Genomic DNA, 46,159 nt, shown 5'->3' with positions numbered 1-46,159 from the left:
ATCATTGAATCGGGCGCAAGTCTTTGCGCCCCTACAGTTTCCGGGCGTAATTCTAATTCATCAAATAAGGTGTGCCACACCACTACTTTCTGTTTCTTATTAGTCGTCTTCAGACGACTTTCGCTATGAGCCTCGGAATTGATTCCGAGGCGGAGTAATTTGGTGGAGATAGAGTAGGGGTGATGTGTTGACAATGATTAGGGATTCAGGCATTGTTGACATCCTGCTCTAATTCTTCTGGGGTTAAAGAAAAGGGAGATACCTGATAACGCCCTAGTAACATCATAAATTCTACTCGTGAGATTCCGGCTAATTGAGCGGCTCGTCCGGATGAAAGTTTTCCCAGTTCAAAGAGTTTTACGGCGGCTAATAGCTGGAGTTCTCTAGCAATGGTTTCGGGTGTTTCTTTGAGACTGATTAATATTTCTTCGGGAATATCGAGTTGAATTGTACTCATGGTTGATATCTCCGTGGGGAATAGTATGGTCGTAGTTATTCCTAGGGTAGCTGATGGAGTATGAAGCCTAGCGATCGCGCTAGAGATTAATGGCATAGCTGGTTTGCTGGTGGATTGCCTATAATGACCTTCCACTTAAGTCCTGATTTTCAACCGATACCCCTCTCCAAATATTTTTATGCCATTCTAAATTTTAGATAATCAGAAAAATGGAGATAAATTTTTCCCGATTACGTTGTGCCAATATGAATCAAATTCTGAACCCTGACTAATGATAATCAATCCTACCCAACTGGATATCATAAGCGGATTGGGTCAAACGCGCGATTCCCTTCGGGATAGCTGCGCTTACCGCGTCCAGGTTGCAGTACGGGTAGAACTTATCTACAATAATTAAATGATCTCTATTCGGAGCGACCACTGACTACGATTAACCTCAATCCTATGAAATCTTTAGACCATGGCGAACAAATAGAATTATTTCAATCATTCAAACCTACTAATCTTATATTCTTTCAACCTAAATTTACTTTCGTAGACTTATTCGCCGGCATTGGTGGATTTAGAATTCCTCTAGAAGAGTTTGGTGGTAAATGTTTAGGTTACTCAGAGATAGACCAAGAAGCCATTAACGTCTACAAGAAAAACTTTATTAGTTATATAAATGCAGATGAACTATATTTAGGAGACATAACAGCGCTGCATAAGTTGCCGTTTGAGGTCGATATTTTGGTTGGTGGCGTCCCTTGCCAACCTTGGTCTATTGCGGGTAAATTACAAGGGTTAGATGATCCGAGAGGTAAGCTGTGGATTGATGTGTTTAGAGTCGTACAGGTGAACCAACCTAAAGGATTTATCCTGGAGAATGTTAAAGGGTTAACAGAACCCAGAAATAAACCCAGCTTGAACTACATTATTCAGAGTTTAACCCAATGTGGTTATCATGTTGATTTTGAAGTGCTTAACTCCTACGATTTTGGTTTGCCTCAAGATAGAGATCGAGTATTTATCGTCGGCATCAGAAATGATATAGAAAAGAGTAAAAGCTTTGAATTTCCTAAGCCTTTAGGTAAGTCGCTCAAGCTCTATGATGTCATTGATGGTATTGAACGTTGTCAGTTTACTAAAAAAAAGTTTCCTCCAGAGATTTTATTTGATGGAAAAATACCAGCCTCCAGAGGTAGATTTCAAAAAATAGATGAACTCAATGATTTTTTTGTTTTCGCGGATATCAGAGATGGACATACAACGATCCATTCTTGGGAATTAATAAAAACAACGACTAGAGAAAAATTAATCTGTAAAACGATTTTAAAGAATAGACGCAAGAAGATCTATGGTCCTAAGGATGGCAATCCCTTAAGCTTTGCGACATTAAGCCAGCTTGTTCCTGAACTGAAAATTGAGGAACTTGAAAAATTAGTCTCTAAAAAAATTATTCGTTATGTTGATCATAAAGGATATGAGTTTGTCAATTCAAAAATATCTTCAGGTATTAACGGTGTTTCTAAAATATTCTTACCTCATGCCGATGTAATCGCTACGTTAACGGCGACCGGAACAAGAGACTTTGTGGCAACCAAATCCCTGAAATGTCAAGAGCCTGAAGTTTATAAACAAACATTCATCAAAGAAATTTATAGAAAGAGAAAATTTAAGCGACTTACCGCGCAAGACTACGCCAGATTGCAAGGGTTTCCAGAGTGGTTTAAACTGGCGGCTAATCAAGCAACGGCTAAGTATCAACTGGGAAATGCTGTTTCAGTTCCTGTTGTTTATCATTTGGCGAAAGCTTTACTCAATGTTATTTTGTAGAAGGAATTTAAATGGCGGTTATTAATAACATAACTCGTTCAAAAATTAAAGGCTATTTAGAAGAATTTATCCAAGGGTTAGTCAATGAATATAAAGGTCGAGAAATCCTCAAACCTGATAGCGCATCGGAGTATTTATCACGCCGATCTGTTAAAGGAGAATTGAAACCCTTTCAAGCCGCACTGATTCCACCAAAATTAATTCGCATCAACCAGTTTGAACGCGGATTAAGTACCCGTTTGGGCAACTCTGTAGAAGAATGCGCTCGCATCATAGCTCAAGACTATTATCCAACGGTAAATCGAGGTTATGATATTACCGCACAGGTTAGTATTACTGCCTTTGCTGAAGCGGAACGCCAGAAGGAACATTATGAATCGGCTGCCAAGGGACGGTTCGACAAAAGCTGATTATAAATGGTCACAGGCTTTAAATTATCTACCGTTTGAGGAAACTGTAGTCATTGGACATGATTTTTGGTCAATCCTTGGCGGTGAAACGACATACGAAGAATTATTAGAGATTTATCTGGAAGTTGGACATGATAAAAGTAAGTCTATGCTGGATTCTTTGGCTTTTGAATTTTGATAGGAGGCAAAATAGAATTATTTTAATCGTTGAAACTTAGTCTATGGCAGATAAACTACAAGGGTTATAGGATACACTAAACAAACTAAATAAGCTTGTTAATCTTTATTCATATATTTTGTCTATCTATGCTAATATAGCAGTAGACACATTGATTAGGACGTTCGGCACCATTGTAGAGACGCGCCATGGCGCGTCTCTACATAAATGATGTGTCATAACTGCTATGGCGGTTGCTATATAAAAAACAAACTTAATTCATTACATTATGGTATCAACTGATAGCAACTCAGGAACTGAATCCCGCCCCAATTGTCCCACCATTGGCATCATTGGTTGCGGCAATATTGGAGGAAAACAAGCCGCTAATTTTCTCGCCCATGGTTACTCGGTTTATGTCTACGATGTCAATCAAGATTCCATGGTACAGTTGCAATCTCTAGGTGCAAAAGTTACTCAGAGTTGTGCCGAACTTGCAACCCGTTCAGAGATTATCTTTACTGCCTTACCAACTCCTGATGATGTAATCACAGCCGTACTAGAGGGTGAACAAAACCTGAGCCAAGGATTGCAACCAGGCAGTGTCTACGTGGATATTACCACCAATTCTCCCGAAACAGTTCTCAGAATTCATCACGCCATGGAAAAACTGGGAATTGAGATGTTAGATGCCCCCTTTAATGATTGCCCGGTAGGGACTCAAAGTCAGCAAGGCATGGGTTTAGCGATTCTGCCTAGCGGCTCACGGGAAACGTTTGAGCGAGTTGAACCCATCCTCCAATTAATGGCTGATCAGGTTATTTACTGTGGAGAAATTAGCACCGGAACTCGATGCAAACTGATCCACAATGCTGTAAATGCTATCACGGTTCAAGCGGTGAGTGAAGGAATTACCTTAGGTTTAGCTTCGGGAATCGACCTACAAACGATTTGGGATGTGCTACGTTTGGGATCGTTTGGTCAGAATCCTGGGGACATTCACGGCTTACCTCACTATTGGTTCTCACGACGCTGTGATGACTTATCTCAACACCCTGCCTTTACTGTAAAATTACTCCATAAAGATTTACGGCTGGCTCTGGCTCTGGCTAGTCAGCACGACGTTTGTGTTCCTCATTTAAGCTTAACCATCAAAGACTATGAAGAAGCTGAGCGACGCCAATGGTCTGACCATTCTACGACTAAAGTTTGCTGTCTGCAAGAAGAACGAGCGGGAGTAATTGCTCAAGGTTCTCCTCAGTTATGACTGTTCCCATCAAAAAATCAGCCTGAATTATAACCGAATTATTTCTGTCGGTGTACAGTTTCGGGAAATATTGGTATGATTGCGACTGGGTACTGAAAAGAGGAAAAATTTTGGAGATTAATTATGCTAGGAACGGCGTCTGAATCTAAGAAAAAAATTTACCAAATTATATATGGTTACTGGCAAAGTCAGTGCCTTTATGTAGCCACAAATTTAGGCATCCCCAACTTGTTGCAATCGGGAGCTAAAACTGTTGAGATAATAGCAGAAGAAACAGGAACAAAAGCAGAAAAGCTTTATGTTGTGCTGCGTGCTTTAGCTCATTTAGGCGTGTTTGCCGAAAAACCGGGGCGCGTTTTTGCCCCGACAGAGTTATCGGAACTTCTGATCACTGATGATTCTCCCTCTGTGGGTCATTTTTTAATGCACATTACAGAACCCAATATGTGGGATGCTTGGCGGGAATTAGAAAACAGCTTAAAGACAGGAAAAGTGCCTTTTGAATTGGCTAAAGGTCAAGATTTTTACAGTTCCTATATGACCGAGAATCCAGACAGCAAACGCCTGTTTAACAATGCCATGAGTTTTTTAACAAATGAAGCCGTGGAACCCTTATTTGAAGCTTATGATTTTGGTCGGTTTAAAACCGTGATGGATCTAGGCGGAAATCAAGGGACTTTAATTGCAAATATTGTCAAAAAGTTCGGCTGTAAAGGTATTTTATTTGACTTGCCCCATGAAGTAGAAACTGCTCCTAATAATCTTTTAAAATATGGAGTCAGCGATGCCGTACAAGTTATGGGTGGGAGTGCTTTAGAATCATTGCCAAAAGGTGCCGATGCGATCGTAATGAAGTATTTTCTATCGGTGTTTAGTAAGGAAGATTCAATTAAGGTCCTGACTAACTGTCGGGAAGCTCTCCCAGCAGATGGTAAAGTAATACTTCTACAAACTCTAGTTCCCTCTCTCGGCGCACCAGTAGAATATCCAGATGGAACGATACCCGGTTTGGCAGCCGTTCAGATGATGATTACAAATCCAGGAGGTTACTGGCGCACGGAACAAGAATATAAGGACTTGTTTAAAGCGAGTGGTTTTCAACTAGAACAAGTCGTTTATACGGGTACAAGTCTCACAGTTATGGAGTTTAGCCTCTAATAAAATAGTGGTATAATCGTACCTCAACCCAACCTACTTGCTGGACATTGATGAGTGATAGAGATACCGTAGGGTGGGCATTGCCCACCAGCATACCAGTCAGTGACATTCAGTTTAAGCAAGCAGCAAGACGTTCTGCTAAAACGCGCACATTTGGTTCCAGAATAAACGAATAATGATGTCCAGGAACCGGAATCACATCAATCTCCTGGGCGTCTAAAATAGCAAATAACTCCACCCAAACCAACTGAGGATCAGGGGCGTGTAAATGCTTCTCCTGCGCCCGAAAAACAGTGACTTTTCCCGGATAAGGCTGGCGTTTATAGGAATAAGTGGCTTTTAATGTTCCCACCAATACATCCAAAATCCGCCGATTTTGTGCCGAATTCCCTTCAGTGGGAAACACGCCAACCTGTTGCGCTTTGGCGAGAATGTAGTCGATTTGTTCGGGAACCGTTAATCCTTGTAATTCATCGGGGGAAACTAAGTTATCTTGACCAAACATACCCCCAAATACGCGGGAACACACGCCGACTAAGTAGTGATCATCAATTTTTTTGGCTTGATCCAATATAATCGGTACCCACGAGTCTAAAATAGCTAGCCGACTGACTTCTTCACCCTGTTTTTGTAACTGCTGGGCAATCTCATACGCCACAATTCCACCAAATGACCAACCGCCAATTTGATAAGGTCCTTCGGGTTGTACCTCTCGGATGGCTTTGACATAGAGATGTGCCATATCTTCCACCCGCGTTAACGCTTCTTCCCCTTGATTAAACCCTTGGGCTTGTAACCCATAAAATGGTTGGTCTGTACCGAGATAATCGGCTAATTTTAGATAACAGAGAACATTTCCGCCAGCAGGATGGACACAGAAAAATGGGGGTTTGCTTCCTTGAGTCTGAATCGGTACGATGGCAGAATAGGACTGAACCTCTGCATGGCTAATCACAGTGGCTAATTCGGCAATCGTGGCACTCATAAACAGGGTGGTTAACGGCAAGGTTTGACCAAACTGTTGCTGGATTTTTCCCATTAATTTCAGGGCTAATAGGGAATGACCACCCCGTTCAAAGAAGTTATCGTTGATGCCTATTTTGTCGATATCTAATAAGTCTGACCAAATTTTGGCTAATTGCTGTTCCAGATGATTCCGAGGGGCGATAAATGTGGTTTCGCCCCCAAAACTGGCGGGGTTAGGTGCAGGGAGGGCGCGACGATTGACTTTACCATTGGGGGTTAGCGGTAATGAGTCTAAGCTGACAAAAGCCGCCGGAATCATGTAATCAGGAAGGCTTTCTTTGAGGAAGTTACGTAAGATACCGGGACTGGGTTTTTCCTGAGTGGATACGAAATAGGCGACTAACTGTTTTCCTCCCGATTTTTCGGTTCTGGCAATGACGACAGCTTCCCGAATTTGAGGATATTCAGTCAAGGCATTTTCAATTTCGCCGAGTTCGATGCGAAAGCCACGAATTTTGACTTGATGGTCAATTCGACGTAGGTATTCTATAATGCCATCGGGACGATAACGGGCTAAATCTCCGGTTTTATACAATTTTGACCCATGGTGTGTCTGTCGGGGTGGGTTTTGAAAGGGGTTGGCAATGAATTTTTCTTGGGTTAATTCGGGACGATTCAAATAGCCTCTGGCGACTTGTACGCCGCCGATATGGATTTCACCGGGAACGCCAATGGGAACGGGGTGTAAATAGGGGTCAAGGATATAAATTTGGGTATTGGCGACTGGACGCCCGATGGGAACAATGCTTGAATTACTATTGCGTTGACATTGCCAATAGGTGACATCAATGGCGGCTTCGGTGGGACCATATAAGTTGTGGAGTTCGCAGTCTAACCGGGAGAAGAAACGGTTTTGCAGGTCAAGGGGTAAGGCTTCACCACTGCAAATCACCCGCTTTAGGGATTGACACCGATTGATGTCGGGTTCTTCTAGGAAAAGTTGCAGCATTGAGGGGACAAAGTGCAGTGTGGTAATCTGCTGCTGGGTGATTAGATTTACTAAATATCGACTATCTTGATGTCCGCCGGGTTTCGCTACGACTAAACTAGCCCCCGTCATTAATGTCCAGAAGAATTCCCAGACGGAAACATCGAAACTAAAGGGGGTTTTTTGGAGAACCGAATCTTCGGGTGTGAGGTGATAGGTTTGTTGCATCCATAGCAAACGGTTACAAATTCCCCGATGGGTGTTCATTGCGCCTTTGGGTTTACCCGTTGAACCGGAAGTATAAATCACGTAAGCTAGGTTTTCGGGTTGAACGGTGCTATCCGGATTATGGTTATTTTCTGTAGCAATATCGTCCCATTGAGTATCTAGGCAGATGATTTTAGCGGTGGATTTTGGTAAGTGTGGAACTAAGGGGTGTTGAGTGAGTAATACAGGCACCTGGGAATCTGCCAGCATGTAGGCAATCCGGTCAACGGGATAACTTGGATCAATGGGAACATAAGCACCCCCGGCTTTGAGAATTGCCAAAAGTCCCACAACTATTTCTAGGGAACGTTCGACACAAATTCCGACTAAGGATTCGGGTTTGACGCCTAATTTTTGTAGGTAATGGGCGAGTTGATTGGCACGGCTATTTAATTGGCGATAGGTTAATTTTTGATTGTCAAAGATGACAGCAATAGCATCGGGCGTTTTCTCGACTTGGGCTTCAATTAAGTGGTGCAGACAGCGAGATAAATCATAGTCGGTTTGGGTAGCATTCCAATCCTGTAAAATATGCTGTTGTTCAGTGTCACTCAGTACAGGTAAGGAACCCACGGGTTGATTGGGGGTGGTGATAATTGCTGTTAGTAAGTTTTGGTAATGCTGGATAATCTGGGATATTGTATCAGCGTCGAATAAATCGCTGTTGTATTGCAGCGAAACCAGCAAGGAATCGGTTAATTGAATAATCTCTAGGCTGATGTCAAACTCGACGCTATTCTGGGGGAGTTGAAAGTAGCTGACTTCCAGTGTACCGCATCGAGTTAGCTGATTATTTGCTGTTGCCTCAAAGAGTTGAGAAGTTGTTGGCAATGACTGCCAATTCTGGAAGGTAAATGAGGCTTGGCAAATTGGGGAATGACTCAAGTTCGAGGCGGCGGGTAATTCTTTGACTAATTGGGGAAAGGGATAGTCTTGATAATCTTTTGTTTCAGTCACCGTCTGATTTACTTGTCGGAGAACGTCGGTGAAGGTGTGATTGCCAGTAATCTCATCTCTAGTCACCACGATGTTACTGAAATCACCAATCGTTCTGGTAAATTCTGGTTTAATTCGGGGACTATTCAACATCCCGACAAGGATATCAGATTCTCCGGTATAACGGTAAAGTAATACTTTAAATGCGGACAGAAGAAGCGTATCCAGGGAGACGCCTGATTGCTGTGCTAGTTGGTTGAGGTTTTGGGTTATGTTGCGACCAAGTTTTAATTGAGACGCGGAACCGTTATAGGTGCGTAAGGGGGGACGAGTTGCACTTCCGGGTAAGTCTAATACAGGCAATTCTCCGGCTAGTTTGTTGTGCCAATAGGTTTTAAAGTGTTCGGATTGGGAAGGAGTTAAAGGATTGGTTGTTAGCTGTACCCAGTTTTGAACAGACTGATGCAGCTTACTTTTCATGGGATTGGAACCTCTCTCCAAACCTCTCTCCTGCAAGGAGAGAGGCTTTGAATTCTCTCCTTTAAACGGAATGGAATCGTTATAAATGGTTAAAATTTCATCGATTAATATCAGTAAAGATTCTTCGTCACTGGCTATTTTATGAACCGTGATTAACAGAATATGGTCGGCTTGGGAACGACTCAATAGTCTTACCCGTAATCCTGAATTATGTTCTAGGTTAAAGGGAACAGTTGTCATGTTTACCAGAGTTGTATTAAACTCATGATCGCTTTGGTTAGAGACATCGATCGCGTCAAAATCAACCTTGCCTGTATCGCGGATTTCCTGAGTCAATTGACCCTCGCGATCGCAGAATGTACTCCGTAGGCTGGGATGACGGTCAATTAATTGTTGAAATGCCCTAACTATGGCGTCTACATTAACCAGAGATTGAATCCGTAAAGCGATGGATCGTTTATCATCAAGTCCCTGAGAGGCTAACTGATACAGAAACCAATGTGTCTGCTGAATGGGGGATAGAGGAAAGGATTGAGTTTTGCTAAGTACTTGAGTCATTTTTTTAGATTAACGAAAAAGAACAAAGACTAAAAAACGATTGTTTAACGTTATTTTGACAATAGTTAACTACTTTCTTGGGCAATAAAAAACTGAGATACTAAATAAATAATACCTCCCGCCGCCATACCCGGAAGCACCTCGTAAATTATACCCGATAAATCCAGTCCCATCTTCCAGAACAACGCCGCGGCAATCCCCCCTACCATCATCGCGATCGCGGCTGGCGTGGTTACCGATTTTTGCCAAGCCCGTACTATCAGCAGTGGTCCCAAACCTGAGGCTAGAATTGACCAAGAGAACGTAATCAAGGCAAAGACATTGTTGTCCCCACTTAAAGCAATACTTAAGATAATTAACGTTACTGTTAACGTCCCTAACTTGGCATACTTATACGAATGCGCCAATCCCGGAAACAGGTCTTGAGTTAACGCCGCTGAACAGGATAAAATCTGGGAATCAGCCGTCGATATTGTAGCAGCAAATAGTCCAGCTAACATCACTCCAACTAAGATGGCGGGCAATAATTCTAGGGCTAAATAGGGCAGTGCCAATTCTGGATCACCATTGGTTAATAAATTTGGCAAAAGCACTCGCGCCGCCATCCCCACACCCATCGCGGCAAAGGAGTTCACTAAACCAAAAATCACTTGAATATTCCGGGCAAACCCAATTTTATTGGCTGAATTAATTGCCATTGCCCGAACTAAAATGTGGGGTTGACCCACCACACCAAATCCAGCGACAATCCAGCCAATTAAAAAGGGTAAAAGTCCCCACTCCAGATCCTGTGGACTTAAATTTACCAATCCTGGGTCAATGGCGGCAAGCTGTGTCCAGAATCCACTTAATCCGCCACAATTGGCAATCGCCACCACAAATAGTAGCACCAAGGAACCAATCATAATCGTGGCTTGCACTGTATCCGTCCAAATTGAAGCCCGAATCCCCCCAGAAAAACAGTAAATCACCACGACAATCGCGCCCACAATCACACCGACGGAATAGTTCCAATTAAACAACGCATGGAGTGCTTTGCCTCCTGCAACCAGTTGCGCCGCTGCATAAGAACCCAGAAACGCGATGGTAATTAAAGCCGAAATTGTAGTAATCCAGCGAATTTCTTTGGTTTCTTGACCCAGGAAACTAGACACCGTATCGGCAGAAATTTCTTCAGAAACCTGTCTTAATCGTTTAAACACTAATCCCCAAGCGATATAATCTCCTATCGCCCAGCCAATGGTTAGCCAAATTGCCGATATTCCAATCTGATAAGCAAAGCCAACTTGACCGATAAATAGAAAGCCACTTTGACCCGTCGCCATCGCTGAAAAGGCAGTTAGCCAGGGATTAACATTACGGCTGGCAAGGAGGTAATCAGTTGTTGTATTTTGCTTTTTGGTTGCCGAATAAATGCCGACGCCGGTAAACAACAAAAGAAATACAATAAAGGTAGTTGCAATCATTTTGATTAGTGATTGGTGATTGGTTTTGTCAGGGTGGGTTTGACGATTCTCACCCCGATGTAACTAAACCCGTGTCCCTGTAGAGACGTTGCATGCCCTGTAGAGACGTTGCATGCAACGTCTCTACAGGATTAATCTCCCCCCAATTCCACTAACTTACCAATATTAAAATCAATCCTGATCCAGCCCTGCATCCGGCGCAAATTATCTAGCAACAATAAAGTAATTTGCCAATGGTGTACTATCAAAAACGGTAGTGGATCATTGACTTGAAAAATGGCATCTTTCCCGCCAAACACTGTCTGAAGCCAGCGCCGGATATCCCCAAACGAGCGAATCTCATTTAACCGCCAAATTTCGTGATATAACCAATAGGTTGACTTACTCTCCGGTAATGGCTGCAAGGGTTCAGGGAAAGGTGTTTCACCCAAATAGGCTTCCGCCACGCCGGGATGGTTATAAAACATGGTAATCGCCGAATGCGTGCGCGGATTACACTCGATCGCGTAAACCGTTCCATCCTCTGCCTTGATAAAATCAAAGGAGGCTTGTCCCGTCAAATTCAATCCCTGGACAAACCGACTCACCCACTGCAAAATATCTGATTGATCAACATTTTCATAATTCACTTGAAACGCCGACGATTCACAGCAGCAGTGTAGTCGTAATTCCCCATTCCGCACCGTACTATGAGTACAGTATTCTTTCCCTGGAATAAACTCCTGCATAATCCAAGGTTTCTCCTCACTGATGGGCAAACTGTTGACAAATGCAGCAGTTTCTGCTGGAGTCTCGCAGGGGAGTTTCGTTAAGTTTAAACGCCGCACCGAGTCGTAGGGAATGCTTTTCAGGATATATTTGCGTTTCTCTTGGGAAAAGTCAAAATCAATCACCTGTTGCGGATCATTAATTTTGAAGGATTTGGGTACAGATAAGCCAAATTCTCGTGCTTTTTCGGCAAACGCAAACTTATCATCCAGCAGTTGGGTGACATCTGGATCGAAGTGGAATACTTCACAACACCCCGATAATACAGGCTTAGCTAGAGAATCATAATAACTGGCGACGGGACTACAGACGGGAACATAAACATCCACATTTTCCTGTTTCGCGATCGCGAGTAACCCTTCCATGTAACCATCGGGATCTTTGTTGGGCGCAGGAACGGTATAAAACCGATCAACCGCCCGCGAAAATCGATGTCCCACCAACCAATATTTATGGGTTTCCACTAAAATAACCCGATGTCCATCGGCGTAAAATGACCGCGCTAGTTGCAAGGATTTGGTCATTTTCCCCCCAGTAAGCATAATCGTTTTCGGATTGGGGTTAGCCACTTTGGGTTTCTGGAAAGGGCGGGTGAGACTATCCCACACCAGCGCCACGACGACAACGGTTAAATTGAATGGAAACGCGATCGCGAGTAAGGTTAATGTTCCCAGGTTTTGCAGTATGGCGATAAGACGCGCTTTTAGGCTTTGGGATTTCTCCATAGTATTTACCTGAAGTAATCATGATGAACCCGTTTTAACGGGTTTTAGCTTTTAGCCCGAACTTTAGTTCAGGGCTTTAGTTCAGGGCTTTAGTCGGTGCATTCATGTTGAGTCGGGGCGGGTGTAGGGTGCGTTAGCGAAGCGTAACGCACCATTTCCAACGATAATAGTGAAACCCGCCCCTACCGATTGTTAAGGTTTAAACCCGTCGAATTAGGGTCAAACCATCACGCAAAGGTAAGACAACCTGTTCCACCCTGGAATCATCCGTAACCACCTGATTAAAATTGGCGATCGCGTCTCCATTCGGTGTCCGTTCTTCGGGTGCTAAATAAACCTGTCCTTGCAACAAGGTATTATCCACACAAATTAACCCATCTGGTGCTAATAATTGAGTATCTAGGAGCGTATGATAATAATCCACATACTCCTGCTTATCTGCATCAATAAATACCAAATCAAACGACTCTCCCGCTTCCGCTAATTGACGCAGTGTCTCTAAAGCTGGGGCGACTTTTACAGTAATTTTGCCACCATGAGGTGAGGCTTGGAAACAGGTTTGGGCAAAACTTGCCACATACTCATCCACCTCACAAGCAATCACTGATCCATCCTCAGGTAATCCTTCCGCCATGGCTAAAGCAGAATAGCCTGTGAACATACCAATTTCTAGAACCCGTTTCGCCCCAGTCATCTTGACAAACATCTTCAAGGTTTGTCCTTCCACATGTCCAGATAACATCTCCTGTTCTAACTGGCGCACTGTCTCGCCATCGGAGAATAGTCTACTCCAATCTTCAGTACAAGTTTTCTCAACTAAGGCGGTTAAGGCGGGAGAATCTGGCGTTGTATTTTGATTCAGGTACGGTTCAAGTTTAGCCGCGAGTTGATAGGCTTTTTGCAGAGAACTCGCCAATTGCGGATGTTGCGCCTCGTCTACTAATTCCAGGGTTTGTTCAAGCTGTTCGACTAGAATTCCCAGGGGAGTAACCGGACGTGCGATCGCTTCTTTTGTTACAGTTTGCATGATTTTTTTCCTTAATGATGATGATGTGGCAATTTGTACCAGAGGTTGCAGGGTAGAGACGTTGCATGCAACGTCTCTACATTGGGGGATAGAATTATTATTCCAAACCCAAATCCTTGAGATACATTTCTACGCCAGCACCACCATCGGGTAAGGTTGCACAAACAGCTTTATGATCCGCTACAGCCGCCTCCAGTAAATCCGGTGGTACCTCTTGGGCATAATCACAGACACCGATACCACAGGGTAGAGGTGCCCACAGTCCGCCATCTCCCCGTTTGCGCCGCATATTTTGCTGACCCGCAATCATCAGATCAATGTCTTCAAGGATAGGATGATAGACACTCAACCCCAGAGAACGAATCAGTGCAATAATGCGATCGCGTTCTGTGGGTTGCAACCAGCCTAATTTCGTCGCTAAACTGGCGCCATACGCCATTCCTACCGCTACCGCATGACCATGCATTAACTTAGCGGCGGGTTCATAACGAGGACTCCATGTGTGACCATAAGCATGGGGTCGATCCTGATACGTCTCGAACATATTCGTCCCCTCATATTTCATATAGGAGAACAATGCCCGATAAATCACTTCATCAGCAACCTTGGCTAATTCCTCATCATTCCCTAACGTTGCGAAGTGAGTTTCTACCAAGCGCGAACCATACTCTTCCAGCAGTTCAAACAAAACCTTGTCATCCGTCACCGCCATCTTAATAATTTCCGCCATCCCATTCCGGATATGACCCGTGGCGAGGGTGCGGAAAAAAGTGCGATCGACTAAGGTTAGTACGGGTGGATGATACGCCCCAATACTATTCTTAAATTGTTTGCCATTGGTACAAGTACGCGGACTCGGACCCGCGTCAATCGCCGCGACTATCGTTGTCCCCACCATAATATAAGGCGTGCGACGGTGTTGTAAGGCACAGGCTAATCCCGCCACATCACTGAGAACCCCCCCACCAATCACCAATACAGGTTCATTGCGAGAGACATCACAGCCGTCTTTTCCTAAAAATTCCAGCAGGCGATGCACCGTTTCCGGGGTTTTATCCGCTTCCCAAGCGCGACAGACATTCATTTGCAGGGGGATTTCATGGGTGTCAAAATACTGACGCACCGATTCCCCGTACAAACGATCTACCGTTTGGTCGATGATGGCGACACAGCGACCCCGACTATTATAGATTTCCGCTAGGGTTGGGTTAGAGGGGTCGAAAATTCCCTGAATTAACTTGACTTGCGCTTTTAGGGTAAAGGTTGCAGTGACTTCAAACGAGCGACTATCATTCCCCGGAACGATTTCTCCAGACCCAGTGTACCACTCCGAGGTGCGATACTTGGCTCCATGTTCGACTCCAATATTGTTAGCGTCTCGGCTTGGCAATGAGTCAATTAAATCTTCCCGGATTGTCTCCGTTAATCCGGCTTTAGGAAAGGTTGTTTGTGGAGTCATTGTCGTTTATTTTCTCCTGTACTTATGACATGAAAAGGTGTTGTAGCGTTCTGAAATTATTGGCAGCGAAAATTAACTTGATGCCGGGGGAAACACTGTTGTAAAAATTGGCAAGTCACACCAGAGAAGCCGCCTAGACAAGCATTGAATGGCACTGATTTAAGGGAGGGGAGTAAGCACAAAGCGATTCTAGAGCGATCACAGGCTTACCGACAAACACTTAATTTAGCACTATTCTGTTTAAGGCTTCTCTCAAATTGACCCAAAACACAGGAGTTCTGGTTGATTCAATTACTCTCAACCCAGTAAGTCATCAGGGTTAATCCTGATTGACGATATTTTTCCAATGGTGTTATTGAATTTTGGAAAAAAGGACAGAAAACCACTATCTAAATTGCTAACCTGAAAGCGTTGGCATCAAGGGAGTACAATAAGTAGACGACTCACCTTGACTCACTTGCCAGATAATCTGGACAAGCAACTCTAGTCTTCCATTAGCGGGTTTTGGGTTAAATACTTTTTGTCAAAATGCCCGTTGGCAAAACGGTGAACCAATTGATTTTGTCAAAGGGTCTTACTTACAAAGCAAACTTGGCTTGCCACCGATCTTACGCCTCACTAGCGCCGTTGTTGCCAACCAATAGTCTGTTTGATCGGTAGGCTTCCATTTTAAATTACACCCGTGATTAATTTGCTGATCAGGGTTCAGCGGTTTGGTGGTATGATCCATCCTTATTACTATCCTAAATTTTTCATCAATCATCAGTGTGTTACTGATGAATTCACCAATAATCAATCTGCCCGTTCAGACAAAACAGTTTGGCTAAAGGAAATTATTTCTGACCAGAAACAATTTTCGGCAGGTAAGGGAAGTCGCCCTCGTTTCAAGATTTAATACACGTTTGCTAGTGTAACGCTTTACGTTTCTTACTCTTTCTGTTATTGTATAAGTTTATCGTTTAACAAAAATCAATAAACAAAGCTTATTAAATGGATGTAAAAAAAATAAATTAAGTCATATTTGTCAATAAGTAAAAATACTGATGATGCCCAAAACGGGACATTAATCAACGGGAAAATGACTGTCAATAATTGATTATTTCCCTTCAGGTTCTTAGCCTGTAGCGGTTGATTGATAAAAATTGAGTAATAAAAGATCAAAGGGTTGATCAGCGCGATCGCTCTTCCAGCCAATGTTCCAAATCTGCCAAACTGTTAAAGTCTAAAAAATCTTCTCCTAAACGTTCCAACTCTTCAATCGATAACGCTTCAACTTGGCTAGTTATCGCGATATTAATCTCACCAAAACGCTTTTTGAGTTGACGCAGGATTAACGCGATCGCTTCCGTGAGTTTTCCTTCTTCTTTGCCTTCTTCTTTGGCATAAGTTATCCGCCCTTTCTCATCTTGTAACATTATCCCTCGGCGATCAACCACGTCTAACTCTTCTACCGTCATTTTGGCTTGGTTGGCAATATTTAAAGCCAGTTCTATCTCACGGACTTCTCCTAAATTATCGGGTATGGCATCTAAGGTGGCAGCTTCTTTAATAAAATAAATCCATTTATCGCTTAAACTATTTAATTCTGACAGGGTTTTCTTAAATTTCGGCAATTCTATAAAAATGAGTTGCAATTCGGTATCGGGATAAGCAAATTTTTTCGTTTTTTCCTGAAAGATAAATTGATTGATTACATCAGGAGTCTGGTTAAACAGGATAAAATCGGTGATAGTGACAGCAATCACCGGGGTAAGACTGAGATAGTCTTCTCCGATACCTAACTGATTGGTGTAAGCTTTGCTTAAATTATAAACAACTCGTTTACTAAAAGCACTTACCCGCGCTATTTGCATTTCAATAACGACAATAGACCCATCATACAAAACCGCTTTTATATCTAAATACGTGTCTTTTAAGGTCATTGGCTGACCAGGATTATAGGGATTAATAATTGTCAAGGATTGAATAATCTTCTCGCCCCCATAAATTATCGCATTGAGAAAACTGATTAAAATATCCTTGCTTTGTTCAGAACCAAATATTTTTTTAAAGGCATAATCGACCTTGGGACTGATAAATTTCATACTTCCCCCATTTGAGCCTAAATATATTTAAGATGGTTTGATTTTACCACAAATATAACCCTACTTTTCAGGGTATGTGGTACAAAGAAGGCAGGCAAGTAGTCATTCGTCATTTGTCATTCGTCATTTGTAAGGGTTTAAGGACTATTTAAAAACCCTCAACAGAGGGGTCGAAACCATTGCCCATGACACACCGAGCGTGTTACCGAGCGTGTTACTGAGCGAAGCGTTCGACTGAACTTCGACAGGCTCAGGGGTCCGCGCTCACGCCGAAGTCCGAGGTGTTGCCTATTCCCTATGCCCTCTACCAACCACAAAACTCATTCAGTAGACCCTACTTAATAAAGGCTTAGACGACTTTCGATATCGTAGCGAAGAATACCCCATAAGCCGACATTTCTAACCGATTACCATCAGGTTTAACCGTAAACTCCAACGCCTCAACCGCCACACAATCCGGGTAAAGCGACAAATCAAACTGAACCGATGTCGCACTTAAATTAAACAGACATAAAAGATGCTGTTCGGCACAACTCCGGATAAACCCCAACACAGGTTCTGCTGTCTCTAAAAGAATCAAATTCCCCCGAGTCAAAGCCAACTGCTGTTTCCGCCAATGCAGAAAACGGCGATAATGATTCAATAGCGACTTGGGTTGTTTGTCTTGTTGGTCAACCGCCAAAAGACGATGGTCATCGGGAATCGGTAACCAAGGTTCTACCGCAGTCGTAAACCCCGCCTGATGCGCCTCAGCTTGCCAAGGAATCGGGGTACGAGAACCATCTCTCCCTTTCATCACTGGATACCCCGCAATTCCCAAAGGATCTTGCATTTTCTCATAGGGAACCTCGGCTTGGGGAAGTCCTAATTCATCCCCTTGATACAGACAACAACTCCCTGGTAAAGACAGAATCAGCGCCGGAATCAGACGGGCAAACGCTTCCTGGATACTCGGTTCATCGGGTAAAAACTGACCCCAACGGGATTTAACACGAGGGTAATCGTGAGTGCCAACTGTCCAGCATATTACGCTACCTTGAAATAAGCTGTTGACCCGTTCCAATAGAGGGCGCATCCAGGAATAACTTAATGGCTTTTCACCCAAAAGTGTTGAATTATACGCCATCTGGAGACGTTTATCTCCACTCACATACTCACTCGCACTTAATAGGGAATCTTCCGCATTAGCAATTTCGGCTAACGTGGTTGTTCCCGGATAGCGGTTCATTAACTGGCGAATTGATTCCAATACGGTTAGGGTTTCCGGGCGACATAAATTATAAAGATTAATATACTCAAATAGCGGATCATTGGGATGAGCGCCATCCGGTCGATTCATTCCTGGAGAACGTAATGGATTATCTCGCAATTGACGGTCATGCATCAAGAAGTTAATCACATCCAGACGGAACCCATCCACGCCTAACTCCAGCCAAAATTGAGCCACCTCTAGAATCGCTTGCACCACCTCTGGGTTATACCAATTTAAATCCGGTTGCTCGGCTAAAAAGTTATGCAAATAATACTGTTGACGCTGGGGTTCCCATGTCCAAGCACTACCCCCCATCGCCGACAGCCAATTATTCGGTGGCGTACCATCGGGTTTAGCGTCTACCCACACATACCAATCGGCTTTTGGATTATCCCGACGGCGGCGACTTTCCTGAAACCAGGGATGTTCATGGGAGGTATGACTCCATACCTGATCAATCAGTATCTTTAAGCCGCGACGATGGGCTTGATGGAGTAGCTGTTGGAAGTTCGATAATGTACCAAACTGAGGCGCGATCGCACAATAGTCAGAAATATCATAACCCCCGTCTTTCATCGGGGAGGGGAAAAACGGGGAAATCCAAACCGCATCAACTCCCAGAGAGGCGATGTAATCCAGCTTTTGGACTACTCCCGGCAAATCTCCCCCCCCATCTCCATCACTATCCTGGAAGCTGCGGAGGTAAACCTGATAAATAACGGCGTGACGCCACCATTCTTGAGTCGTCATACCACTAAGATTGCCGATCCAGGTGATGAAGACGTTGGACTCGGATTTGATGATAATATGCACTGCGGATCATCAAGCGTAGACCAAAAATAGGCGAACTCGAGAATCCCAACAGCGATCAGCACAATACCTACCCGTGTCAAAATTTGTCTTTTGTCATTTGTCATTCGTCATTCGTCATTTGTTGAAGATGACTTGCACTCTAATCAGGGCGGGTTTAGTGATATCAGGGTGAAAACTAAACGTTAATAATAAAACCCGCCCCTACACACAGGGCGGATTTTGCTGCCAAGCTAGGGAGAATAACCAATATTAGTCCCTCATCCCATCACCCCATCTCCCCATTACCCTTATCTCTCTACCTCATCGGTGGCGTCTGGAAATTCATCTGTTCCCCACCAGACATTGGCACCGACTCCAGCAACTGGAGAATGCGCTGTAAGGGAATATCTACCCACTTCGGTCGATTATTGAGTTCATAGCCTAACTCATAAATCGATTTCTCAAACAGATAAGCATCCAACAGCACCTGTAACTCCTGAGTCGTTTGGGGAATAAACGAATGACCTGCACTTGTAGCCAGATAGGTTTTCAGGAACGTATCACTCACCCAGGAATACCAGAACCCAGTCCATTGTTCCATCACCGAGAGATTATCCGGGCGGATCATACCACTGTCCATTTCATTGCGTAAGCCCAGCGCCACCGCATAGTGGAATGATTGCAGCATTCCCGCCACATCCCGTAGGGGCGATCGCTTCATCCGCCGTTCACTCAGAGGACGGGCGGGTTCTCCCTCAAAGTCAATGATAATTAAGTCTTTCCCCGTATATAAGACTTGTCCTAAATGGAAATCACCATGACAACGGGTACGCATCGACGTAATTTGCAGATTGATTAAGGCTTTAAAGCGTCCTAAAATCTGCTCTTGGCGGTTGAGAATGGTTTGGGCTAAGGGCTGAGTTTCCTCCGGTAATACCTCGATCCGTTTTTTCAGTAGCAGTAAAACCTGACCCGTCAGGTTCCGCATATACTGATACACAGACCGTTGATAGAACGAGGTAAACGGTTCTGGGGCAAAGTTAGGATTCTCCGCATCCGAGGACAAAGCAATATGCAATTGAGCCGTGCGCTTTGCCAACAGTTGCGTCGTATCCAAATAGGGAACAATCAGATCGTAGCCAAAGGGCGGATCAGTTCGATCTAGCGACTCGACAGCCGAGGGTAAGAGGAGTTCCATCTCCTGTAAATCTGATCCGGGCAATACCATCACTTGCTCAAAATAGCCGCGCAGGGAATCTAAGGTATAAGACCAAGCATTGGTGGTATTGGGAACAAATGCTTGCAAAGCACCGATGGTGATCGTATCTGAGTTGGAAACGCGATACTCCAGCGCCCCAGCCACGGGAACAAAATGTTCGGTGACATGTTTATCGGTGAGGAAACGCCCAATTTCTAAGTCTGGGTTAATTCCTTCTTCAACCTTACGGAATAGCTTTAAGATAAAGCGATCGCCATACACGATTGAAGTATTACTTTGTTCGCCTCTGAGCAGATGCGGTTCCAGGTGAGTCGCCTCCTGCATCAGTTCAGCCAGGGCGTCTGTTGCTGTAGCCACTAAGGTTCCCGCCTTTCCTTTATAGCGATGCTTGTGACGCACGGCATCTAAGGGGAAGGCTAAAAAGTCCGGTTCAGCTACCGCATCGAATAATAAGCCTACCTCTTCGGGTCCCTCAACCTGGAGATAGGCAATAACCTGATGAGCCTGAATGTTCGACCCATCGCCACCCAGTTCCGTTCCTGGTGCGTAAGCTAAGGGCAGAATGTAGGTTTCTGGGATACCCTCAGTGTATTCGAGTTTGATAAAAATCAACTCAGCCTCGGTTTCTTTATAGGAGACGGGAATCACTTCCACAATCTCTGCCGATTGCACCGTTCTCGCCTTACCCCCAAACCAGCGACAAGTATAGAGGTAATTGGGCAAAATCGACTCCAAGGTGGTCTTTAAAATCGGTTGAGAAAACACCGTTTGCCATTTGCCACTCACCCTCAGCGTCGGCGGTTGAACTTGGGAACTGGGAGTTTCCGCTAGAGTGTCTTGCAACTGGAGGGTAAACCAGTAGAAGCTATGGGGGCTAAGGCTGAGGAAATAGGATGAAGAACCAATCGCTGGGAATTGGGTACGTCCAAAAATCTCCACGGGTACCATCCCTTGGAATGCCGAGAGATCCAATTCCACCGTTTGCACAAATCGCGACAAGTTGGCAACCACTAAAATATGTTCCCCGGCATAAGTGCGGGTAAATGCCAAAACCTTACGGTTATCGGGATGGAGAAACTCAAACGTTCCTCGCCCAAACGCTTGGAAACGCTGGCGGGTGGCAATTAACCGCTTCATCCACCACCACAGGGAATTGGGATTCCCCTGCTGCGCTTCTACATTAATCGCTTCATAATGATATTCTGGGTCAACAATCGGCGGGGCGTAAAGTCGTTGCGGATTCGTGCGCGAGAAGCCAGCATTGCGGTCAGCACTCCATTGCATCGGTGTGCGTACCCCGTTGCGATCGCCCAGATAAATATTATCGCCCATACCAATCTCATCCCCATAGTAAATGACGGGGGTACCGGGGAGAGACAGCAGCAACCCATTCATCAATTGAATTTGGTCGCGATTATTCCCCATCAGTGGTGCGAGGCGGCGACGAATCCCTAAATTGAGTCGTGCCTGCGGGTCTTCTGCATACACTTTATACATGTAGTCCCGGTCTTCATCGCTGACCATTTCCAGAGTCAGTTCGTCATGATTCCGCAGGAACAATGCCCACTGACAGTTATTGGGAATTTGCGGCGTCTGGTTGAGAATATCAATGATGGGGAAATTATCCTCCATCTTCAATGACATAAACAGGCGCGGCATTAGGGGAAAATGGAAATTCATGTGGCACTCATCCCCCTGCCCATAATACTCCGCCGCATCTTCGGGCCACTGATTCGCCTCAGCCAACAGCATCCGATTGGGGAACTTGGCGTCAACATGGGCGCGTAACTGTTTCAAGAACGCATGGGTAGCGGGTAAATTCTCACAGTTTGTGTCTTCTTGTTCATACAAATAAGGCACGGCGTCCATCCGCAGTCCATCCACGCCCATTGCCAACCATAAATCCACAACCTCTAAAACGGCTTTAGCCACTTCCGGATTTTCGTAATTGAGGTCAGGTTGATGGGAATAGAAGCGATGCCAATAATACGCTTTAGCCACCGGGTCCCACGCCCAGTTAGAATGTTCAAAATCCTGGAAAATAATCCGGGCATCTTTATATTTTTCCGGGTTCTCACTCCAGACATAAAAATCCCGTTCACTACTGCCTTTCGGGGCTTTGCGAGCGCGTTGAAACCAGGGGTGCTGATCCGAGGTATGGTTAACAATTAACTCAATAATTACCCGAATCCCCCGTTGATGCGCCGCATCTAACAGCTCTTTGAGATCTTCGATTGTGCCAAAAATAGGATTGATTTTTTTATATTCGGCAATATCGTAGCCATCATCTTTAAGCGGAGAGGGGAAAAAGGGTAATGTCCAGATTGCAGTGACCCCTAAATCCCGTAAATAATCCAGCTTCGATGTCAATCCGCGCAAGTCACCAACTCCATCGCCATTGCTATCGGCAAAGGCACGAATCGGCACTTCATAGATGATGGCATCTTTAAACCATAACGGATCATCTTTTAAGATTGAGTTAAGCATTGGTTCTTTGGTAGTTCTCCCTGGTTGATTCGTCATTATTCGTCATTTGTCAGGGAACAGGGAACAGGGAACAGGGAACAGGGAACAGGGAACAGGGAATAGGTAAGGTAGAGTTTTGAGTTAACTTACTCATCTCCCTCATCTCCCTCATCTTCCCCATCTCCCTCATCTTCCCCATCTCTCCCATCTTCCTATTGCCTTACCCAGAAAACATGGGCTGGAATACCCTGAGGATTAAGTTCCACATAGTTATGTCCGCCAAACCAAGTGTAGTGGGTATCACTGAGTAGATCATGGAGATAGTATTCCCGATAGGGGTCAATCCCTAAGGATTCTAAGGGCAAGTCAATGAAGCCTGCTTGCATCCACTGAGGGTCAAAACTGACCACCATTAGCATCACATCCTTGCAATCATCAGTCTGTTTGCTGTAACAAATAATATGGTGATTATCCGTGTGATGAAACCGCAAACTGCCGTTACTTTGCAACGCGGGATGTTCCCGACGGGCAAAATTGATCCGGGTAATCAAGTCTTTGATTGTATACGGACTATCTAAATCCCATTCCCGAATCTGATATTTCTCTGAGTGTAAGTACTCTTCACTACCGGGTTTCAGCGCCCGATTTTCGCAGACTTCAAACGCGGGTCCATAAATCCCATAGTTTGCCGTTAAACTTGCTGCCAGCACTAAGCGAATAATACAGGCAGGGCGTCCCCCATGCTGAATAAACTCATGCAAAATATCCGGGGTATTGGGCCAAAAGTTGGGGCGAAAGATGTCATAAGCAGGGGTTTGGGTGAGTTCGGTGAGATATTGGGTCATTTCCCACTTACTATTACGCCAAGTGAAGTAGGTATAGGATTGGGTAAATCCTAACTTGGCGAGGCGATACATCACCTTGGGACGGGTAAAGGATTCCGAGAGGTAAATTAAATCGGGATAGGTTTGTCTCAAATCCGCAATTACCCATTCCCAAAAGTCGAATGCCTTGGTATGAGGGTTATCGACTCGGAAAATCCGCACGCCTTTTTCAATCCAAAAAAGCATGACACTCCGCAGTTCTTGCCACAGATTTTGCCAGTCTGGGGTTTCAAAGTCAATCGGATAAATATCCTGATATTTTTTCGGCGGATTCTCGGCGTATTGAATCGTCCCATCAGGGCGGCTACGGAACCATTGGGGATTTTCTTTGACGTAGGGGTGATCGGGAGAACATTGGAAGGCTAAGTCTAGGGCAATTTCAATCCCATGTTCAGCGGCTTTGGCAACAAACTCCTCAAAGTCAGCCATGGTTCCTAACTGAGGATGAACCGCCTTGTGTCCGCCTTCGGCTGCACCAATACCCCAGGGTACACCTACATCGTCAGGTTCGGCGACATTGGTGTTATTTTTGCCTTTGCGAAATTGCTTACCAATGGGATGAATTGGGGGTAAATACAGGACATCAAACCCCATGCTGGCAATATAGGGTAAGCGGGCTTGGGCATCTTTGAATGTGCCATGTTTGCCCGGTTCACCACAGGAACGGGGAAACATTTCGTACCAGGTGCTAAACCTTGCCCGTTCTCGGTCTACGGTAATTCTCAGTTCTTTGTGGTAGGTGCTGGCAAATTTGCGATCGGGGTATTTTGCCATCAGTTGCGCCAGTTCCGGGGAAATGGCTTTATCCCCTAAAATTGGTTGGGCGACATCTTGCGATCGCAGTGTCGAGACCCAGGTTTTTAACTGTGCCGCATCATCCCCACTGGCACGTTTCACCGCGTCTTCGATTAAGTTTGCCCCAATCAGCAAGTCAACGGACACATCTTGTTCGGCTGCCAATTTCTTGGTCATGTCCCGTTGCCAGGATTTAAAATGGTCAGCCCAGCCCATAATGGTATAGACATAATCCCCCATCTCTGATACAGTAAATTCTCCCTGCCAGCGATCGTTCACCGTTGGCGTCAGGGGAACCTCAAACCAGGTTTGGGATTTTTGGGGACGGTATAAAATGACACCCGATACGGCATCATGACTGTCACAGAACATATCCACTTCCACATGGACTCGTTCCCCAACCGTCCGCTTGATGGCAAAACGACCCCCATCGATTTGGGGCAACACACCCTCTATTTGAACTCGTCTCCGACCTTCCTCTGGTAATGGCAGCATGATCAACACGTCCTTTAGCTTTTGCTTCTAAAACAGTCGCAGGTGCCCCTTACTGTCATACCGCTTTATCCTTCAGCCCTTACTGCTGTTCCTCTGACTCTGGCTAAGGAACTGAAGTTGGTGTAACTACCTAAATGTAAAGCGTTTCAATAAACCTGTCCGACTGCTACATTAGTTAACTTTACGAATTAATGTCAAGATTTCTATGCAAAATGTTAATAAATGAGACTATAGTCGAAAAGCTTACAGCCAGTAGACTACAGGAAACGGTCAATCGACGCATCTGACCCAGGGAAGAGTTATTTTTTTTCAGAAATAATATTGGCACAGTCACGGGGTTCATGCTTGATGGTTTATGGCGATGAACTCGGTTGGTATAGCAGTACTCCCTTCCCACTATAAGACTAGGTAATGTTAATGGCTGAAATCCTTATCAGTGCTAGATTTTAGTTCCATAGTTTTATGCCGGAATGGGAGTAAGTAGGTAGGGGCTGCTGAATAAGTTTTGTGGTGGGGAGAGGCAATAGGCAATAGGCAATGGTGGTAAGTGAGGTCTCTCAGATCCCCGACTTCTCCGAGAAGTCGGGGATCTTGCTTGGGTTTAGCTCACTTTGTATATAAACCACAACCCTTGCTATAAAAGCATTTGGCGACAAAACCCCAAACTGTGCATTTTTTGTCTTGACAGAGAACCTCCGTCTGTTTTATATATAGTTTTATACAAAGTGATTTATTTAAAAAAAAGGGATAATCCTTGTGATAAATCCCTGCCCATCCCCAACGCAAGTATAGAAATGTCCAGCCACCAATCCCCACCCAACCTGGGTCAACGCCGCACCTTGCGTAAATCGGACGCTGAATACCTGACCCCCTTTCAGCGCAAACGACTGCAAAAAAATCTGCAAGAGGATTTATCGCCAAAATATCGCCAGCGCATCCAAATCATGCTGTTAGCCGACGAGGGTAAAACCCAAGCCCAAATTTGTCAGGCGTTGAACTGTTCCCCCATCACCGCCCGACATTGGATGCTAATTGCCCGTAGTGGCGAGGCGCATCATTGGCAATCCCATCCGATTGGACGCCCTAAAGCGGTGAATGATGAGTATCTGCAACGCTTACAAGAATTAGTCACTCAGAGTCCCCGAGATATTGGCTATTCCTTTCGCAACTGGACCGCCCAGAAGTTAAGCAAACACCTGGCTACAGAATTTGGCATAGAAGTTAGCGATCGCCATATTAATCGATTATTGAAAAAAATGGGACTCTCGACTCGCCCCAAACCCCCTCAACCCGACACTTCCCCTGATGCAGAGGAGGATTCAGATAAGCGAATTGTGATTAGCAACCTCACCCCCAACCATACCCCGAAAACCCAGGATGTCTGGCAATTTAATCCGATTAACATGAGTTGAGGTGCAAACCCATTATGGTACAAACTCCACCCCGAATTTCCCGTCAACACCTTAGTGATTGTCTCGGACATGATTTTAGCGAATCGCAATTCAGCAATTGTCTGAAACAGATCAAAATTCTCGAACCCAAACTCGGTCAATTTTGGCAATCGGATCAATCTGAAGCCGGAATTTACCTGATTACTACCGGGAAAGTTAGACTCATTGACGCCAACGGTGAACTGATTACCACGCTGAAACCTGGAGACACCTTTGGCGAAGTCACCTTTTTTCCCGATGAACCCTTTCAACCCTACTCCGCTAGGGCATCCCGTCATCTCCAATTATCCTACATTCCCCCAACCCTCCTCTTTTCCCTCGTCCAAAACCATCCTCATATTCGGGATCATTTGTATCATCGGGCAAAGGTGAGGAATTCCCAGTTTAGTTCCGGGGATAATTTAGCCGTAACCCCAGTTATTCCAGAGGACACGGACACCCCAGAGGAATTAACAAACGGGCAGCAAACCATCAGTAAAGCCGACTTTCCCAATCCTACCCAGAAAGTCGGTCATCTCTGGCAGCGGATCACGCGCCGCTATCCTTTTTATGCCCAACAAAGTGCCTCAGATTGTGGGGCAGCTTGTTTGGTGATGGTGGGTCGGTATTGGGGAAAAAAATTAAGTGTGAATCGCCTCAGAGATATCGCCAATGTTGACCGCAACGGTGCATCTCTACGGGGACTATCCGCCGCCGCTGAAAGTATTGGCTTTTCCACGCGACCCGTAAAAGCTAGTTTAGACCAACTCGCCCAACAACCGCTGCCAGCAATTGTTCACTGGGACGGAAATCATTATATCGTTGTCTATGAAATTACAGCAACTCAGGTGATTGTCGCCGACCCAGCTATTGGTCAACGCAGTCTGACTCCGGAGGAATTTAATGCCAGTTGGACAAGTTATTCCCTCCTCTTACAACCCACCACCTTATTACAGGAAACCGAGGAGACGACGACTCCCTTCTGGCAATTCTTTGAGTTAGTTAAACCCCACGGATTTGTCCTCCTGGAAGTCTTCATTGCTTCCCTGCTGATTCAAATCTTTGGATTAATTACGCCCCTATTCACCCAACTCCTATTAGACCGAGTAGTTGTCCAAGGAAGCAACCTCACTTTAACCGCTGTTGGTTTAGGAATGCTAATTTTTGGTCTGTTCCGCGTCGCTATGACTGGATTGCGGCAATACTTATTAGACCATACCGCGAATAAGGTGAACTTAGCCCTAATTGTCGGCTTTATTCGCCATACCTTCCGCCTCCCCCTTTCCTTCTTTGAGTCCCGTTATGTGGGGGATATTATGTCGCGGGTGCAAGAAAACCAGAAAATTCAGCGTTTTCTTACCGGGGAAGCCCTCTCCATTTTACTCGACTTACTCACGGTCTTTGTGTATGTGGGGTTAATGTTTTGGTATAGCTGGGAAATGGCGCTTTTGGCATTAGTCATCGTCCCGCCCTTTGTTCTACTTGCCCTAATTGCCACCCCGTTCCTGCGCCGCATTTCCAGAGAAATATTTAATGCCTTTGCGGTGGAAAATAGTTATCTAATTGAATCCCTCACCGGGGTTCGCACGGTCAAATCTATGGCGGTGGAACAAACCGTGCGTTGGCGCTGGGAGGAACATTTGCTGCAATCGGTGAAAAAGATGTTTTCGGGGCAGATTATTAGCAACCGCCTGCAAATTTTTAGCTCAACTCTAGAAACCGTGGTGACAACAGGACTACTCTGGTTTGGTGCCTGGTTAGTGATTCAAAATGAACTGACGATTGGACAATTAGTGGCATTTAATATGTTAATTGGCAACGTAATTACGCCCTTTGAACGATTAACCGTACTCTGGAATCAGTTACAGGAAGTGATTATTGCCGTTGAACGAATTAATGATGTCATTGATACCGAACCGGAAGAAAATTTACAGGCATCAGTGCGGCAAGGTTTACCTGACTTAAAGGGAGAGATTCAGTTTGATCAGGTGACGTTCCGGTATCACCCCGAAAGCGATATTAATGTCCTAGAAAACTTGAGTTTTACCGTCCAACCCGGTCAAACCGTCGCCCTAGTTGGACGCAGTGGTTCGGGGAAAACCACGATATCCAAGTTAATTTTAGGACTGTATCCGGCGACGGATGGCAAGGTGTTAATTGATGGGCAAGATATCACCAGTTTATCCCTACAATCCCTGCGCCAACAAATCGGCGTTGTAGACCAAGATACCTTCTTATTTGGTAGCACGATTCGGGAGAATATTAGCATTGGTCATCCCTCAGCCACCCTGGACGAAATCATCACCGCCGCCCAACAAGCTGGGGCGGATGAGTTCATCAAAAAGCTACCCATGGGGTATGAAACCCAGATAGGAGAAGGGGGCGGAATGTTATCAGGAGGACAGAGACAACGACTCGCGATCGCGCGGGCGTTATTAGGCAATCCCCGCTTACTTATTTTAGATGAAGCCACGTCTCATTTAGATGCTGAATCTGAACGGATTATTCAGACCAATTTCAACACAATTCTCCAAGGACGAACCACGTTAATTATTGCCCACCGCCTGTCTACGGTTCGCAAAGCGGATTTAATTCTTGTGTTGGATAAAGGAGTTTTAGTCGAAAGTGGCACTCATCAGCAATTAATGGCAAAACGCGGTCATTATTATTACCTAAACCAGCAACAAATGGATCGGACAGAATGATTGTTGATTGTTCATTGTTGATTGTTCATTGGTAATTCTCTCCCCCATCTTCCCCATCTTCCCCATCTCCCTCATCTTCCCCATCTCCCTCATCTTCCTCATCTCTCTCATTCCTCATCTATCATGAATTCCAACCACACTCCCACCCCTCTGCGAACCTCTGCGCCCACCTCTGCGAACCTCTGCGTTTCCCAAAAAAATCCCCCCTCTGACTGGTCCTATGCTACAAAAGAACTGCTGGATACCTTACCCCAAGTTTGGACGCGGGGGCTGTTATATTTCTTAATTTTGTTTGCCGCGATCGCACTTCCTTGGGCAATGTTAACTGAAGTCGAAGAAACCGGAAGTGCCAGAGGGCGATTAGAACCCAAAGAACCCACCGTTAAACTGGAATCCTCTGTCGGCGGTACAATTATCAACCTCCCCGTTACTGAAGGAAACCGCGTCAAAACTGGACAAACATTACTCGCCCTCGAATCCGACATCGTGCGGTCAGGAATTGAGCAACTTCGTAGTCAATTAGACGGTCAAAAAAATCGCCTCAATCAGTTAGCTGTCCTCAAAAATCAGTTAGACCTTGCCCTCCATACCCAGCAGCGGCAGAACCAATCCCAAGAACTAGAAAAACAGTCTCAAATTGAACAAGCCCGACAAAACTTTAATGCCCTTGAGAGTACCTACACCCTGGAAAAAGCGGAAAAACTGGCTCAAGTGAACCAGGCAAAACAAGCCATTGCCTCCAGTCAAGCTGCTTACAATCAAGCCCAAGTTAATTTAATTGAGGCAAAAGATAAAGTTCAGCGATACCGTAAAGCCTTTGAAGCCGGAGCTATTTCTACTGACCGCTTTACTGAATCACAAAACCTGGTCAAAGTCAACACAGAACGCTTAGTTCAAGCCGAATCCGACATCTCCCAAGCCCGGTTACGGCTCAAAGAACAACAAGGCAGTTATGACCGAATTCTCCATCAAACTCAAGCCGAAATTGAGCAGGCAAAACTACGCTTACAGGAGCAACAAAAAAGCTATGATACCTTAGTTCATTCCGGTAAACTAGCGGTTTTGAGAATACAGGAACAACTCAAGAACCTAGAAACTCAGATGACCACACTCCAAGCTGAAATCAAGCAAAGCGAAAGCCAAATTGCTGCCAAAGACATTGAACTCAAGCAGCGAGTCTTCAAAGCACCAGAAAGCGGCACCGTCTTTGGTTTACCGGATAAAGGAGTCGGGGCGGTGGTACAACCCGGAGAATTAATTGCCGAGATTGCGCCCCAGGGTTCCACCTTAATTCTTAAAGCCCAAATGCCCACGGCTGAAAGTGGGGCGTTACAGGAAGGAATGGAAGTTAAGCTCAAATTTGATGCCTATCCATTCCAGGATTATGGTGTGGTGGAGGGCAAATTGATTCGCAAATCGCCTACCTCTAAAGTCACCGAAACCGCCCAGGGTCAAGTGACCAATTTTGAGTTAGAAATTGAGCTAAATCAGAGCTGTATCTCCACTAAAAGTCAATGTTTAGAGTTGAAACCAGGGGATACAGCCACGGCTGAAGTTATCGTGCGGCGGCGGAAAATAATTGACTTTATTCTTGACCCATTTAAGAAGTTACAAAAAGGAGGATTAGAACTTTGACGTTCGTTCGCTCGCTCGCTCGTTCGTAGTAGGCGCTTTAGTGCCATAAAACCTAGGTTCGTAGTAGGCACTTTAGTGCCATAAAACCTAAACCCCCAGCCATTTACATCCAAAAAACTCTAATTATTTAGGAAAAAAAATCATGTCACAAGCCATCACAATTACCAACCAAGACATCCTGCATCACCTCAAACTCGCTTGTCAGATTCCCACAATTATCGAAGGAATCATCACCCGCAAAGTTATTAACTCAGCGGCGACTGAAGCCAGTATCCAAGTTGAAATTGCCGAATTACAACAAGCAGCCGATCAAATGCGGTTCATGAATAAACTGCTCAATGCAGATGACACCTGGGCGTGGCTGCAAAAATTCGCCCTTTCTTTAGATGATTTTGAAGAGATGGTTTATATCAATGTCCTTTCCGCGAAATTAGCCCAGCATTTGTTTGGCGATAAAGTAGAACCCTGGTTTTATGAACATCAATTAGACTATGCAGCAGCGGTAATGTATGAAGTGGTTTTAGATGATGAAGATTTAGCCATAGAGTTGTTTTATGAACTTCAGGAAGCGGAAACCAGTTTTGCGGAGATGGCTCAAGAGTATATTCAGGAGAAAGAATTACGGCGCAAGGGAGGATATTTAGGATTGGTTAAACGCCAACAGATGAAACCAGAGATTTCGGCGAAAGTGTTTGCGGCAACGCCAGGGGAGGTGTTGAAGCCAATTGTCACATCTAAGGGGGTGCATTTGATTAAAGTGGAGGAGATTATTCAGCCGGATTTGGATGACAAGCTGCGTTATCAGATTCTTTCGGAGTTGTTTGAAGGGTGGTTAAAGCGACAGGTTGAGGAGGTGGAGGTGGTGACGGCTATGGGCGAATCTTAGGCGTTTGTATTTGGGTGTAATTGGGATAATGTAGGGGCACGACAGTGTCGTGCCCTGATTTCGTAGGAAGAATGTCAGAAGTTAAAAATTACATCTTGCATCAGTCTCACCAACCGCCTTGGGTTTTAACCCAAGGAACCAATAGCGAAAGTCGTCTAAAGACGACTGCATCTCTAGTTTTAGTCCATTTTAATGGACTTTAGCTTTTAGCCAAGCACTTGAGTGCTTGGCGGGTGTTGGGGCTTACTGACAAAGGTGTAAGCTATCAGTTAAAACTATAACAACGCTACCTTTCTGGATTTTCTAGCCGTCATTGATGCTTTAGGGATTCAGTTGCAATCAGGTAGGTTTTGTGCATCATTGGATGAGTTTTACCAAGAGCGTTTGGCTGTCGCTCGACAGTCTGATAATTTCGGCGATCAAATTCCTACCTCTTCATAATAATTGCATCTGATTTGATAACTCTCTTTTCCTTTAGCATTGTAGAGACGTAGCATGCTACGTCTCTACAAATTGGGGCGTTTTGATAGATAATGATAACTTTATTCTTATCCGTTTTGTAACAATAAGGTATCCTTACATTAGATTTTTAAAGCTTTGTATAATATTACCGACACAATGGTATGCTTTGAACTCAGTTAATGAGTTGTGTTTACATACTATAGAAATGATACCCCCTTTTGATGAAAACGGTAACCTGCCACCAGGAATACACTGGGCTGAGTGGTCAGAATTTGAAGAGCGATATGGCATTACCCCTAAACGAGTCCGTATGATTCAAGGACTGCTTCTGGCAATGGAACAATTAAAAGCCGCTGGCTGTTGTGCTATCTATATTAATGGGAGCTTTGTTACCAGCGAACCCAACCCGAATGACTTTGATGCCTGTTGGGATAGAGAAGAGGTTGATATCGATTATTTGAGAACCCATGCGCCAACCTTACTCAATTTTTACGACCGTGACATGCAAAAGGCTAAGTATAGGGGTGATATTTTACCATCCGATCAGCTAATTAGTGATGAGGGTACAATGTCAATAGAGTTTTTTCAGCGTGATCGAGGTGAAAATCCAAAAGGAATCGTTGCTATTGATTTACGAAGGTGGGAACCATGATTAAGAACGAACACGAGTATCAGGTAACAAAAAAATGGGCAGAGAAATTTGCGCGATCCATCGTAACCGTGCGTCAAAATGAAGAAAAGAGACAGAACGATCCCGATGGATGGCAACTCCTCCAAGACTCTTACCACAGTCAGCTAAAGACTCTTCAGGATGAACTTGCCGAATATGAAACCCTAATTTCCCATGATCCGAATCAGCCAGTCATTCTTGATCTTGATGACATCAACAAACTATCAACGCTTTTAATTAAAGCCAGAATTGCTTTTAAACTGACACAAAAGGAACTGGCAGATTTGTGCGATCGCACGGAAGACCAAATCAAAGCTTATGAAGAGGAAAACTATAACAATGCTACCTTTCTGGATTTTCTAGCTGTCATTGATGCTTTAGGGATTCAGTTGCAATCAGGTAGGTTTTGCGCCTCATTAGATGAGTTTTACAAAGAGCGTTTGGCTGTCGCTCGACAGTCTGATAGTTTCGGCGATCAAATTCTTACCTCTTCATAATAATTGCATCTAATCTGATCACCCTCTTTTCCTTTACCATTGTAGAGACGTAGCATGCTACGTCTCTACAAATTGGGGCGTGTTGATTACCACAAACCTTAAGGATTGCGGTGAAGTTTAAGCTATTAATCTGGGTGTTAGTTTGGTCACAAAGCTAACTGCCTTCCAATACCAAGTTCCTCCTCCAACAGTTAAATTCATTTCGTCATCTGTTATCTCATTGAGATAGCTCTCCGAATCGTGAAACAGTTCACCACCCGTCTGGTGCAGGTTAGAGATTTTAATCGTAGCCATTGGCTAACTTCCTCCAATTGTAGTTTTCGTTTGATCGATCAATACCTTAGGCTATGGGTAACATACATTACCATTCTTGTGTTCTTGACGACGCCGTGCATCCCGCCCAAGTTGATAGCTAAATTGAGCGATAGCAGTGATAGCAGCCATTGAGCAAATTACAGAAGAACCACCATGAGTTAAGTTAAGTTCTTCATTTGTCAATTCATTAAGATAGCTTTCTGAATCTAATAATAGCTCAGAACCAGCCGGATTCAAATCAGAAATTTTGAGACTACTCATTGAACAGTTTATCCTCCAAACAAAGTTTACGTGAGTTTAATTGCGTCTATTAGTGCTAGACTGAATTTAACAGCCCTGTTGGTAGCCGTAGTAGTAGCTTGCCGCTAAAATTGCAAAAGTAATAATGATCCCTCCTTTAGTTTTGTTCATGTCTTCATCCGTTAATTCATTCAAGTAACTTTCGCTATCAATGAACAGATCGGAACCAGTCATATTTAAACTGGTAATTTTGATTGAAGCCATTAGTTGATTACTTCGCATTTGTTGCCTTCAAATAAAAGATAAAACACCTACCTAAAAAAAACAAGGTATTTAGCGATGATAAAAAGACATAAAAATAATTATTTTTATACACAATTATTCAAAAGGATGCTTGTATATTTAAATTGACCGTAAATAAACAGACATAATTGATCATATTTAAATTTTAAAAAGTATGATGTGGCAGCTTATCATTTTATTGACCGACATACAAAATACCAGCCTCTGAACGAATTAGAGACTGGCATTCAGTTTTAATAGTTATTCTGGAACTCTGAGTTCAAAAGCTAGACTATCTCATTGATGCACTTAGGCATGAGGATTAGACTGATATCCCGCCTGTAACCAACCCTGAAACAGAGACTCCAACACCTGTTCCCTGACTTCAGCCAACTCCGCCGGAAACCACTTCTCAACTCGAAGAATGTGATACCCTAACTTCGTTTGAACCGGATCAAGTACCTCACCCTCCACAGCCTCAGAGACAGCCTGGGCAATCTCCGGTAGCAATTCTGCCAAAAATCGCACCCCGACAAAACCGCCATTTTCCTGAGACTGCTTCCCCTTCGAGTGTTCCAACGCTAAGACACAAAACGACACCTTCCCCTCACGAAGCGCCTGGGTAATTTTCACCGCCTCTGTCAAATCCCGTACCAGAATCTGAGACAGCGCCACCCGTTTATAATTGTCGCGATCGCTCATATAATGACTATCAATCGCCTCACCAAACAGATGTTCCTTCAACTTCTGCCTCAGCAGCGATATCCGCACTCCCTGAGACCAATCTTCCACAGAAATGCGCTGCTGTGCTAACCAGGCTAAGGTTTCCGATGTTCCCAGCAGTTTGTTCTCCTGGCGAAATGCATCCCCCGCCGCTTGTAACTCTTCCTCAGATACCGTAATCCCTAATTGCTGACAAACCGCCACAATTAACGCATTCTGTTCCGCCGCTGCTGCAATTTCGGCGATGTGGTAAGAATGGCGTAAATAGGCAAGGATATCTTTATCTGTTGCTGGAGTAACTTCGGGTAATGTGAATTGTTCGAGTGTTTCTGGCATGATTTTCCTCGGTAATAACAATGTTTAATTGCGTTTTTGACCAAGGGCGGGTTTTGTGGAAAGGTTATCGGGAGATCCCCCAATTAAACGGCTAAACCCGCCCCTACAATTGACTCTGTACAGACATTCCGACGGAACATCTCTACTGGGTAAACTTAATCTCGATAAATCAAGCGTTCTGGTGAAATATCGGAGATAGAAAGCCGATGGCGATGTAAATCCCCATAAAGATTGAGATAATCAATTTCTTCAGGGGTTAACTTGCCCTTTTGCACACCGGATATCGCCGCATCAACTTCCTCCCGACACCGCAATCCGGTCAAACAAACATCAACACAGTTCTGACTCAACGAATAGCGATATAAATCGGGTACAGACGGTTGCCAACATCCTTCCGGTAACCCCGCAGGCACATCCCAAAGCGCACCAGAATGAGACCCGGTAGACTTAAAGGTAACAACGCCTGGACGGTTACGATCTCGGATATCTAAGCGATTAAAGACCTGATTTTGGGCAGAACGGTGTGCCAGATTATGTCTCACCATGACGACATCTAATAAGGGACTCGTTGACCACTGTTGCGCCAGGTTCATATCGTGGAAGGATGCGCCAATATACCGCACCGCCCCCATTTTCTTCAGCCGTTCCGATGTGCCGAAAAATCGTTCAATTGTGCGCTGATAAACGGAATTTTTACCCCGTAAATCGGGGGAAAGCTGCAAGCAATCTTTAAACGATTGCCCATCATTCGCACCAATCCATCCCCAGAACAATACATCGATATAGTCGATTTTCAGTTCCACAAACTGATCCAATAAAGCCGCCAGTGCGACTTCGGGATTCTTCATATATGTCACTGTTGCCAGTACCACGTTCTCCCGCACTGATGATTTTCGCCCACATAATTGATGCAAAGCATCCGCCATGGAACTATAAATATGGTGGTGTAAGTCGCTGGAGTAGAAAAAGTAGTTAATTCCTTGGTCAAAGGCGTAGAGTGTATCCTGGCTCGAAATTCCACCACCCCCACCTAATCCTAAACAACTAACGGTTAAATCAGTCCGTCCTAAGGGGCGGTAAAATGAAAAGTCAGATTCGGGAAAATCAGGAATTTTAACGGCGGGTTTGATAACTGAGGGAGCAATGTCTGTGATTTGCATGATGTTAAGAGGAATGGCGCTAGTTTGTAGTAAGCGCTGTCTTCGCTTATGGCACTAAAGTGCCTACTACGAACCCAGGAAAGAGGTATAATTATCGTCTGAATTGGCATTGAGATAGGCACGGTTGATGTCAATTCCAAACAGAGAAAACTGTTGGAGAATTGCCTGCATCCGCCCGTCTGGGGAGTTATCGCCGTTTTGCCAAGCTTCTAGTAACCCATTGGTAACCAGTTGACAGCGGTTCATGCCAAAACTTTCTTGTGTGCCAAACTTGGTATCGGGTTCTTCAGCTAACCCTAATCCGGGGGCGAGGACTTTGGTAAATAGGGGAACTTGTGGTTTAAAATGGGCTTGATTTTCCGCATAGATAACCTGAAGCACTTGGCGAACCGTGGGGTAATTGGATTTATCGAAGTAGAAAACCCCTGAATCGTAACGTCCGTAGTCGGCGGGGTTATACAGGACTTTAAAGGTAAAGGGTAGGTTGATCGCGTTAAACTTCTGGGTTAGGCTATCCATGACAGAAACCGCCCCGTCTGGGGTGAGGTTAAAGTAAATTCGCACGGTTTCTGAGGGATGATCTATGGTGGGTTCACTCTGGGTTCCGGCGTTACTCACTGCCATGTAAAATCCGTTTTGGATCAGGTTTTTGGGCATCCGAATCGCTACGGTATCCCCAATAGCGGCTGGTTGGTTGGGGTGGAGATGGCGTTGGGGTTTAATATGCAGCTTTAAACTGCCTTTGCTGACGACAATTGTGTTATCGGTTTCCTGTTTGAGAACAAACCAACCGGGGTCAAAGTAACCGGTTCCCTGATTGTGATCGTGCAACTGTTGATAGAAGTTTAAGTCTAATCCTAAAAGGGTATTGTTTTCTAGGTCGAGGGGTAAGGCTGAGTTATCGGTATTCAGGGCGAGGCTCCTTTCTAGGGATTGATTATAGTAGATCCCATAGAGAAAGCCACGCAGTTGCAGACTCCAGTAGCGTTGTTGGATGTCTGAGGGCATTTTCTGGAGACGGTTAATTATTTCTTCGGGGAGTTCAAAGGGTTTGTAGTTGGGATGATGGATGGAAAAGTTGGCTTGGAGTTCTATGGTGTTGGCGATGTCTTGTAAGGTGTTGAGGAGGGAATTGGTGGGTTGTTGGGTGGGGATGTTTAGGAGTTGCATGATTTTATTTTTTTAACGCAGAGAACAAGACTTACTTTTCACGGGATCTAGAAAACCTCTATCCAAACCTCTCTCCTGCGAGGAGAGAGGCTTTGAATTCTCCCCCTTCCATGCCGAAAATAGTGGGAATAGATTGTTGGGGACGACAGAGTAAGGTTTTGGCAACTTGCAGCATGGCGATTCCTGAGTTTCCAAAGGATTTCTGATACTGAATCATTGCCTGAATTTGTTGAATTAAGGCTAAACCTGCAAATTGGATGATTTGGAGTAAGAGGGTGGGGCGGTGTGTTAAAATTTCCGGGAAGCTGTGGAAATAGGCTTGGGTTAAGCTGGCAATTGAGGGTTGCAGTTGGTCGAGGGGAGTTGTGGCTAACCGCAAGGATTCTTCGATACTCAGGGCGTTGCTAATCACCAAACTATCCAGCCAAATTTGGATATAGCTAGCGATGAGAGTGCCTAAATCAAAGGCTGGATCTCCCCAATGAGAACGTTCCCAGTCAATCAATCGTACACTGCGATCGCGCGATTGTTCCCAGTGGTTGGAAAGCAGGATATTATTGAGTTTCAGGTCATTGTGGGTGAGACAACTGGGGGTGACGGTTTTGCCTAATTCTGCGATCGCGTTTCCTAAACTGTCGTATCGTTGATAGAGGGCAAAGAATTTGAGTCCATCCACGGGAACCAGCCCAAAGATGTCTGGAGTGATTCGTTCTAATCCGCCAATCAGGTTGGGTACAGTTGCGGGGAGAGAGTGAGACTGTTGTGAGAAAAAGTGCCGATAGTCGTCCCGGTTAAACGTGGCGCGATGAATAGCCGCCAGGGTGGTGCCAATAGACGATGCGATCGCACTCGGGAAGATTGTCTCTTCGGTGTAGAATTCCATTACGTCGCGGTACTCGTCTAAGTAGCGGAATATGATGATTGATTCCCCTGGATCAAAATGCAGTACCTGGGGTAGATAGGGGTGAAGGGTAGCGAGTTCAGGAAAGTGCTGTAAAAATTCCTGAATGCGCCATTCTTGCCCAAATTCTCCGGCTGTTTTCCCGTCCTGATTATACCGTTCTTGCTTAACTAAGAGTTTTTTCCCGTCGGGTAAGGTGACTAAGAGGTTAAAGTTTTTCGCCGCAACGGGTTTAATAATGAGCTGATTTTGGTTTTCTGGGGGACATAGCCCCAGTCGGATTAAATAGTTGGGGAGGTTAATTGAGCTTAATTGCATCGTTGAATCAGTCTGAATTAGATGAGTTCAGGGGTTGTCTTAGGTTTCATTTTATTTTCAATTCCGGGTTTGTGAAGGGTTGGCGGATGAATTAATTGGCGTAAACTTATAAAATTTTGTCTTTTGCCAGAATCCAGCGATGTCGCCACAAATCCATAAACAGCGCCGGAACGCCAGCCGATGAAGGGGGTACCAGAGTTGCCTTTGGAGAAGCCATCTGTTCTTTAATTTAAAAAATTATGTCTGATTAACTGCTGCGTTATCGGCAAATAGAATTAGCGCTTGACTTTTGCGGTCATTTCAGGTACTTTTATACCATGGAAAAATGTGCCGTCCTATAGACCCCAATTCACCGTAATTTATCATACCCCGTAGGGTGGGTTAGGCGGTACTCAATTGACAAAACAAACCATTTAATTAAATAAATATCCGGCGTAACCCACCGAGTTATCCTTTGCAACGGGTGAACTAACGATGAAGGTTTCTCAACACAAGTAATGGATTTCCCCTGAACGATAGGGGAGCGAGTCGATAAAATTAATGGATTTCCCCTGAAGATAGTGCAGCGACTTGCCCCTACAGGGTTAAAGAATTACAGGATTCCAGCGTTTAGGCTATTGGGGCGCGATCGCACGCCAACACTAATCTGTATCCCAGAGGCAACGGATTATGTCATTTCATCAGCCTAACCGAAAATATTGCCAACAAGTCAGTCAAACTGCATAAGTCCAACTGAACCAGAGATATAAAGATTTGGGTAGCGACAGTCAGACAATTTGAATGACGAAGAATCATAGATTACCCAACTTGCCGAGTTTAGAGCTTAAGCGCTCAACGTTTAGTTCCGAATCATTAGCAACATTACGCAACAATTCTTGAGAGGATAAAAACCATGTCTGTGAATATTAAGGCTTTGTTGTCTGGACATAAGTGGAACAGTAGCACGATTACTTACAGCTTCTTTGATGGTGGGTCGTATTACGGGAATGGAACTATCTCGGAGCTGAGTAATCCCATAAAAAACACAGTCCGAAATATCCTGGAAAACTATATCGAACCGCTGATTAATGTCAATTTTGTTGAAGTGTCAGATGCCGGAAATAACTATGGGCAAATCCGTTATATGTTTTCCAGTGAAGCCGATTATGCCCATGCTTATTACCCATCGAGTTCAGCGATTGACGGTGATGTGCATTTGAATCCTGCCCAGGATCACAGCTCTAATACTAACGGTTTTCGGGGCGGTCTAGGGACTCATGGTTTCATGTCGCTGATTCACGAAACCTTACATGCCCTTGGTTTGAAACACCCTGGCAACTATGGTGACTCAGATACTGCTCCATTCCTACCTTATGGCGAGGATAACACCACCAATACGGTGATGACGTATAACTTTACTGGCAACTCAGCCGCCACTCCCATGCCGTTCGATATCAAGGCATTGCAGCATCTGTATGGCGCTAGGAGTCATAACGCCGGAAATACAACCTACTCCTTCGACACAGTGTATGGCTATTCAGATGGCCGTCAATATCGGGGTAGTGCAACCACACCCATGAAGTTAAGCATTTGGGATAGTGGGGGTACCGATACCTTGAATTTCTCCCGTCTGGCGTTTAGTACTTCGGGCTATCGCTTCGACTTGAAGGAAGGGGGGATGCTAACTAGTCAGAATGCCTATAATGCCACATCCTATAGGACTGAAGATCGTCGGGATACCACAAACAAACTCTACTATACCTCTAGATTCGGAACTGCGATCGCGTATGATGCCATCATTGAAAATGCGATCGGTAGTTCGAGTAATGACAAGATTTATGGTAATAGTTCCAAAAATGTTCTGCGTGGTGCCCAGGGAAATGACTATCTCAGTGGCAGTGGTGGCAATGATTACCTGTACGGTAATAGTGGCAAGGATACCCTGGGTGGGGGTTCGAGAAATGACTATCTCAGTGGTGGCACAGGAAATGACCAGATGTATGGCAGTACGGGAAATGATACCCTCATTGGTGGTGCGGGTAACGACTATCTCAATGGTGGCACAGGAAATGACCAGATGTATGGCGGTACAGGAAATGACCGCTTCGTAGTCAATAGCACTGGCGATGTAGTTACTGAATACACCAATCAGGGAATTGATCGAGTCTCTTCTTCCATCAGTTATAGCTTGGGAGACAATCTAGAGAACTTAACCCTGACTGGTCGTGCTTACTACGGCTACGGCAATAGCCTCAACAATAGTATCAGTGGTAATAGTTCCAATAACTACCTGTGGAGTAGTTCCGGTGATGATTATCTGTATGGTAATGCTGGAAATGACACTCTTGGTGGTAGTTCGGGTAACGACTATCTTGATGGTGGTACAGGAAGTGACTGGATATATGGCAGTACGGGAAAAGATACTCTCACTGGTGGAGATGGTAACGACTATCTCAATGGTGGCGCAGGAAATGACCAGATGTATGGTAATGCTGGAAATGACACTCTTAGTGGTGGTTCGGGTAACGACTATCTTGATGGTGGCACAGGAAATGACCAGATGTATGGCGGTACAGGAAATGACCGCTTCGAAGTCAATAGCACTGGCGATGGGGTTACTGAATACGCTAATCAGGGAATTGATCGAGTCTCTTCTTCTGTCAGTTATAGCTTGGGGAACAATCTAGAGAACTTAACCCTGACTGGTAGCGCTTACTACGGCTACGGCAATAGCCTCAACAATAGTATCAGTGGTAATAGTTCCAATAACTACCTGTGGGGCAGTTCCGGCAATGATTACCTGTATGGTAATGCTGGTAACGATTATCTATCGGGTGGCACAGGAAATGACCGCATGTATGGAAGTACAGGTGACGATACCCTCGCTGGTAGTTCTGGTAACGACTACTTATCCGGCTGGTCAGGCAACGATACGCTAGTCGGTGGCTTTGGTAATGATACCCTAACGGGTGGGTCTGATGCTGATAAATTTGCCTTCAATTTCCGCAGCGAAGGAATTGACACCATTACTGACTTTAGCCGAGTCCAGGGCGATAAGATTCAGGTGTCTGCCAGTGGCTTTGGCGGTGGACTCAACTTGGGTATCCTAGATTCCAATTACTTTACCATTGGTTCTGCGGCATCTGATACGAGCGATCGCTTTATTTATAACTCTTTTACAGGAGGGCTGTTCTTTGATGTGGATGGTACGGGTATATCGGGACAAGTGCAGTTCGCTACCCTCTCTTCTGGACTGAATTTGACGAGCAATGACTTTGTTGTTGTTTAGAAACTCGGGTTGGAAATTTGAGCGATAGCGCCGAGATGATCATTTTCAACTGTAGGTATTTCGGCGCTTATTTCCTCACTGCCCCTTGTCCTCCTCTAATTACTCAAAAAATAGAGTCAATGCTTGACTTTTTTGGTAATTTTAGGTAGCTTTATATCATGGAAAAATGTGCCGTCCTATAGACCCAGATCAACCGGAATCCGTAGGGTGGGTTAGGCGGTAATAAATAGACAAAACAAACCCTTGAATTAACTATCCGCCGTAACCCACCGAGTTATCCTTAGCAACAGGTGAACCAATGATGAGGGCGAGTCGATAAAATTAATGGATTTCCCGGTAACGATAGCGAGGGCGCAAGCCTTTGCGCCCCTACAAACAGGACACAGGACACAATAAAATAAATATCAGGTTGGGAATTACCTAAATTTCAAATCTAAGAGGGTGCTATGATGACTATCAATCAAGGCTTAAAGCGTTTAGGATATTGGAGTGCGATCGCTCCCCTCCTCTTCATCCCCTGTAACCCTGTCCTCGCCCAGATTACACCCGATTCCACATTAGGCGCTGAAGGTTCCTCAATCCTACCCAATGGGGTGGTTATCGATGGAGTAACCGCCGATTTAATTCAGGATGGCGCTAGCCGAGGTTCCGCCTTATTTCATAGTTTTTTAGAATTTAATATTAACGAAGGACAACGGGTTTATTTTGCCAACCCTGACGGAATTGAAGCCATTTTTAGTCGCGTCACCGGAACTGATCCCTCTGACATTTTGGGGACATTAGGCGTCAACGGTGCGGCTGATTTATTTTTGATCAATCCTAATGGAATACTCTTTGGCGAAAATGCTCAATTAGACATCCGGGGTTCCTTTGTCGGGAGTACCGCCAATGGGGTGGTATTTGAGAATGGCACTATCTTTAGTGCGACTAATCCAGAAGCACCGCCATTGTTAACCATTAATGTGCCTTTGGGGTTGCAATATGGAAATCAGAATCCAGCCGCGATTACTAATTCTGGAAGTCTAGAAGTTGGGGAAGATTTAACTTTAGTTGGCGGAACAATTAGCAGTATCGGACAATTAGCCGCGCCCGCCGGACATTTGGAGATAGCCGCCGTAAATGGGGATGCAACGGTGCGGGATGGGTTGGCGCAGTCGGCTGTTTTATTGGCGAATAATAACTTAATTTTAGAGGAGAGTCAGTTAGTCACGGCTGGGGATTTAATCCTGTTGGCGGGGGATACGGTGCGGGTGCGGGATAGTGTAGAGAATCCGTTTATTGCCCATGCAGGGGGGAATCTTTATATTCAAGGAAATCAAAGCATTGATATTTTGGCATTGAATCATCCAGGAACGCCGTTTCAAAGTGGTAGGGATTTGAGTTTAATTAGTGATGGGGTCATTTCAGGGGATGCTCATTTTGCCAGTGGGGGTCAGTTTGCAATTCTGAATTTAGCGGGAGAACCGGGGAATTTTATCAGTTTATATGACCCGATTATTAGTTCCGAAGGGGATGTGGTTTTGGGGGATTATACAGGAGTTTCGCTGAAGGTTGAGGCAAGAGGAAGTATCACAACAGGAAATATTCGGATTACGGGTGAAGATACGACATTGAAACCTGAAGACTATCCGAACGATCCAGATGTCGATACGTTGATAAGTCGTCCTGCTTTAATTTTACGAGCCGGGGTAGATGAGTTAAAACATCCGCCAACGACATTGATTCCTGTTTATAGTGATGATTTTGAAACCGAAATTTCTGATGTATGGTCAAATACATCAACGGATATCACACCGAAAGGAAACCGTAGATTTTTGGGACGATTTAGCGGCAACGATGCTGCGACTTTGACACTCGATAATCTGCCACCACACAGCCAAGCCACAGTGTCTTTCGATCTATTTCTTATCCAATCATGGGATGGTAACGCCGAAGTTTGTTGTGATGGTTTGATAATTGGACCGGACATTTGGGAGTTAAGTATTACTGGTGGTCAAACGCTATTACACACAACATTTGGCAATCCTGAACCAAACTTTCCGCGTGATCAAGCCTATCCTGGTGAGTTTCCCGGTGGTCAATATCCTGGCGGAACAGGATCTGTCAAGGATGAACTCGGATATTTTTCAATTGATTCAGTTTATCGATTTAGCTTTCCTTTTCTTCATAATAATGATGTACTTCAGCTCAACTTTGCGTCTGCTCTTCCAGGATACACAGGTATTCAGGATGAGAGTTGGGGAATAGATAATGTGAGGGTTTCAGTGCAGCCAATAGTCACCTCTTCTACAGAAATATCACCTGGAACCATTACAGCAGAAAATCTTACCACTCCAGGGGGACCCGTTATTTTAGATGCAAGTAGTAATATCACAATCAACGGCTTAATTAAAACAAATGGCGGAACTCTTACGCTGGAAAGTGGTGGTGTAATTGATACTACCGCAGGGGATCTCGACGCCTTCTCTGGTACTAATGGAGGAGACATTACTCTCGAAGCTGATGGTAATATCAAAGTAGGTAATATTACCTCTTCTGGTGATGCATTCGGGGGCAATATCAACATTACCAGCCGTGATGGAGTCATTTCTATAGATGGTAACACACTCGTCCGCAGCGATACCTTTGTTTCAGGTAGAGGAGGAGATGTTAACCTATCCGCTCGGTCAATATTTATCACCAATGGCGCTGGCATCATTACTGGAACAGATAAAGTAGGTCAAGGTGGGAATCTAACAGTAAATGCCCAAGAATCTGTTGAAATTATTGGAACGTCAAATGACGAAAATCTATCTCTGAGTACCTTATCCACCGCTACCGCAGGAACTGAACCTGCTGGGGATTTAACCATCAAAACAGGACGATTAATTGTCCGAGATGGGGGAGTGATTTCGGCTTCAACGGCTGGTGCAGGTGATGGGGGGAATTTGATTGTAAATGCTTCTGAGTTTATTGAATTAAGCGGTACAGCACCTGATGGATTTCCCAGTGGACTTTCTACAGATACGATTAGTAGTGGTAATGCGGGAGACTTAATTATTGAGCGAGGACGCTTAATTGTGCGAGATGGTGCCGCCGTATCCGTTTCCACATTTGCTGACGGTGAGAGTGGTAATTTAATCATCCGTGATTCGGAATCCATTGAACTGAGTGGAACTTCACGAGAAGGATTTCCCAGTGGGTTGTATGCTCAAGCATTTGGGGATGGGGATGCAGGAAATTTAACCATAAATCATACCCAAAATTTGAGCGTTCGGGATGGGGCAAAAATAACCGTAGCGGCGGGTAATGCGGTAGATAATAGAATTCCTACTGGGCGTTTGGATAGAGCGAAAACCGATGAAATTGCCGATATAACTGGTGCGTCTGATATATCGATTAGTCCCCAAGCAACAGGGAATGCAGGAAACATACAAATCACAGCCGACAATATCTTTCTGGAAAACCAAGGATTAATTATTGCTGAAACGGAATCAACTGAGGGTGGCAATATTACCCTCAACGTTAACGATATACTACTCCTGCGCCATAACAGTTCAATTTCCACCACCGCCGGAACTGCCCAAGCTGGCGGAAATGGGGGCAATATCCGGATTAATTCTCCCTTTATTGTCGGTCTTCCCTGGGAAAATAGCGATATTACCGCCAACGCCTTCTTGGGTAATGGAGGGAGAGTTGATATCACCGCCAACAAAATTTATGGACTCGAATTTCGCCCTCGCCTGACGCCCCTTTCTGATATTACCGCCAGTTCCGAATTTGGCGAACAAGGAGTTGTGGAACTCAACACCTTAGAAATTGACCCCAACGCTGGATTAGTTCAATTACCTCCCCCAGCTTCTCCCCCAGAGTTTGTCAATTTCTGTCAAGGGCGTTCTGACCAAACTCCCAGCCATTTTATCATCAGTGGACGCGGCGGAGTTCCGCCCACAATTTCTCAAGTAACGGGAACATATAACGTGTGGGAAGATTTACGTCCATTGACTCCCAGTAGTGATAACTCTCCGGCAAAAATTGAACCCGTAAGCCAGAGGAGTTCAAGGACAATAATTGAAGCACAAGGCTGGATAAAGTTACCCGATGTAACAATAGTTCTCTCCGCCCAAGCGCCTAATGTTACGCCTATTACGGGTTGGGAAAATCCGATAGATTGTCAGAGTGCTGTTGAGTGATGATTAACCCGTAGGGGCGCACCGACGTGCTTGGGTGTCAACTTAAGCCACATTACCCACGATAGGATACTGGGTGTGGGGTATGGGGTGTGGGGTGT

The 46,159-nt window shown here is 44.8% G+C and carries 33 protein-coding genes; 15 read left to right on the top strand and 18 right to left on the bottom strand.

Features of this window, described 5'->3' with window-relative positions; genetic code table 11:
- Positions 1 to 194 (bottom strand): hypothetical protein (locus RIG66_RS09635; protein WP_446377450.1); only part of this gene is annotated, 194 nt, incomplete at its 3' end.
- 11 nt (positions 195 to 205) lie between these two features.
- Complete coding sequence (locus RIG66_RS09630; RefSeq protein WP_446377452.1) at positions 206 to 457, bottom strand: UPF0175 family protein; 252 nt, start codon at positions 455 to 457, stop codon at positions 206 to 208.
- A 444-nt stretch (positions 458 to 901) separates the two neighbouring features.
- Here RIG66_RS09630 and RIG66_RS09625 point away from each other — a divergent pair, with 444 nt between their 5' ends.
- The 5 genes from RIG66_RS09625 to RIG66_RS09605 all read left to right on the top strand — a co-directional run bounded on the left by RIG66_RS09625 (position 902) and on the right by RIG66_RS09605 (position 5,264).
- Positions 902 to 2,272: a DNA cytosine methyltransferase gene (locus tag RIG66_RS09625; protein ID WP_446377448.1), complete on the top strand. Its 1,371-nt coding sequence runs from the start codon at positions 902 to 904 to the stop codon at positions 2,270 to 2,272.
- Positions 2,273 to 2,283: 11 nt separating this feature from the next.
- Complete coding sequence (locus RIG66_RS09620) at positions 2,284 to 2,682, top strand: TdeIII family type II restriction endonuclease (RefSeq protein WP_446377446.1); 399 nt, start codon at positions 2,284 to 2,286, stop codon at positions 2,680 to 2,682.
- Positions 2,645 to 2,860, top strand: coding sequence for a TdeIII family type II restriction endonuclease (locus tag RIG66_RS09615; RefSeq protein ID WP_446377444.1), 216 nt, complete (start codon positions 2,645 to 2,647; stop codon positions 2,858 to 2,860). Before RIG66_RS09620 ends, RIG66_RS09615 begins: the two co-directional genes overlap by 38 nt.
- Positions 2,861 to 3,128: 268 nt before the next feature.
- Entirely contained in the window at positions 3,129 to 4,106 is a 978-nt protein-coding gene (locus RIG66_RS09610) for an NAD(P)-dependent oxidoreductase (RefSeq protein ID WP_446377442.1), read from the top strand.
- Positions 4,107 to 4,229: 123 nt separating this feature from the next.
- Complete coding sequence (locus RIG66_RS09605) at positions 4,230 to 5,264, top strand: methyltransferase (RefSeq protein ID WP_446340012.1); 1,035 nt, start codon at positions 4,230 to 4,232, stop codon at positions 5,262 to 5,264.
- 109 nt (positions 5,265 to 5,373) lie between these two features.
- Here the strand turns inward: RIG66_RS09605 and RIG66_RS09600 are convergent, their stop codons facing one another.
- From RIG66_RS09600 to RIG66_RS09560, 9 genes are all read right to left on the bottom strand, one after another.
- Complete coding sequence (locus RIG66_RS09600; RefSeq protein ID WP_446377440.1) at positions 5,374 to 9,459, bottom strand: amino acid adenylation domain-containing protein; 4,086 nt, start codon at positions 9,457 to 9,459, stop codon at positions 5,374 to 5,376.
- A 65-nt stretch (positions 9,460 to 9,524) separates the two neighbouring features.
- Positions 9,525 to 10,925 (bottom strand): sodium/proline symporter, encoded by a 1,401-nt coding sequence (locus RIG66_RS09595; RefSeq protein ID WP_446377438.1) that lies wholly within the window; start codon positions 10,923 to 10,925, stop codon positions 9,525 to 9,527.
- Positions 10,926 to 11,056: 131 nt separating this feature from the next.
- Positions 11,057 to 12,418 carry an ATP-grasp domain-containing protein gene (locus RIG66_RS09590; RefSeq protein ID WP_446377436.1) on the bottom strand — a complete coding sequence of 454 codons (1,362 nt, stop codon included), beginning with the start codon at positions 12,416 to 12,418 and terminating at the stop codon, positions 11,057 to 11,059.
- A 199-nt stretch (positions 12,419 to 12,617) separates the two neighbouring features.
- Entirely contained in the window at positions 12,618 to 13,445 is an 828-nt protein-coding gene (locus tag RIG66_RS09585) for an O-methyltransferase (RefSeq protein WP_446377434.1), read from the bottom strand.
- A gap of 97 nt (positions 13,446 to 13,542) precedes the next feature.
- Positions 13,543 to 14,904, bottom strand: a complete 1,362-nt coding sequence (locus RIG66_RS09580; protein ID WP_446377432.1) for a sedoheptulose 7-phosphate cyclase — start codon at positions 14,902 to 14,904, stop codon at positions 13,543 to 13,545.
- A gap of 1,169 nt (positions 14,905 to 16,073) precedes the next feature.
- Complete coding sequence (locus tag RIG66_RS09575) at positions 16,074 to 16,988, bottom strand: Rpn family recombination-promoting nuclease/putative transposase (RefSeq protein WP_446377430.1); 915 nt, start codon at positions 16,986 to 16,988, stop codon at positions 16,074 to 16,076.
- Positions 16,989 to 17,337: 349 nt separating this feature from the next.
- A complete protein-coding gene (locus RIG66_RS09570) occupies positions 17,338 to 19,053 on the bottom strand; it encodes an alpha-glucosidase family protein (protein WP_446377428.1) in 1,716 nt (571 codons plus the stop codon).
- Between the two features lie 295 nt (positions 19,054 to 19,348).
- Positions 19,349 to 22,738: a maltose alpha-D-glucosyltransferase gene (gene treS, locus RIG66_RS09565; RefSeq protein WP_446377426.1), complete on the bottom strand. Its 3,390-nt coding sequence runs from the start codon at positions 22,736 to 22,738 to the stop codon at positions 19,349 to 19,351.
- A 191-nt stretch (positions 22,739 to 22,929) separates the two neighbouring features.
- Complete coding sequence (locus RIG66_RS09560) at positions 22,930 to 24,891, bottom strand: alpha-1,4-glucan--maltose-1-phosphate maltosyltransferase (RefSeq protein WP_446377424.1); 1,962 nt, start codon at positions 24,889 to 24,891, stop codon at positions 22,930 to 22,932.
- Positions 24,892 to 25,685: 794 nt separating this feature from the next.
- On the opposite strand from RIG66_RS09560, the gene RIG66_RS09555 reads away from it, so the two are divergent.
- The 7 genes from RIG66_RS09555 to RIG66_RS09525 all read left to right on the top strand — a co-directional run bounded on the left by RIG66_RS09555 (position 25,686) and on the right by RIG66_RS09525 (position 33,176).
- Complete coding sequence (locus tag RIG66_RS09555) at positions 25,686 to 26,303, top strand: helix-turn-helix domain-containing protein (protein WP_446377422.1); 618 nt, start codon at positions 25,686 to 25,688, stop codon at positions 26,301 to 26,303.
- A 14-nt stretch (positions 26,304 to 26,317) separates the two neighbouring features.
- Positions 26,318 to 29,026, top strand: a complete 2,709-nt coding sequence (locus RIG66_RS09550; RefSeq protein ID WP_446377420.1) for a peptidase domain-containing ABC transporter — start codon at positions 26,318 to 26,320, stop codon at positions 29,024 to 29,026.
- Between the two features lie 123 nt (positions 29,027 to 29,149).
- Positions 29,150 to 30,661 (top strand): HlyD family efflux transporter periplasmic adaptor subunit, encoded by a 1,512-nt coding sequence (locus tag RIG66_RS09545; RefSeq protein ID WP_446377418.1) that lies wholly within the window; start codon positions 29,150 to 29,152, stop codon positions 30,659 to 30,661.
- Between the two features lie 142 nt (positions 30,662 to 30,803).
- Complete coding sequence (locus RIG66_RS09540) at positions 30,804 to 31,547, top strand: peptidylprolyl isomerase (protein WP_446377416.1); 744 nt, start codon at positions 30,804 to 30,806, stop codon at positions 31,545 to 31,547.
- 71 nt (positions 31,548 to 31,618) lie between these two features.
- Positions 31,619 to 31,750: a hypothetical protein gene (locus RIG66_RS09535; protein ID WP_446377414.1), complete on the top strand. Its 132-nt coding sequence runs from the start codon at positions 31,619 to 31,621 to the stop codon at positions 31,748 to 31,750.
- 320 nt (positions 31,751 to 32,070) lie between these two features.
- Positions 32,071 to 32,661, top strand: coding sequence for a DUF6932 family protein (locus RIG66_RS09530; protein WP_446377412.1), 591 nt, complete (start codon positions 32,071 to 32,073; stop codon positions 32,659 to 32,661).
- Positions 32,658 to 33,176, top strand: coding sequence for a hypothetical protein (locus RIG66_RS09525; RefSeq protein WP_446377410.1), 519 nt, complete (start codon positions 32,658 to 32,660; stop codon positions 33,174 to 33,176). The genes RIG66_RS09530 and RIG66_RS09525 overlap by 4 nt, the downstream gene beginning before the upstream one ends.
- Before the next feature lie 117 nt (positions 33,177 to 33,293).
- Here RIG66_RS09525 and RIG66_RS09520 read toward each other — a convergent pair whose 3' ends face one another.
- The 7 genes from RIG66_RS09520 to RIG66_RS09490 all read right to left on the bottom strand — a co-directional run bounded on the left by RIG66_RS09520 (position 33,294) and on the right by RIG66_RS09490 (position 38,621).
- Positions 33,294 to 33,470 carry a hypothetical protein gene (locus RIG66_RS09520; RefSeq protein WP_446377408.1) on the bottom strand — a complete coding sequence of 59 codons (177 nt, stop codon included), beginning with the start codon at positions 33,468 to 33,470 and terminating at the stop codon, positions 33,294 to 33,296.
- Positions 33,471 to 33,521: 51 nt separating this feature from the next.
- Positions 33,522 to 33,752, bottom strand: coding sequence for a hypothetical protein (locus tag RIG66_RS09515; protein ID WP_446377406.1), 231 nt, complete (start codon positions 33,750 to 33,752; stop codon positions 33,522 to 33,524).
- A 66-nt stretch (positions 33,753 to 33,818) separates the two neighbouring features.
- A complete protein-coding gene (locus RIG66_RS09510; RefSeq protein ID WP_446377404.1) occupies positions 33,819 to 33,995 on the bottom strand; it encodes a hypothetical protein in 177 nt (58 codons plus the stop codon).
- A 327-nt stretch (positions 33,996 to 34,322) separates the two neighbouring features.
- Entirely contained in the window at positions 34,323 to 35,072 is a 750-nt protein-coding gene (locus RIG66_RS09505) for a peptidylprolyl isomerase (RefSeq protein WP_446377402.1), read from the bottom strand.
- Positions 35,073 to 35,227: 155 nt separating this feature from the next.
- Positions 35,228 to 36,232 (bottom strand): aldo/keto reductase, encoded by a 1,005-nt coding sequence (locus tag RIG66_RS09500; protein ID WP_446377400.1) that lies wholly within the window; start codon positions 36,230 to 36,232, stop codon positions 35,228 to 35,230.
- Positions 36,233 to 36,298: 66 nt separating this feature from the next.
- On the bottom strand, positions 36,299 to 37,402 hold the full coding sequence (locus RIG66_RS09495; protein WP_446377398.1) for a T3SS effector HopA1 family protein: 1,104 nt from the start codon (positions 37,400 to 37,402) through the stop codon (positions 36,299 to 36,301).
- A gap of 58 nt (positions 37,403 to 37,460) precedes the next feature.
- Positions 37,461 to 38,621, bottom strand: coding sequence for a phosphotransferase family protein (locus RIG66_RS09490; RefSeq protein WP_446377396.1), 1,161 nt, complete (start codon positions 38,619 to 38,621; stop codon positions 37,461 to 37,463).
- Positions 38,622 to 39,181: 560 nt separating this feature from the next.
- On the opposite strand from RIG66_RS09490, the gene RIG66_RS09485 reads away from it, so the two are divergent.
- From RIG66_RS09485 to RIG66_RS09475, 3 genes are all read left to right on the top strand, one after another.
- On the top strand, positions 39,182 to 39,310 hold the full coding sequence (locus tag RIG66_RS09485; RefSeq protein WP_446377394.1) for a hypothetical protein: 129 nt from the start codon (positions 39,182 to 39,184) through the stop codon (positions 39,308 to 39,310).
- 203 nt (positions 39,311 to 39,513) lie between these two features.
- A complete protein-coding gene (locus RIG66_RS09480) occupies positions 39,514 to 41,889 on the top strand; it encodes a M10 family metallopeptidase C-terminal domain-containing protein (RefSeq protein ID WP_446377392.1) in 2,376 nt (791 codons plus the stop codon).
- A gap of 446 nt (positions 41,890 to 42,335) precedes the next feature.
- Positions 42,336 to 46,061: a two-partner secretion domain-containing protein gene (locus tag RIG66_RS09475; protein ID WP_446377390.1), complete on the top strand. Its 3,726-nt coding sequence runs from the start codon at positions 42,336 to 42,338 to the stop codon at positions 46,059 to 46,061.
- Positions 46,062 to 46,159 lie beyond the last annotated feature (98 nt).

The sequence above is a fragment of the Coleofasciculus sp. E2-BRE-01 genome (assembly GCF_040221695.1).
In the GTDB taxonomy this organism is placed as follows: domain Bacteria; phylum Cyanobacteriota; class Cyanobacteriia; order Cyanobacteriales; family Coleofasciculaceae; genus Coleofasciculus.
This window is presented reverse-complemented; position numbering and strand designations above follow the sequence as displayed.

Excerpts from the sequence above, each read along its gene's own strand:
- RIG66_RS09630 (WP_446377452.1), bottom strand. The coding sequence starts at position 457 with ATGAGTACAATTCAACTCGATATTCCCGAAGAAATATTAATCAGTCTC.
- RIG66_RS09625 (WP_446377448.1), top strand. The coding sequence starts at position 902 with ATGAAATCTTTAGACCATGGCGAACAAATAGAATTATTTCAATCATTC.
- RIG66_RS09620 (WP_446377446.1), top strand. The coding sequence starts at position 2,284 with ATGGCGGTTATTAATAACATAACTCGTTCAAAAATTAAAGGCTATTTA.
- RIG66_RS09615 (WP_446377444.1), top strand. The coding sequence starts at position 2,645 with ATGAATCGGCTGCCAAGGGACGGTTCGACAAAAGCTGATTATAAATGG.
- RIG66_RS09610 (WP_446377442.1), top strand. The coding sequence starts at position 3,129 with ATGGTATCAACTGATAGCAACTCAGGAACTGAATCCCGCCCCAATTGT.
- RIG66_RS09605 (WP_446340012.1), top strand. The coding sequence starts at position 4,230 with ATGCTAGGAACGGCGTCTGAATCTAAGAAAAAAATTTACCAAATTATA.
- RIG66_RS09600 (WP_446377440.1), bottom strand. The coding sequence starts at position 9,459 with ATGACTCAAGTACTTAGCAAAACTCAATCCTTTCCTCTATCCCCCATT.
- RIG66_RS09595 (WP_446377438.1), bottom strand. The coding sequence starts at position 10,925 with ATGATTGCAACTACCTTTATTGTATTTCTTTTGTTGTTTACCGGCGTC.
- RIG66_RS09590 (WP_446377436.1), bottom strand. The coding sequence starts at position 12,418 with ATGGAGAAATCCCAAAGCCTAAAAGCGCGTCTTATCGCCATACTGCAA.
- RIG66_RS09585 (WP_446377434.1), bottom strand. The coding sequence starts at position 13,445 with ATGCAAACTGTAACAAAAGAAGCGATCGCACGTCCGGTTACTCCCCTG.
- RIG66_RS09580 (WP_446377432.1), bottom strand. The coding sequence starts at position 14,904 with ATGACTCCACAAACAACCTTTCCTAAAGCCGGATTAACGGAGACAATC.
- RIG66_RS09575 (WP_446377430.1), bottom strand. The coding sequence starts at position 16,988 with ATGAAATTTATCAGTCCCAAGGTCGATTATGCCTTTAAAAAAATATTT.
- treS (WP_446377426.1), bottom strand. The coding sequence starts at position 22,738 with ATGCTTAACTCAATCTTAAAAGATGATCCGTTATGGTTTAAAGATGCC.
- RIG66_RS09560 (WP_446377424.1), bottom strand. The coding sequence starts at position 24,891 with ATGCTGCCATTACCAGAGGAAGGTCGGAGACGAGTTCAAATAGAGGGT.
- RIG66_RS09555 (WP_446377422.1), top strand. The coding sequence starts at position 25,686 with ATGTCCAGCCACCAATCCCCACCCAACCTGGGTCAACGCCGCACCTTG.
- RIG66_RS09550 (WP_446377420.1), top strand. The coding sequence starts at position 26,318 with ATGGTACAAACTCCACCCCGAATTTCCCGTCAACACCTTAGTGATTGT.
- RIG66_RS09545 (WP_446377418.1), top strand. The coding sequence starts at position 29,150 with ATGAATTCCAACCACACTCCCACCCCTCTGCGAACCTCTGCGCCCACC.
- RIG66_RS09540 (WP_446377416.1), top strand. The coding sequence starts at position 30,804 with ATGTCACAAGCCATCACAATTACCAACCAAGACATCCTGCATCACCTC.
- RIG66_RS09535 (WP_446377414.1), top strand. The coding sequence starts at position 31,619 with ATGTCAGAAGTTAAAAATTACATCTTGCATCAGTCTCACCAACCGCCT.
- RIG66_RS09525 (WP_446377410.1), top strand. The coding sequence starts at position 32,658 with ATGATTAAGAACGAACACGAGTATCAGGTAACAAAAAAATGGGCAGAG.
- RIG66_RS09520 (WP_446377408.1), bottom strand. The coding sequence starts at position 33,470 with ATGGCTACGATTAAAATCTCTAACCTGCACCAGACGGGTGGTGAACTG.
- RIG66_RS09515 (WP_446377406.1), bottom strand. The coding sequence starts at position 33,752 with ATGAGTAGTCTCAAAATTTCTGATTTGAATCCGGCTGGTTCTGAGCTA.
- RIG66_RS09510 (WP_446377404.1), bottom strand. The coding sequence starts at position 33,995 with ATGGCTTCAATCAAAATTACCAGTTTAAATATGACTGGTTCCGATCTG.
- RIG66_RS09505 (WP_446377402.1), bottom strand. The coding sequence starts at position 35,072 with ATGCCAGAAACACTCGAACAATTCACATTACCCGAAGTTACTCCAGCA.
- RIG66_RS09500 (WP_446377400.1), bottom strand. The coding sequence starts at position 36,232 with ATGCAAATCACAGACATTGCTCCCTCAGTTATCAAACCCGCCGTTAAA.
- RIG66_RS09495 (WP_446377398.1), bottom strand. The coding sequence starts at position 37,402 with ATGCAACTCCTAAACATCCCCACCCAACAACCCACCAATTCCCTCCTC.
- RIG66_RS09490 (WP_446377396.1), bottom strand. The coding sequence starts at position 38,621 with ATGCAATTAAGCTCAATTAACCTCCCCAACTATTTAATCCGACTGGGG.
- RIG66_RS09480 (WP_446377392.1), top strand. The coding sequence starts at position 39,514 with ATGTCTGTGAATATTAAGGCTTTGTTGTCTGGACATAAGTGGAACAGT.
- RIG66_RS09475 (WP_446377390.1), top strand. The coding sequence starts at position 42,336 with ATGATGACTATCAATCAAGGCTTAAAGCGTTTAGGATATTGGAGTGCG.